This window comes from Bacillus sp. RE35, from assembly GCF_052146655.1.
GTDB classification, from domain to species: domain Bacteria; phylum Bacillota; class Bacilli; order Bacillales; family Bacillaceae_G; genus Bacillus_A; species Bacillus_A cereus.
This window is the reverse complement of sequence record NZ_CP197377.1, coordinates 204,507-245,000: the sequence shown is the minus strand read 5'-3', so window position 1 is coordinate 245,000 and position 40,494 is coordinate 204,507. Positions and strand designations below refer to the sequence as shown.

Sequence of the window (40,494 nt, the reverse complement as noted above, 5' to 3'; positions counted from 1 at the left end):
GCTAAGTTTAGAAATATGTACTAAACCATCTTGCTTTACACCAACATCAACAAAAGCACCAAAATCAACAACGTTACGAACTGTTCCTTCTAGTTCCATACCACGTTTTAAATCTTCTAATTTCAAAATCCCTTTTTTCAAAAGTGGTTTAGGCAACTCATCCCTCATATCTCGTTCAGGACTAATAAGCGCATCTATAATATCAACTAACGTCGGCTCCCCAACTCCTGTTTCTTGAGATAACTTAGAAATCTCTACTTCTTCCAATCTCTTTTGTAATTGCGGTTGTCCTACGTCATCTATCGATAACCCTAGACTCTTCAATAACAATTCAACATTTTTATATTGCTCTGGATGAATACCTGTTCGATCTAATGGATTCGCTCCTTCTAGTATACGTAAGAAACCTATACATTGTTCATAAGTCTTTGCACCTAAACGTGGGATTTTCTTTAATTCCGTGCGCTTCGTGAATTTCCCATCTTCTTCTCTCTTTGCTACAATATTTTTCGCAACAGTTTTCGATAAACCTGAAACATATTGTAACAATGCAACCGAAGCCGTATTTACATTAACCCCAACTTGGTTAACAGCTGTTTCTACTACAAATGTTAATGACTCATTCAGTCTCTTTTGAGATACATCATGTTGGTATTGTCCAACCCCAACTGATTTAGGATCAATTTTCACAAGTTCAGCAAGTGGATCTTGAAGACGTCTCCCAATAGAAACGGCACTTCTCTCTTCAACTTGTAAATTTGGGAATTCCTCACGGGCTAAATCAGAAGCTGAATATACACTAGCACCCGCTTCATTTACAATAATATAAAAGACATCTCGGTTCACACTTTGTAATACATCTACTATAAACTCTTCTGTTTCTCTAGATGCTGTCCCATTACCAATTGCAATCATTTCAACTTGATATTTATCTATAATAGAAAGAACTTTCGTTTTTGCATCATCATATTTACGAACAGGTGGATGCGGATAAATAACATCGATATGTAGTACTTTCCCCGTATCATCTACTACAGACAATTTACAACCAGTTCTATATGCCGGATCTACCGCTAGCACGACTTTCCCTTTCATCGGAGGTTGTAATAATAAGTTACGTAAGTTCTCAGAGAAAATATGTATTGCTTGTTCTTCAGCTGTTTCTGTTAATTCTTTACGAATCTCTCTTTCGATTGAAGATTGAATTAATCGTTTATAACCATCTTCAATCGCTAATTGTACATAATGTGCACTTTTCGAATCGTTATCACGAATTACTTTCTTATTTAAGAAGGTTACTATCTCATCTACTGGCGGAACAACAGCAACTCTCAATATATCTTCTTTCTCGCCACGATTCATTGCTAATACACGATGTGGTACTACTTTTTGCAATGGTTCTTCATAACTGTAATACATTTCATATATATTCTTTTCATCTTTTTCTTCATCTTTCACGGAAGAAGACATAACACCTTTTCTAAAAGTAACATTTCGAATCCAACTACGATACGCAGCTTCATCTGAAACCATTTCTGCAATAATGTCTTGTGCACCTTGTAAAGCTTCTTCTGCAGATTGCACTTCTTTCTCTACATTAATAAATTCCACTGCCTTTTTAACCGGATCTTCTTTCTTATATAACAATAACCATTCAGCTAATGGTTCTAATCCTTTTTCTTTAGCAACTGTCGCTTTCGTTCTTCTTTTCTCTTTATATGGACGATATAGATCTTCTACTTCTTGCAACTTTGTAGCTTTAACAATTTGCTGTCGTAGCTCTTCTGTCAGTTTCCCCTTCTCATCAATAAGACGAAGAACTTCTTCCTTCCTATCTTCAAGTTGCATCATATATTGCCATCTCTCTAAAATCGTACGAATTTGCACCTCATCTAAAGAGCCTGTCCATTCTTTTCGGTAACGAGCAATAAATGGAACTGTGTTACCTTCTTCTGTTAATTGAATAACATGACGAACTTGCTTTTCGGTAAAGCCTAATTCTTTCACTAACATTTTCATTAACGCTTGTCGATTATCTACCATTTCCATATACAACCGTAACCTCCTCTATAATAAAAAAAGTTGCCCTTCAAAGAGAGCAACTTAAACTGCCGATTTAAAAATCTATTAGTCCTAAACTAATTTGTAGCGCTTCATCTACACGAATCATCATCACTTCATCTAAGTGAGTGATTTTGTCCGTTAAGCGCTGCTTATCGATTGTTCGAATCTGCTCAAGTAAAATAACAGAATCTCTCTCAAAACCGTACTTTTTCGCATCAATTTCCACATGAGTGGGTAATTTCGCTTTTTGAATCTGTGCAGTAATAGCCGCTACAATCACCGTTGGACTAAAACGATTTCCGATGTCATTTTGAATGACAAGAACCGGACGAACGCCTCCTTGCTCAGAACCAACAACTGGGGAAAGGTCTGCAAAATACACGTCGCCGCGTTTTACAATCAAAATATTACCCCCCGCTAACTAAGCGTTCTACTGTATGAGCTGCTTCATACTCTGCTAAGAAAGCTTCAGATGCAATACCAAGATTAATTTTTCCCATTTCAATGTACCCACGTCGCATTGATTCATGTTGGTAGCGTTTCTTCGTCTTATGTTGACGCAATAACAATTGTGTTGCCTGGCAAATTAGTTCATGGCGATTCTTATTCTCTTGTTTTCCAATTCCGTCCAATTCCGTTACCATTTGCTTTGGCAACCGAACCACGATTTCAGTAGTTACACTTGATTCGGACACAAAAATACACCTCCACCGTCAACTACACACCCAAATATATATATGACACCTATTGTAATAATACCATTGTATGGAGCCTGTTGCAAAGACTTCCTTATTCCTTGCTTATGTTTTCCAATTCACAAACAAAACATTCATCTTCTTAAATTTTTTATCTCATAACTAACTAAAAACAATAGAACTCCTCTTCAAAACTTACGTGCAACTTATATAAAAAATGATTATAAGTAAAAAGCTTCTCATCAAAAAGAGCTTATTATCCAGCAATGAACAGTCACTCCAATGACAAGAAGCAATCATACTACCTTCTATATATTGTTCAAGTAATTAATTATCTCTACAACCTTACCATTCCGTATAAATATTCTTGGCACACGGAAACTGATCGTTGCAATAATTTCATAATTAATAGTCCCTGAGTATTCCGCAACCTCTGTAGCGCTAATATACTCATCTCCTTGCCTTCCAATAAGCGTAACTTTCGTACCAAGTGGCACTTCACAAGGAAGATGAATCATGAACTGATCCATTGTTACTCGCCCTACAATCGGTACCCTTTTACCATTTATAAGCACTTCAAATCCTTGTAACCTCCTAAGCCACCCATCTGCATAGCCAATCGCTACAGTCGCAATCCATTCTTCAGTTTTCGTTCGGTAGGTGACGTTATAACTAATTCCATCACCTTTAATTACCTGTTTAATATGAGCGACTTTCGTATGAAGTGATAGCGCCGGTTCTAATTCAAATGGTAAAAAAGGACGTATTTCTACAGAAGGAGATAATCCATACATTGCAATCCCAATTCGCACTGCATTAAATGTAATCCCTTGAAAACGTAACGTCGCAGCACTATTAGCTGTATGAACAAACTTAGGATCCACTCCGAATTCTTTCAACCAACTTAACTGCTCTAAGAACGTGTTATATTGCTTATCAAAATACGAAGTCTCAACCTCATCTGCCGTTGCAAAATGCGTGTATACTCCTTCTAACTCTAAAAACGGTGCACCCTCTAAACTCTTTAAAAATTCTTTTAGCTCTTTTCTTTCACGTATTCCAATTCTCCCCATACCACTATCAAAGTTAATATGGAATTTCATTACAGATGAACCATCCCAAAGTTTAATTGCTTCGTCCACCCATTCTTTTTGAAAAACAGTTAGCGCTACATCATTTTCAGCAGCTACATTTACATCACGCGGCGGCGAGGGACCTAACACTAAAATCGGCTCAGTAATACCAGCCCTCCGAAGCACTAAAGCTTCATCTAAAAAAGCAACAGCTAACCTTGTTGCACCTGCTTCTAATGCCGTTTTAGCCACCGGTACATAATCGTGCCCATATGCGTTTGCTTTAACTACAGCAAAAATCTCTACATTACTTGGGATGAACTCTTTAATATGTGTAACGTTGTTATAAATGGCATCTAAATCCACTTCCACCCAAGTGTCACGGTAAAATGGTGCTTCTTCCATAAATACACTTCCTTATACACGATATGCGAAGCTTATTCTTTTATATGCTTCTTTTATGAAATCCACCTTCAAACTAAGAAAAGACGTGGTGCACATATATCACCACGTCTAAGAAGTTTACTTCACCTGCTTCGCTGTAACTGAACGAGCAACCATTAACAGCTCCTTCGGCTCTAAACCTTTAGACACGAGCATATATTCTACTCCGTTATACGACCACGTTACAGAGTCTTTCGTTAATGCACCAATCGTAAATCCAAGATCAACTGGTTCTCCACTTACACTTACCGCTGATGATGCCTCTGCAACTTTTGCCTTTTCTTGTATTAAAGTAAAGGATTTCTTATTTCCAGTGTATGTGAGTATCGCACGCTTGCCACTGTCTGTCTTCAACTCTTTTTCATCTTGCAGAGTCATACCTTGTGGTGTATCAAGTGGATACAAAATAGCAAACGGTTTGTCTTCTTTCGCTGTTGTTTGAACATCTACCTGCGCTCTAGACATATTTTGTTTCGTATCAAATGCACCTTTATCAAATTTCGCATCGAATTTCACTTTAGAGAAATCTACTTTCACAAGAACATTTTGATCATTATCCATTAACTTCACTGAAACTGGAGTCAAGTCGCTCTTATTCAATGTAATCTCTTGTCTCGGCAACATATTTTGATGTTGATAGTTTGTTTTTGTTTTAAAAATATAATACTTATCTGTTTTCTCAAAAGTAAGGTTTTTCTTGTCCTGCAAAATATCTCTTACAAGTGATTCATATAAATAAGCCTGGCTACTATTTTGCGGCCAATCACTTTGAAAACGGAAGCTCTTATTAAGTGCTGGCGTTAATACAAATACACCTTCTTCATTTCTCAAAATAATTTGGCTCTGATCTTTTTTTGCATTTTTTAAATTCACACGATAAAAAGACGGTTCCTTATGCCAAATCTCTACGTTATACTCTTGAGGCTCATTGCCTGTTTTAATAGATAATTTTGCCTCAGCTTGATAACTTTTCATCCCTTTTACTTTTGATTCTAAATCTCTCACGACATCATCTTGCTTCTTTTCCATACAACCCGCCAACACAAAAACGGTCAACAAACCGACAAGAACTAAAAACAGACGCCTTTTCATCAATTCAGCCCCTTTGCCCCTATAAATGAATGGAAGATGTACCTTCCTTATCGCTACCTCAAATATATGAGACAAAGATATAAAATATGCAGACTAGCGTGACAAGCTTTCTAAAACAACTTGAGCAACAGCAAATTCCTTACTATGACTAATTGATAAATGAACAATATACTCTGTACTTGTAATCAGAATTGGCTTACCTCTTTCATCATTTTTCACTTCAATATCTAAAAAACTCACTTCTTTTCCGATACCAGTACCTACAGCTTTTGAATACGCCTCTTTCGCTGCAAACCTTCCAGCTACAAACTCTGTAAGGCGACTTCCTTTCAGCTCCATAGCAACATTACGTTCATTTTCCGTTAAAATACGTTCCATAAATTTAAGCTTTCCATCTAGCATTTTTTCAATACGATTTAATTCAATAATATCGATACCAATCCCTATAATCATTTCGAAATCCCCTTCTTCTATTTAACTTTCTTCTTTCATATTGATAAGAATAACAGAGAATCTTTCTGATGCAAAAGGGGTGATAGTAACCGTATGATAATAAGATCCACTCATATTTCTTTACAACCGACTATTCTTACCTTACTTCTTATTCATTTAGTCATGATGATATTAGGCGACTTTTTTCTCTTACCACTGGCAGCCTCTAATGAATATATCGCGAAAGGAGAATGGTGGCGTGTCATAACTTCTCTTCTCGTACACGTAGACTTACAACATTTTCTTTCTAATAGTATTTTTTTGTTTGCTCTTGGTTCTTCTATCGAAAAGCAACTCGGACACTTTTCTTTTTTTATTCTATTTTTTCTCTCTGGAATTTCTGGAAATATTTCTTCTTATATTATTATGCCGCTTGAATATATTCACGCAGGTGCATCAGGTGGTATTTTCGGACTATTAGGTGCACAGTTATTTTTATTGTACAATCGATACCGCTCTTCAAAACCAAAAGAAATTGCCATTTTCTCAATTATGATACTTCTATTACTGCTATTTACTTTCTTTAACCCTTCTGCCAATCCGATCAGTCATTTAACAGGTTTAATAACCGGTGGCATTTTAACCCCTTTTTTAACAAAAAAAAACGATGGTGCAAAGCTTATTTAATATAAAAGCTTGCACCATCGATAATTTCTACATCTACTTGTTCACTTAAATCTCTCATTAATTGAAATAAAGACTCATCCTTCATCTTCGCCTCAATCATACAATCAATTTGCGGAACACTTCCCTTTATCCTTCTTAAAAAAGATAAAAATGCGTCTACATTAATATAATCTGCATGAGCCCTTGGATCTTTTCCCTCTCTAGGGCTAGAGATATGCATTTTAATCGGCAACAAAGACGTTTCCCACGTATGAACAACACGTGCCCAATCTTCATACCAATCTTCTTGCTCATTATTCATCATATGGTGATGCAAGTCAAATACGACGGGAATATCTAATTTTTCTCCTAAATATAATGTTTCCTCTAACGTAAAGGTTGTATCATCATTTTCTAATATAATCATTTCTTGAATACCCCTTGGGACATTCGACCAATTCTCTATAAAGCGCTCTAATGCAAGTTCTTTATCTTTATATCCTCCTCCAACATGCAGTACACATCGTTGCTTATGTTCAATCCCCATGCCTTTTAATAATTTTTTGTGCATCTGCAATGTTTTTACAGATTGTTTAAAAACACTCTCTTCAGGTGAATTTAGTACAACAAAATGATCTGGATGGAAATCAATTCTCATATTCATATGAACTGCATATTCACCTAGTTTTTTTAAATTTTCTTTTAACGGACGAATATAGTTCCACTCTAGCAATTCCTCATGATTCGCTAAAGGAATGAGCTTTGAACTGAGCCGAAAGAAAGATATGTCATGCCCTTTATTATGCTTTAATAAACGTAAACAATTTTCTAAATTGGAATTAGCAATTCTTTCAAGCTTACGAATTGCAGCATCACGATCATCTAATTTCTGAAACTGTGCATACGTCATCGTTTGAGATGGAGATGCATTCTTCAAATGCACACTCATCGCAACGTAACCAAGCCTTACAAGCATATAACAGCCCCTTTTCTATCATAACTATTATGTAGTATGCACAATTATAGAAATAAAAAAAGAGAATGCCCGCAAAGGGCATTCTCTTTTTTTTATTAAGCTTGTGGACGGCTATGATGTTTTCTTTCGCCGCGTCCATTTGAAGAACCAGGGCGACCTTGACCTTCACCTCTACGACCACGACTACCACCATCACGATTACGATCGCGGTTACCATCACGATTGCGATCACGGTTTCCGTCACGATTACGTCCATCACGGTTACGGTCACGATTACGTCCATCGCCACCGCCGCGTCCATCACGACTACGATTACGGTTACCATCACGGTATCCGCCTCCGTTACCGCCGCGTTTTTTAGAACCGCCGCCTCTTGAAACAACAGGTGGTTCTGATGTTAAAGCGATCGGAGTTGTATCCGGCTCTTTAGTCATCATTTTTAAAGCAGCAGCTACTACTGTTACAGAGTCATTTTCTTCTAACATTTCTTCTGCAATACGCTTGTAGTATGCTAAGTTTTCATTTTCAATTGTGCTTTGAAGCTTTTCAGCGATTAAACGTTGTTGACCTTCTAATGCCTCGTCAAGTGTCGGTGCATCCATACGGTCCATTTTACGTTTTGTTGTACGCTCGATATTTTTTAATTGTCCTGATTCACGTGGTGTTACAAATAGCATTGCAATACCTTTTTTACCTGCACGACCAGTACGACCGATACGGTGAACGTATGATTCTGGATCTTGTGGAATATCGAAGTTATATACGTGCGTTACGCCTGAAATATCAAGACCACGCGCAGCAACGTCTGTTGCAACAAGAACTTCAATAGAACCTTCTTTAAATTTACGTAATACAGACATACGTTTCGCCTGAGTTAAATCACCGTGAATACCTTCTGCAGCATAACCACGTAAGTTTAATGCTTCTGATAATTCATCAACACGACGCTTTGTACGACCAAATACGATTGCAAGCTCTGGAGATTGAATATCTAATAAGCGTGTTAACACGTCAAACTTTTTCTTTTCTTGCACTTCTAAATAGAACTGCTGAATGTTTGGCATTGTTACTTCTTTTGCTTTTACTTTAATGTGTTGAGGCTCAGTCATGAAACGCTCAGCAATACGGCGGATTGGATCCGGCATTGTCGCTGAGAATAGTAATGTTTGATGTGTTTCTGGCACATCTGTTAAAATTGCTTCAATGTCTTCAATGAAGCCCATGTTTAACATTTCATCCGCTTCGTCGAGAACAACTGTCTCTACGTTTTGCAGACGAAGTGTTTTACGGTTAATATGATCTAAAATACGACCCGGCGTACCAACAATAATGTGTGGGTGTTTTTTTAGAGCACGAATTTGGCGGTTAATATCTTGACCACCATAAATCGGTAAAATACGAACGCGTTTATGCTTACCAATTTTGTATAATTCTTCTCCAACTTGAATTGCTAATTCACGCGTTGGCGCGATAACAATACCTTGAACCGATTCTTTATGTGTATCCACTTTATCTAATAGTGGTAATCCGAATGCTGCTGTTTTCCCTGTACCTGTTTGCGCTTGCCCAATAATATCTTTACCTTGCAATGCATGTGGAATTGTTTCAGCTTGAATTGGTGTAGCCTCTTCAAAGCCCATACTTTCAACAGATTGCAGTAAAGAATCACTTAATCCTAATTCTCGAAATGTTGTCAATGTTACTTCTCCTTTTCTATCCTATACTTATCATTTAAAAAAAGGCGTTTTCCGAATTTGCGGAAAAGCCCTTTTCCTGAATGCTCACGTATATAAACGGGCGTATATTCTTCACGAAAATACTTCTAAACGTTATTACACTTTATCAATTATAAGTTTTGTATGTGTAAAAAGCAAACCCAACTGTTACCTTATTTTCATATTCAGAGTTTTTTTCTTCACTTTTATTTTTTTATATTTACTGTAAGCGCTTATTATAAGTTTCTTCTATTTTCGTAACTATCATCCCTATTTATATACACCAATTATTTCAACATCGTAATTACTTCTTCTAATTTCATACCGCGAGATGCTTTTATTAATACAACATCTTTCACATCGACTACTGCTTGTAAATCTTTTACTAACTCTTCTTTATTATCATACGCCTTTACACGTTCATTAGGGAAATTAATTTTTGCTCCTTCAGCAATTTGAGCCCCTAATCTACCGTATGTGAATACATGTGAGATTTTTGCTGGATCGATTAATTTTCCTACCTCATAATGGAACTGTACTTCTTGATCTCCAAGTTCTAACATATCACCGAGCACAACGATTTTTTTAGCAAAACCATCTAAACCATTCATTAAATGGAATGCTGCTTCCATAGCCGTCGGGCTTGCATTATAAGCATCGTTGATAATTGTTAAACCACTATTTGTTTTCACAATTTCCATACGCATGCCCGTCATTTGAAGTGTTACTAAACCTTCTTTCATCTCTTCCCACGTTACACCAAAATGTTTCGCAATTGCCATTGAAGCAAGTGTATTATACACATTATGTTTTCCTAACACCGGTAAGTAGAATGAAATATTTTCATCTCTATTCATTTTGAAATGTGTCCCAGTTGCTTGTAATGTTACAGTCGTTGGATAATAATCGTTTGCTCTTGCATCACCAAACGTAACCGTTTCTGCTGCTAAATTCATTCCAGGAACACGATTCGTTAATAAAGGCTCATCTCCGTTATATACGAACACGCCACCTTCTTGTAATCCTGTAACAATTTCTAATTTCGCTTCAGCAATTGCCTCACGAGATCCTAAATCCATTAAATGTGCCTCACCAATATTTGTAATGATAGCTGCATTAGGACGAGCTAACTTAGATAAGAATTCAATTTCGCCTCGGCTTGACATACCCATCTCTAATACTGCTACTTCTGTATTTTCTTCTAAGTTTAAAATGGTAAGAGGTAATCCGATATGGTTATTGAAGTTCCCTTCTGTTTTTTGCACTTTGAATTTAGTCGCAAGAAGACTTGTTACAATATCTTTCGTAGATGTTTTACCGTTACTACCCGTTACACCTACAACTTTAACATCCAATTGATCGCGATAGTTTTTCGCTAACATTTGCAATGCCGATAGCGTGTCTTCTACAAAAATAACCGGGAGATTCTCAGGTGGATTCGCTACATCTTTCATCCATAATGTAGCCACAGCTCCATTTTCAACAGCTTTATCTACAAAAGCATGTCCATCGAAGCGCTCCCCTTGAATCGGAACATACAAGTTTCCTTTTTCAATTTTTCTCGTATCAATAGACACGCCTTGAATAGTAATTCCCTCATATTGCTCTGCTAATTCAGTACCATTTACCATCTGTTCCACTTGCTTTAACATTCGCTTTATCATATATAAACGCTCCTTACATAGAGGAAGCACTATTCCTATGAATAGTGCTTCCTCCTTTTTTGTTAGATTGTATATTTAATTTTTTGTTTTTCTTCGTGACGTTCAATCGCTAAACGAATTAGCTCTTCGATTAATTCTGGATATGGTAACCCAGTATGTTGCCATAATAGAGGGAACATACTGAACGGTGTAAATCCTGGCATTGTGTTTACTTCGTTAATATACACTTCTCCATCTTTCGTTAAGAAGAAATCAGCTCGCGTTAAACCTGCACCGTCTAATGATTGGAATGCAATAATCGCATCACGCTTAATTACATTAGATTCTTCTTCTGTCATTTCAGCTGGAATAATTAGCGCCGTATCACCATCGATATATTTCGACTTATAATCATAGAAGTCCTTTTTCGGAACGATTTCACCTACAACTGAACATTTCGGCTCATCATTACCTAGTACCCCAACTTCTACTTCACGACCTACAATATTTTCTTCTACAATAATTTTGCGATCAAATTGGAATGCCTCTACAAATGCATCCTCAAGTTCTTCACGATTTTTACACTTATTAATACCAACACTTGAACCAAGGTTCGCTGGTTTTACGAAGCAAGGATATCCTAACTTATCTTCTACTTTAGAATAAGCTTCCTCACGATTTTTTTCCCATGCACTACGAATGAAGGATGCATATTTTGCTTGTTTTAAACCAGCCTCTGCAAAGATGTTTTTCATAACAACTTTATCCATACCAGCAGATGATGCTAGAACACCATTTCCTACATAAGGGATATTCATTAATTCTAATAGTCCTTGAACCGTTCCATCTTCACCGTTTGGTCCATGTAGTAATGGGAAAATAACGTCAATAGCGTTCTCCTCAGAAGCTGCAGATGGGATAATTTCTGTACTTAATGATAACGGAGAAATCGCATTTTCTGCACCGCTCATTTTTAAAGCTTCAACATCTGTTACTTCGCCTTCAATACGCTCACCGCGTACCCATTGACCTTGTTCTGTAATATAAATTGGATGAATCTCGAATTTATCTTGATTTAACGCTTTAATAGCAGCAAGAGCCGTCTGTAGCGAAACTTGATGCTCAGCTGATTTTCCACCATATAATAAACCTAATTTAATTTTCGTCAATGAAATCACCCTAACCAATTGTTTTCATTTTTCTATTTTAGCACTTTTTATAAAAATAGGTAGTTCCTATTTGAAATAAAATGTAACTTCCATAAATAATTAAATAACATCACTTATTGGTTTTTCATTTCATTTTCTATATAACTACACAAAATAAAATGGCAATCTAATCTAGTTATGTACCTAAAATATGTAGAAATCCCCTTTTTTGTGTATGTCACCTATTCACTAAGAAGATTGTTTGGTTAGTGTGTCTTTTTGCCTTTGCTCCACAAGGCGATCTAAAGAAACATATACAATACCTGCAACTACACATCCTACAGCTAAAATTGTAAATAGAAAGTGACCAAGTAATCGATCTAATAAAAAACCGCCCAAAAGTGGACCAAATGCGCTTCCTGTAATCCACTGCAAACTTGCAGCTCCCATATAAGTCCCTCTCAAATGCTCAGGGGCCAAATTTGCTACAAATGTCATCTGTACAGGCGACATAATCATCTCACCTAACGTATATATAGCATAAACGAACAGTAGTGTTATTAAAATAATTGTAGCATTTGTATTAAATTCTCCAAACCACTTCGGTAACCACCCTATAAAAAATAATCCAATCCCGAATAAACATGCACCATATAACATCGTCTTCCCAACTGGTTTATCCGTAGCCCATTTTGAAATTTGAAACTGGAATAAAACAACTAATAGTCCGTTTAACGCCATTAAATATGGATATGGATTGTTCGTTCCAAAAATACGCTTCATTTCATTATCAAAATGTAGTGGCAACATGCCTTCCGTTTGAGAAAACCCCATCGAAATGATAATACCTGCTAATAAGTAAATCATTAATGCCTTATCTCGCATTACAATTTTCCAAACTGCCCCAGATTCCTTTTCTTTATGTTCTTCCTTATCTGTCCTCTTTGGCATCGTCTCTTGAATAAGAAGTAATACAAGTAACGCATAAAATAGCATTGTAGAAGAGGCAATAATAAACACAAGGTTCTTTGACAACACAACTACTGATGCTCCCATTATCGGACCAATCGCAGCACCTATATTGTGTCCCATTCGTAATAAACCATATGCCTCTGTTCTTTTTTCTGGTGCCGTTACATCCGCGACCATAGCTGATGCAGCTGGGTGAAATAAAGAATTACTCAACCCTAAAAAAATAGATAAAATTGCATATGGAATAAACCCTTCTATAAATAGAAAACCGAGCATTAATAATGCATTACTTGCCATAGAAAATATCATAATAGGCTTTCTTCCATATATGTCAGCAATTCTCCCTCCTATAAGTGATCCAAAACTTGCAGCAATTGGAGAAAGCGCCATAATAACCCCAACTTCCAACAACGAATCTACCTTATCTTTTAAATATAATGCAAAAAAAGGCATTAACATCATCATTGCAATTCCATTTAACGTCTCTCCAATAAATCGAATCCATACGTTACGGTCCATCTCCCTTAACTCACGCCACGTATTTTTCATCATTTCACCCCTTTAGTTAGCCAACAATTATCTTATAATAAGTTCAGAAAAATGTAAATTTTCAAATAAAAAAATCCATTCTAACAGAATTAGAATGGATTTTTTCGCTTATAAATTTGCAACATCTTCTTCTTTTTTACTATTATTTAAAGCACTATGTTTTCGGCTATATAAGAAGTAAACCGCTATACCAATAACCATCCATATCCCAAAACTAATCCATGCTGTCCCCGATAATTGAAGCATTAAGTATAAACAGAAGATCACTGTTAATGCTGGTAAAAATGGTACAAGCGGCGCCTTAAATGCCCTTGGTAAGTCTGGATGTGTTCTTCTCATTACGATTACCGCAACAGCTACGAGTGCAAATGCTGACAATGTCCCCATATTTACAAGATGTGCTAAAACATTTAAATCTATTAATCCTGAAATCAGTGCCGCAATAATTCCCGTTGTCCATGTATTTAAAAATGGCGTTTTAAATTTCGGATGAACTTTAGCAAGACGTTTCGGCAGTAAACCATCTCGGCTCATCGCATAAGAAACACGAACTTGCCCATACATCATAACTAGCATTACTGTTGTAATCCCTGTAATTGCTCCTACTGAAATTACCCCCGCTAAACCATCTTGTCCAATAAATTGAAGTGCAAAAGCAACTGGATCTGATATATTTAGCTGTCCGTATGGAACAATTCCTGTCAAAATAAGCGAAACAACGATATAAAGAACTGTACAAATTAATAACGATGCAATAATACCAATTGGTAAATCACGTTGCGGACGTTTCACTTCTTCTGCCGCTGTTGAAACTGCATCAAATCCTATAAATGCGAAGAATACTGTAGCCGCTCCAGCCATTACACCATCTAAACCAAATGGCATAAAAGGCGTCCAGTTTTCAGGTTTCACATAATTAAAACCAGCAAAGATAAAAATAAGAACAACTGCTATTTTAATAAATACCATAATGTTATTTACTCGTGCACTTTCACGAACACCCCTAGATAAAAGAACTGTCATCACTAAAATAATTAGAACTGCAGGTAGATCAATTATTCCACCCTTACCTGTACCAGGAGCCGAGGAGAGAATAGTCGGAATATGAATTCCAAACCCCTTTAATAAAGATTGAAAATATGCAGACCAACCGTTCGCTACAGCAGATGTAGCAAGTAAATATTCCAGCATTAAGTCCCAGCCAATTAAAAATGCGAATACTTCCCCCATCGTCGCGTATGTATACGTATACACACTGCCCGAGACAGGAACTGAAGAAGCAAATTCAGCATAACAAAATGCAGCAAAGGCACAAGCTAGAGCGGCAATCGCAAATGATAATATAATAGCTGGCCCAGAATGTTTCGCTGCCACAACACCCGTTAGAACAAAAATACCAGTTCCAACAATTGCTCCGATTCCAAGCATAGTTAAATCTAGCGCGCCCAATGTTCTTGCTAACGTTTTTTGCTTACTTTCTTGCATTAACTTTGCAATTGGCTTCTTTTGAAAAATTTGCTTCATCTTTCACTCCTCCAAGTTTTAAATTTTCCGAAAATTTTTAATTCGCTTTTTTATTTTACTCATTACGCTTTTCCTAGTCAATACTTTTGTCGAAACAAGTAGAAATTCTTCTGAATATGCACAATCCTTATTATTCTTTCTATATATCTTTCCATTATTTTTTTGGTATTATTATACATGTCGATTCCGTGAAAAAGGCATGCCCCCTTATTGAGAGCATGCCTTTTTACTTATTTCACAGTATATGAACCTTGTTCAATCCAGCTATACATATACTTTTCATCTTCTGTTTCATGTGCTTGTTTTACAATACGAAGCGGACGGAATGTGTCTATCATAACAGCTAATTCAAGCGTCTCTTTCTTCCCTATACTTGCCTCTGTTTTCCCCGGATGCGGTCCATGGGGAATCCCGCTCGGATGAAGTGTAATAGAACCTTCTTCCACACCTTTGCGACTCATAAAGTTTCCTTCTACATAGTAAAGAACTTCATCACTATTAACATTACTATGATAATATGGTGCCGGAATTGACTCTGGATGATAATCGTATAAACGTGGTACGAAAGAGCAAATAACAAAATTATGTCCTTCAAATGTTTGATGTACTGGCGGTGGCTGATGAATGCGCCCTGTAATTGGTTCAAAATCCTCTACATTAAATACCCACGGATATAAATAGCCATCCCATCCCACAACATCTAACGGGTGGTGTCCTAAAACATGTTTATGCATATAGCCTCTTGATTTTGTCATTACGACAAACTCGCCTTTTTCATCATATGTCTCTAATTTTTCTGGACCACGAAGATCTCTTTCACAAAACGGACTATGTTCTAACAATTGTCCGTATTCATTTCGATAACGACGCGGCGTTGTAATTTGGCTATTCGCCTCTACAACAAGAAACTTAGTCTCTCCTTCATCTGGAATAACACGATAAATCGTTCCAATTGGGATCGTTACATAGTCGCCTTTTCTATAGTGAATCGTTCCAAACATCGTTTCAATTTTCCCTGTTCCATAATGAACAAATAACATTTCGTCGCCATCACCATTACGATAGAAATAATCCATTTTTTCTGTTGGACTCACTACTCCAATTAATAAATCTTCATTTCCAAGTATGAAATTCCGTCCACTTATTGCATCACCACTTTTTTTACTTTCTTTCGTTCGAAAGTGGCGATGAGAAAGAGCAACATCCTCTTCATACTGCAACTGACAAGAATGCGATAATGCAGAATGACCTACTTCTGTTGGCATATAATGATGATACAAAATAGACTGCGTACCAGAAAAACCTTTTGTTCCCATTACCTGTTCACGATAAAGCGATCCATCTTTTTTACGAAATTGTACATGTCGTTTATGAGGTAGTTCTCCCATGTGACGATAAAACATGCCCATCACCCGCTTCCTTTTCTTTTTTGATCGTATTACGTAGTGTACCTAAACCAGTAATCGACAGTTCTACAACATCTCCATCTTGTAGCCACTCTTCTGTACCCAGTTCTAAAATACATCCTGTTCCTACTGTCCCAGAACCAATCACATCTCCTGGATATAACGTAACGTCCTCTGAAGCACGTTCAATCATTTCAGCAAATGTATAATAAATATCTTGGAAGTTTCCTTTTGATAATAGTTTTCCATTTACATGAGCAGTCATTTCTAAATTATATCGATCACCATTACGATAAACGTCTAATTCCTCTTTCGTAACAAGATGTGCTCCTAAAGAAGTTGCAAAGTCTTTTCCTTTCGCTGGACCGAGACCTACTTTCATTTCTGTTGCTTGTAAGTCTCTCGCACTCCAGTCGTTCATAATACAATAACCAAAAATATATTCCTCTGCTTGCTCACGAGAAATATTTCGCCCTTCTTTTCCCATTACGCAAGCAATCTCCAACTCATAATCAAGCTTTTTAGACTTTTTCGGACCAATTACAAAATCACCGGAACCAATTACAGCACGATGATTAGTAAAATAAAAAACCGGAATATCATACCATTCGGGCACAACATCTAATCCTCTTCGTCCGCGAGCTGTTTTTACATGTTGTTCAAATGCGTAAAAATCTCGAATACTACTCGGATTAGGAAGAGCAGCTGTCAATTGTACTTCTTCTAAAGCATATATACCCTTATTTGGATTCTTAATATTCCGCACTACTTCTACATACTCATCCGCTTTCTCTAAAAAAGCCATCATAGAAGAAGGGATTTTCCCTTCACTAGCAAGATTCATATCTATTACTTTGTCACCTTCAAGCCATCCAGCCCGTAGTTCTTTTGAAGGAAGACAAAATGTAACAAATTTCATCCTGATTCCTCCTTATAAAAATGAAATTTCCACCAGCAAAGGGACTTTTGCTGGTGGATATAAATCTTATAAGTTTCCGCGACGCTCTTGTTCTCTTTCAATTGATTCGAATAACGCTTTAAAGTTTCCTTCACCAAATCCACGAGAACCTTTACGTTGAATGATTTCAATAAATAAAGTCGGGCGATCTACAATTGGTTTCGTAAAGATTTGTAGTAAGTAACCTTCATCATCACGATCTACTAAAATCTTTAATTCTTTTAACTTATCAATTTCTTCATCGATTTTTCCAACTCGTGCAGTTAACTCATCATAATAAGTATCAGGTGTATCTAAAAACTCCACCCCATTTGCACGAAGCGCTTCAACTGTTTTAACAATATCACTTGTTAATAAAGCAAGATGTTGTACACCAGCTCCATTATAGAATTCTAGATACTCTTGAATTTGTGACTTTCTCTTTCCGTCTGCTGGTTCGTTAATAGGAAACTTAATACGACTTCCATTCGTCATAACTTTCGACATTAACGCCGAATACTCTGTACTAATATCGTCATCATCAAAATGAATCATTTGTTTAAAGCCCATAACATTCTCGTAATAACTAACCCACTCTTCCATTTTTTCAACATTACCAACTACATGATCAACAGCAATTAAACCAGACTCTTCAAATGGAATATTAAATTCTACCTTTTGGAATCCTGGCATAAATGCCCCTTTATAATTTTTACGCTCTACAAGCGTATGAATTGTATCACCATACGTACCAATAACTGCTTTTTTCAATGTACCGTCCTCATCTGTTAATTCCTGCGGTGGAGCAATTGCGACGGCACCACGTTTCACTGCTTCTGAGTATGCTTTATCAACATCATCAACAAGTAGTGCCACATCCTTCACGCCATCACCATGAGTCTTTACAAACTCTGCAATACGATTTTCACTACTTAAAGCTCCAGACACAACGAAACGCATATTTTTTTGCACAAGAACATAAGATACCTTTTCACGGTTTCCAGTTTCTAATCCAGAGTAAGCCACAATTTTGAATCCGAACGCTCTCGCAAGATAATAACTCGATTGCTTTGCATTCCCTACGTAAAATTCCAAATGATCTACATCACGTACTGGAAAAAAGTCCTCCATTTGTGCAGCTAGCGTATCCATAGATTTTTGTTTCATAATATCTTCATCCCCCTGTAAATAGATTAAATGGTCCATACTTAAAACCAACCGAAAACGCTTCCAACGTTAATTAATAGAAATTAGTTAGCAAGCTAACAAATTCTGACCTTTAAAATTTTCTATCTTTTCTGTCAAATTCCTCTTTTTTTCTTACATATAAAATTCGACTTTTTTCTCTTTGAAATAAAGCGGGATTTTATTCAGTGGATTTTTGATTATTCGTTGAATCAAGTTTCAACCGCAACGTTTAATTAGCCATGCATGCTGGATAATGAGGTAACTTTAATACTTGAGGGGATATAAGAAGAATATAAAAAAGACTCCAACATATTAACTACTTACTAATACGTTAGAGTCTTTATTTTTTTTGAATGATTGTATTTATATATCTCATACTAATACATTTGCAAGGAATAGAATAAATGATGTTAATATTACCGCTCCACCTAAGGATCCTAATAAATCTATTTTTGTTACTTGAAACACTTGTTCACTGTTCATATCCCTCATTCTCCTTCCTTTTTTGTTTGATTTAAAACTTCTATTATACTAATACACTTGATAAAAATACGATTAATGCTGTTAATACTACCGCTCCACTTGCTGATCCTACGAAGTCACCTTTTGTTACTTGTAATACTTGCTCTTTCATATCTTTCATTCTCCCTTCCTTTTCTTTTGTTACAAAGCTTCTATTATACTAATACGCTTGATAGAAATACGATTAACGCTGTTAATACTACTGCTCCACTTGCTGATCCTACGAAGTCACCTTTTGTTACTTGTAATACTTGCTCTTTCATATCTTTCATTCTCCCTTCCTTTTCTTTTGTTACAAAGCTTCTATTATACTAATACGCTTGATAGAAATACGATTAACGCTGTTAATACTACCGCTCCACTTGCTGATCCTACGAAATCACCTTTTGTTACTTGTAATACTTGCTCTTTCATATCATTTATCCTCCCTTCCTTTTCTTTTGTTACAAAGCTTCTATTATACTAATACGCTTGATAGAAATACGATTAATGCTGTTAATACTACCGCTCCACTTGCTGATCCTACGAAATCACCTTTTGTTACTTGTAATACTTGCTCTTTCATATCATTTATCCTCCCTTTTTATAAGTTATCTATATGTAATTTCTAAGAAATGTTTATTTCATAGTTTTTATGTTAACGTTACATTAAATTTGATAACGTAACGTTTGTAACATTAATGTAACATAACTATTATTACGTTGCAATATAATTACGTAAAATTTATTACACTTTTTTTACGTTTTTTTATAATAACCCTCAAAAACCTTTATTTAATGCGTTTTTCACTTAGTTCACGTTTGTAACATTCGTGTAACATTACAGTCATAAAGTGAAATGTCGTCATATCCCTCTCTATTTTTGTTACAAATCGTTTATTTAGTGACACTAAACCTATCTAATCTTTACTTACTTTTAATATGAGATAAAATACCGTCTTTCCAAGATAAGTTTATATGTTTCCTCTATATAACTATGTATAATAAAAACAAAGAGGTGGTCATTTTGAAATTAATCGCATTAGATATGGATGGTACACTACTATCATCTAATCTTGAAATCTCCAAAGAAAACCTACAAGCAATCCAAACTGCACAAGAAGCTGGTCATATTGTAATGATCTGTTCTGGTCGTGCGAAAGAGGATGCTTTAAAGCTATTGGAAGAATATAAATTATCTCTTCCAGTCGGAGCAAGCAATGGGGCTATTGTTTATGTGGATGGAAAAGTAATTAACTCGCGTTGTATACAAAACGACAAAGTGTACAAACTTGCAAAATTACTAGAATCTGAAGGTTTCCCATATAAGCTATATACGAATAAAGGAGTTTATTCTCCATATACATGGCAAGATCAAGTGATGCAAGCATTCGAAGAAAATAAGCATGCGCTTGATGTTACATTAGAGGAACTTGAACGAATTACAGAAAAGCAAAAGAAATCGAACCTAATTACTGATTTCAAAAAAATAGAAGATGTTGTAAATAACCAAGAACTAGAAATATCTAAATTCTTCATTTTAACGTTTAATGCAGCGCATCGCGCACAACTATTAAGTATATTACAAGAAGATGCTGATATTATGGTTACAGCATCGGCTCCTACTAACTTAGAAATTATGGATAAGAATGGACATAAAGGAAACGGGATACAGCAGATGGCAGCTCATTTTAATATCCCTATTGAAGATACAGTTGCTATTGGTGATAATTTTAATGATGTACCGATGTTAGAAGTAGCAGGCTTATCTGTTGCAATGGGCAACGCTGAAGAAGATGTAAAAAAGCTATGTGATGTTGTAACACTAACAAACAATGAACATGGTGTTGCTCACGCAATCGAGCAATTTGTATTGAAACAAACTTCATCTATTAAATAAAAAAAGGACTCTTTCAATTTGAAAGAGTCCTTTTTTATACGTGATGACAAGCAACAAAATGCTCTGCACCAACATTATGGAATTCTGGTACTATTTTTTTACAAACATCCGTCGCAAATGGGCAACGTGTATGAAAACGACAGCCCGAAGGTGGATTTGCTGGACTTGGAATATCCCCTTCTAGTATAATTCGCTCTCGCTTCACTGTTGGATCTGGTATTGGAACAGCTGATAACAATGCTTTCGTATAAGGATGTAGCGGATTGGTAAATAACTCATCACGCGGTGCTGTCTCCACAATCGTACCTAAATACATAATTCCGATTTTCGTACATAAATGTTCTACTACACTTAAATCATGCGAAATGAATAAATAAGATAATCCCTTTTTCTCTTGTAACTCACTAAATAAATTAATAATTTGTGCTTGGATAGATACATCTAGTGCCGCCACAGGTTCATCAGCTACAATAAATTCCGGATTTAATACCATAGCTCTTGCGATTACGATACGCTGACGTTGTCCACCAGAAAACTCATGGGGATACCGGTCAATATGATAAGGAGCTAACCCACATAACTCCAATACTTCAATTACCTTTTCACGAACATTTTCTTTCGTCGCTAATCCGTGGGCCAACATTGGCTCTCCAAGCGCTTCTCCAATTCTCATTCTCGGATTTAATGAGCTAAATGGATCTTGGAAAACGAGCTGCATATTAGGGCGATGTTTTCTTAATTCATCCTTGGATAAAGAATGAACATCTTTCCCTTTAAACTTCACTTCTCCCTCCGTTTTTTGAACGAGGCGTAAAATTGTTTTTCCTATTGTTGTTTTTCCGCTCCCTGATTCGCCAACGAGACCAAACACTTCACCTTTATTAATAGTAAAACTTACTCCATCAACCGCTTTTACATGCCCAATTGTTCTACTAAATACGCCACCCTTAATTGGAAAATATGTCTTTAGATTTTTCACCTCTAATAATGGTTCAATCATTGTTCCGCACGCTCCTCATATAGCCAGCAAGCTACTTTATGATTTTCATCATTTACATTTAGATTCGGGGCTTCTTTTCCACATATTTCCATACAATGCTCACAACGCCCACTAAAGTAGCAAAACTCACCTAAACCAACTAAATTCGGAACTTGCCCTGGAATAGAATATAGTTTATCTATTCGTTTTCCCATTACTGGTTTTGATTTCAATAATCCTTTCGTATAAGGATGTTTTGGATTTTGGAATATCTCTAGTACTGGGGCTTCTTCAATAACTTTCCCGCCATACATAACGACAACATAATCAGCCATTTCCGCTACGACACCTAAGTCATGTGTAATTAATAAAATCGACGTTTTAAATTCTTCTTTCACTTGTCTTAGTAGATCCAATATTTGAGCCTGAATAGTAACATCAAGAGCTGTTGTTGGTTCATCCGCAATTAATAACTTAGGATTACAACTAAGTGCAACAGCAATCATAATACGTTGTAACATCCCGCCACTCAGTTCATGCGGATAAGAATGGACGATTTCATCAGCGCGGGCTATGCCAACTTTACGAATTAACTCAATTGCCTTCTTATATGCTTCATTTTTACTAAGTAATTCATGCTCCCTTAACGTTTCTACAATTTGCTCTCCTACAGTGAAGACGGGGTTTAGCGATGTCATCGGTTCTTGGAAAATCATCGCAATATCATTCCCTCGTAAACTACGAAGCTCTTTCTCTTTCATTCCTAAAAGACTTTTTCCTTCATATAAAATATCTCCACCTACTACACTGCCTGATTCAGCAATAAGTCCCATAATAGATAACGCCGTTACACTTTTTCCGCAACCAGATTCACCTACAACACAAACAGTTTCACCTTCTCGAACAGAAAAACTAACATGATTCACAGCTTTTACTGTCCCTTCTTCTGTCTGAAAGTGTGTTTGTAAATCTTTCAGCTCTACTACCGCTTTACTCATATCTCCTCACCTACCGTCTCATCTTTGGATCTAATGCATCACGAAGTGCATCACCAAGTAAATTAATTGATACAACTGTTATAAAGATTGCAAAACCAGGCGGAATCCATAACCATGGACGCTTTTGGAAATCGATTAATGAGTTAGCTGCGCTAATCATGTTCCCCCATGATGGTGTAGGTGGAACGACTCCAAGACCTAAGTAACTTAGTGCGGATTCTCCCAAAATAGAACCTGCAACACCTAATGTAGATACGACAATTAAAATAGGTAAAACATTAGGTATTAAGTGATATATAATTTTCCGGTAATCTTTTATTCCTAACACATCCGCAGCTTGCATAAATGCTTGCTCCCTAAGTGATAAAATTTGCCCTCTTACAAGGCGTGCAAGCCCTGGCCAACCTACTAAACTTAAAATAATCATAATGACATACAAACGATAATCAGACGGTACTTTCCACTCTGATAAAATCGCACCCATTATAATAAGTAACGGTAATCCTGGCATCGACATTAAAATATCTGCAAGTCGCATAATAATATTGTCCACAATACCACGATAAAAACCTGCAATCGCTCCTAATAAAGCTCCAAGTATAACCGATAAAACCATTGAAGCTAAACCAATGGTTAATGAAATACGTCCCGCTTGCATAAGCCTTGTTAAAATATCTCTTCCTAATTGATCTGTACCAAGCCAATGAGAAAAACTAGGTGGTTTGTTAATGAGCGCAACTTGTATTTTTCCTGATGCATATGGAGAAAAGAACGGACCGATAAAACAAAATAAAAACATAAAAATTAATGCATAAAACCCTACAAGTGCCATCTTATTTTTCTTTATCTTTTTAAAAGCTTGTCGCCATGGTGATGATTCATTTCTTCTCTTTTTTTCTTTTTTTTCTGTAATTACTGTAACAGTCTCCATTTCTTTCCCCCCTTACTTCAACCGAATTCTTGGATCAACAACTGCATATACAATATCTGCTAAAAAGTTTGAAACGATTGTTAAACAAGAAAGAAACATCGTAAATGCCATCAATACTGTATAGTCACGGAAATTTAATGCTTCTAATTGAATATTACCAATCCCTGGCCAGTTAAAAATTTGTTCAATAATAATTGCCCCAGAAAACAATCCAGGTAATTCAAATGCTAATAACGTAATTGCCGGTAAAATTGCATTTTTTAATGCATGCTTATAAATAACCGTCTTCTCCTTCAAACCTTTCGCTCTTGCTGTTCGTATGTAATCTTGTCTTACAACCTCTAACATACTTGTTCTAAAATAACGAGTTAGCGAGCCGACCCCAAGAAGTGTCAAAATAAATACTGGTAAAATCATATGTTTTGCAACTTCTATCACGTAAGCAAATCCTGTTGAATTACTGCCAACATCAATCATTCCACCTATCGGTAATAACTTAAAGTCAACCGCAAACACCTTAATTAAAAACAAACCGATAAAGAATGAAGGGAATGACATTGCTGCAAAAACACCGATTGTTACAAGTTTATCGAATAAAGAATGTTGCTTCGTCGCCGAGAATACACCGATAATAAGTGCAATTAGCCAAATAAAAAACAATGCAATAATTGCTACACTAAAAGAATTCCAAATAAATTTATTTAATAATGACGTTACAGGCTCTTGATATTGAAGCGAGAAGCCAAAGTCCCCTTGCAATACATTACCTAACCAATGAAAATAACGCTCAACAATTGGTTTGTTCAACCCATATAACTCCCTCAGTTCAGCTGCTCTTTCCGGTGTAATTTTCGGGTTTGAATCAATATAATCCCCAGGAAGAAGTGCGAACAGGACGAAGATAATAATTGATGTACCAAGCAGTGTAGGAATCATTTGTAACAACCTACGAACAATATATGTTTTCACCCTTTTTCTCTCCAATCTTATGCTTAAAATAGAAGAACATTTTTTCAAAGCGGCACATTACTAACCGAATGAAAAAATGTCTTCTACTTATACATTCTTATCGTTATTTTTCAAATGATAATACTGGTAAGTTTGCACTAATACTGTTGTACTTTTCAGGATCAATTCCTTTTATATTCCCGTTATAACCAGTAATTGTTCTACGGTAGTTTAATAGAATTACTGGTGGATCATCACTTAATTCTTTATACAATTCTTTATAAATAGGTTTACGCTTTTCGATATCTACAGTTTCAATACCTTTTTGAATTAGCTCATCTACTTTTGCATTCTTATAACCAAGACTAGTTTCATTTGCAGTAGACAAATATTCACCAGCTGTTTCACTCGGATCACTTGTAATCGGTGTCGAAACAGAAGCTAAATCATAATCCCCTTTGTTTACCTTAGAAAGCATCGTATTAAAGTCCATAAATTCAGGATTAAACTCTACACCTATTTCTTTATAATTCTCTTTCGCAATCGGAATTAATAAATCACTATCTTTAGCCGAACTTGGACCGAAATAAGAAAGTTTTAATTTTTGACCATCTTTTTCACGAATTCCATCCGAACCAACTTTCCACCCTGCTTCATCTAATAATTTTTTCGCTTTTTCTTTATCGTATTCGTATTTATTAACTCCTTCTTCCGTATAAGCCCAAGAAGTTGGATGAATTGGTACATTGGCTACTGTACCGTATCCTTTTAACGCTGTATCAACATATTTTTTGCGGTCTAATCCGTAAATAAGTGCTTGGCGAACCTTTTTATCCTTTAAGTAAGGCTTATTATTATTCATATAAATATAACTAAATGACGGTGCTGTTTCGATTTGGATATTGGCGAATTCTAAAGCCTTAGCCTGTTCAAGAACCTCATCACCAGTACCTAAGCCAGTATGGTCAACTTCTCCTGTTTGGAATAACTGAAGCTTCGTATCACCAGAAGTAATTTTATAAATGAAGTTTTGAATTTTTGGTTTACCCGCATAATAATTTTCGTTTGCTACAAAACGAACTTCTTGACCTGGAATATACTTTTCAAATTTATATGGACCCGCAGCTAATGGCTTTCCATATAAATCTTTTAAGTAATCTAAGCTTGTATTTTGCTTATAATCTTTTCCATAATAAGCTTTTGATAGTACTGTACCTCCTAAAACAAATATAGCTTGTGAATTCACTTTTTCAGTTGTAATTTTAATTGTTTGTGGATCAACAACTTGAATACCTTCAATTGAAGTTGCTTTTCCTTCCTTATATTCTTTACCACCTTTAACCGCATATTGAGAGATATCTACTTCACCTTCATATGCCTTATCATGTAAAAGCGTCAATGTGAAAGCTACATCATCCGCCGTTAATGGCGATCCATCACTAAATTTCAAATCTTTACGTAAATGGAATGTATATGTTAACTGATCAGAAGAAACGTCCCACTTCTCAGCTAATTCTGGAATTGGTTTCCCTTGTTTATCGGTTGATACGAGAGATGCAAAAATAACTGAAGTTACGTTTCCATCCCAACCATTTTGTTGGAAGTATGGCAAAAATACGCCGCCTGGCTTACTAATACCAACTACTAACGTATCTTTTCTATTCTTCGCTTTGTCTGGCACTTTCGTTTTATCTGTCGCAGCGATCTTTTCAATTTTCACATTTTTTAAATCCTGCTGTTTAACCGGCTCTGTAGAAGCCGCGTCCTCCTGTCCCCCACAAGCAGACAACACAAGCGAACTACTCATTAATACCGAAAATACACCAGCCCATTTTTTTGTCTTTTTCTTCATTGTCCCCACCCTAACTTTTTATGATTATACCCTCTGAACGAATTACCTTATGTATGCCTCCCACAGCAACATTTATAGCCAATCGGAAAAGTCGGTTTTAATCGTAAAAAAATAGATGTTTTTGAGGGGTAACAATCTTATTCCGACCTTTCCGGTAGACTTTATGGTTATTAGCTTATATCGTTCATTATGTTTTGTCAATTCTTTCTAAATAAATATTTTTAGAATTTTTCCAAAATTATCACTCTACATTTATACTTTAAGAAAACTCAGCTATAATTCGTATTAAAAAACTTAAAAATCTACTTCTATTCCTTCAACATGAAACATAGAATACTAATAACCAATTACCAAAAAGGGGGCGAAAATATGGACAACCTATTCCAATACGTCCTGCACTACGTATTATTAACAATTATGATAGTCGGAGCGCTATTACTATTCCCGTTCTTCCCAAAGTTCGTCCTCTTTTTAGCTTTTTTTATCATGCTCGGGATCGCTATTATAATTTCAACGAGAGAAGATGCCACACAAAAAGAGAGCAGGGTTCAGCGCGTAAAGCTGTAACTTTGCTCTCTTTTCGTTTTCATTCACTAGTCTCTTTTATACATATTTATCCCGCTATTTGCCGGGCAGTAAGAACCCCACCTCAAAATTCAGCAAAAGCAAAAGAAGTTAGGTCGGAGTCGGGCTGCCCGTAAAAGCCCTCACTTTATCTCTCGGGAAATAATCAGCCTTTGTTTTTGTAATTACTCCTATCGAAAAGCCACTAATGACATTTCTTTTTCACCTTATCATTTTCATATGTTTCACAAACTATGCAAATTGAGGAACACGGATTTATCTAAGTTACTGTTTCACGTGAAACACATCGCTTCATTTAATCTTTAAAGCAAAATATCATTATGAAAAAGCCACTTCCTCCAACAAAACTGAAAGGAAGTGGCTTTCTACTCTTTACTCCACAATATTCTCTAACTCACTATATAACTTCGCTCGTAACAACTCTTTCTTCGTTTTTTCCTCATATAATTTTTCAAGTCTTTCAACATCAGCTACATGTTCCATTTCACATTCTATTGCATATATATCTTCTTCTACATGCATTAACTCATTTTCAATCTCTTCAAGATTCCTAGCTTCTTTCTCTTTTACAGGAACCGTTTCAACACTTTTTCTCCCTTGGCGTTTCTGCTTTATTACTTGCTTCTCAAGCTTTTCCTCCCACTTTTGACGAGCCCATGCATAGTTTCCTGCAAACTCAAATAATTTACATTCATCAATCCAGTACGTCTTTTCAAATAACTTATTTAAAAAATAACGATCATGTGAAACAGCTAGGATTGTTCCATTATATTGCTCAAGGGCTTCCTCTAAAACTTCCCTTGATTCAATATCAAGATGGTTTGTCGGCTCATCTAGAATTAGAAAATTGATGTCTTGATACATAAGTTGCGCAAGTCTTAACCTCATTTTTTCTCCACCGCTCAGTTGCGTTACTTTCTTAAATACTGCTGGACCATAAAATAAAAACTTAGCCAATATATGTCTTGCTTCTCCTTCTGTTACAGCTACATACTCTCTAAACGCTTCCAATACATTACTCTTCACATTTCCATACGTATGCTGTGATAAATAACCAATTTTGACACTACTACCAATTCGAATTTCACCAACGTCTGGATTTATTTCTTCTAATAGTAGTTTTAATAATGTGGTCTTTCCTGTACCATTACGACCAACGATAGCCGCACGCTCTTGAAAACGAACATGTAAATTCGCTTGTTCAAATAAAGGTCGTCCAGCAAAACCTTTACTCACTTCTTTCATTACAACAACATCTTTCCCGCTTCTCTCTTGCCCTTCAAACTGAAGACCCATCTGTTTTCGTTCTAAAATTGGCCTCTTTAATTTCTCTATACGTTCTAACGCACGTTCCATATTTCTCGCTCTTTTATGCAATCCTTCATTCGGAGGGTTCGCTTGATTTGCCCATTCACGTAGACGCTTAATTGCTTCTTTCATTTTCTTTATTTTCTTTTGCTGCTCTTGATAAGCTTGAAACTCTTGAAGTAATCTTTCTTCCTTCTCCTCGACGAACTGAGAATAATTCGTATGGTACACGTGAATCTCTCCATCTTCCAAATCAAAAATTTTCGTTACAACTTCATCAAGGAAATAGCGATCGTGTGAAATAACCATAACTGTTCCAGTATATTCTTTTAAAAATTTCTCTAACCATTCAACTGCAAACAAATCTAAATGATTTGTTGGTTCATCTAATAGAAGTAAATCTGGTTTCTGCAATAACATATATGCAAGGCTAACTTTCGTCTGTTCTCCTCCACTTAATTCCGTAAATACTCTTGGAAATAAGTCTGTTACTTGTAAGCCATTTGCTACCTTCATTATATTTGCCTCTATTTCATAACCACCGAGAAATGCAAATTTTTCTTGAATTATTCCGTACCTCTCCATTAGCTTTTGCAATGAAGATTGTTCCTGCTCCTCCGCCATATTTTTTTCTAAAGCATGCATTTCTTTTTCTAATTCCTTTTCTACTTTAAAAGCGGAACTCAATACATCATATACATTCATGACCTCATCAAACTTCGGAATTTGTGCGACATGACCAATACGTGTACCTTTCTTCATATGGATGGCTCCTGCATCCAAACTCTCCCTTCCCGTTAGAAGTCCAAAGATTGTTGTCTTCCCACTACCGTTACGACCAACTAACCCAACACGTTCACCATTCTTTATTTCAAGCGATATATTTTCAAATATGATGTTTCCACCAAAAGATTTCATTACATTATTTACACTACAAATAGTCATTTTCCGTACTCCTTTCAATATAAAAAACCATGAGAAAGAAACATTCCCCATGGTTTTCGGCATAGAAAAAGGAAGCCAAATAGCTCCCTTTTCACACGTTTATTAAAAATGGGTGAAGAGATTTCTATCGTTCAATAGTCACTATGCAATTGTTAAAAAAGGGCATACGTATCCCGTTAACAACTACATCATGAAAAATCGCACGACAAAAATAAATAAAATCTAAAAATTTGGCACGCGCAGCTAAAGAACGTTTCATCTCATTCACCCCTTTCGTACGGAATTTAATACTTACTTCTTTATTATACTTTCCAATTTCATGTTTGAATAGTCATTTTTCTGAAAATAATGAAGATAGACTAAACATTTCAATAAGTGACATCAAATCTTACAAAACTGTTATGTTCACGTAATGGAAAGCGATAGTACGAAAAGATGCCTCCCTATACAATAAAGATGTAAACAAGCGAGACAAACAAAAGGAGGAAACAAACATGATGAAAGAAATCGTAAAAGCAATCTTTGAGGTATTAGTGAACGGACAAGCAGTTGTAAAAGAACTAAATGAACTATAAAAAGGAGTGAAGAAATATGATGAACATGGTGAAAATGATTTTACACGCTTTAGTCGATGCAAAAGCAGTTAGCCAAGAATTAAACCAACAATAAAAAGGGGTATATGAATATGAAGAAAGCCATTATTATAATTGCAAGCACAGCAATTACCTTATATACAATAAAAAAGAGAAAAAAGAAAAATAATGAAAATGTTCTATATTATCCATACACGCTATTAGAGAAAAAATAAAAGACAAGGTACCCTATCGTAATGAGGATATCTTGTCTTTTATTTTTCCCCTATTCCTTTAGAGGATTTCCTTCTCCTTTTCCCGAATGTATTAAGCGGGATTTTTACACATATTTTAAAGGGGCATATATACAAATGGATACACAACAACTATATTTTTTAAACGATATCGGTAAACAAAAACCAGAAAGTATTCGGAATAGAAGCGCTGCATGTCCATTTTGCGATAAAGAACAATTAACGGATATTTTAGCAACTGATGGTTCTATTATTTGGTTAAAAAATAAATTTCCTACATTACAAGATACATTTCAAACAGTGTTAATCGAAACCGATAATTGCGAAGATCATATCGCAACATATACAGAAGAACATATGAGAAAATTAATGCAATTTTCTATTCAACATTGGTTACACTTACAGAAGAACGAAGAGTTCGCATCTGTGATTTTATATAAAAATCACGGTCCATTTTCAGGTGGAAGTTTGCATCATGCACACATGCAAATTATCGGAATGAAATATGTAGATTATCTTGAAAATATTGAAGAAGAAAATTTCCAAGGGTTAATTGTTCAAAAAAATGAATGCATTGAGCTTAATATTTCAGAGCGTCCCATTATTGGCTTCACTGAATTCAATATAATCATTGATAACATTTCATATATAGATGAAATGGCAAATTACATTCAGCAAACTGTACGTTACATACTGACAGATTTCCATAAAGGATGCAGTAGTTATAACTTATTCTTCTATTACTTAAATGGAAAAATCATTTGTAAAGTTGTACCTAGATTTGTCGTTTCACCATTGTATGTAGGATATAAAATACCGCAAGTTTCTACAAAACTAGAAGAGGTGAAAATACAACTCACGCAGTATTTCACGAAAGAAAAGGATGAAATTATTCATAAAAAAACAGAGTAGGTATAGAAAACCTACTCTTTAATTACACCTTTATTTCGATAGTACACATCTTCTAATCCGATGTTATACTTCATGTTATTATCCGTCCACTCTGGCCCTAAATTCCCTGGCCATCCAGATGTATTCGCTATATATTTCAGTAATGCAAAATCAGTCAAACCTTTTTGCACCCCACGCTTATATCCTTTCATTAAATGCGGCATTGCAATTTGCGCATTTGTACGTGGATCTTTCAGCTCATCATCAGTTAAATGCTCTGGTGCAAGCCCGCCGCCGCGGTGTAGTTGAAACAATCCGAATGAAGTTCCATTATCTCCAACACTTCTTGGATTTAATCGACTTTCATGCTCGGCAATTGCAAGAGGTATCCATTCTGGAAGATTTACTTTCTTCGCTTCCTCTATAATGATTTGTTTCATCTGTTTTGCTTCTTCTGAATCAACATAGCTTGTTCCATTCACTAGCTTATCCATTCCTTCAGACTTTCCTTGGAAATATAAATATACTCCAAGAACAACTAAAAATCCTACAAAGAATTTCTTCACTACCTCTACCTCTTTCTCCGCTGAAATTTGTCCCCTTTCAGCCTTCCCTTTACAATTACCTACATTCTATTACTCTTTTATCATAGCAAATAACTATACATATTATCATCATGCTTTAGACCGATTTTGTGAAAAAACAGCTGGTAAATACGGGCAAAAATGTAACTTTCATAGACTATAACGCATTTATTGTATATAATTGTAAACTGAACTCTATATATAGAATAGGAGCGTACAAAATGAAAAAATGCCTAACACTCTTGTTCAGCATTTTACTACTCATCCCTACCTACACCTCTGCACAAACATCATCAAAACCAAAAGTACTTGTTTTGTATAGTACACAAGACGATAAAGTTTCAAATAATGTCCAAATCCTTAATACTCAATTAGGACATTTTACAAATGATATAACCGTAAAAAACTTAAAAGAAGCAACTTCAATTAATAACGTATCCTCCTATACACATATTGTTTATATCGGTGAAACAAAAGAAGCGTTTTCTGATGAAACGAAACAATTTCTAGAAAACTTCTCCGGCCCTGTATTAGTATTAGGACAAAATGTTGAACAATTATCTAAGCGTTTTTCTTTCATTACTTTGAATAGTGATGATATACGAGTTAATAAAATTGAATATCCAGACAAGAAGCTAAAAAATACCTTAGAGGAGGAACGATTAATTCAATCATTTGATACGAATGGAACTGTGCTTGCTAACGCCTTAAGCTCAAATAACACTAACCCACTAATCGTTCAGCATGAAACATCTTATTATGTTGCAACACCTAACCTCTTTGACTGGATGTCTCATTACGTCGGTGAAATGTTATTTTCTTATTTCAGCCAAAAACCAACGAAAAATAAAGTTGAAGCTTATTTACGCCTTGAGGATGTTCACCCCGCAGCAGATATAAATCAATTGAAAGAAATTGCTGAATTACTAAAAGAGAAAAAGATGCCTTACATGATTACTGTTATTCCGGTATATAAAGATCCAGATACAGGAAAGATAATACATTTAAAAGATAAACCAGAACTAGTTGATCTTTTACGCTCTATGCAAGATGATGGTGCAGCAATTATTATGCATGGTTATACTCACCAATTTTATGACAGTGAAACAGGTGAAGGCTTTGAATTTTGGGATGTAAAAACAGATCAACCAATTCGCCAACCGAAGCATGAAAAACCGAAGACAAAAGATGACTTTCCAAATATAGAGGCATATAACCAATATGTAAAAAAAGGGGAAGAATTCGAGGAAAAATATACGAAAGATCATATCGAAAAAGGAATTCAAGAACTTGTAGATGCTAAACTATATCCTGTTGCCTTTGAAGCACCTCATTACACGATGTCTCAAAAAGGATATGAAATATTATCAAGGTACTTTTCAACTTATGTAGGACAACTACAGTTAAATGATACAACTTGGAAATCCATGCACTCACCATATTATACAAGTACTCCATCATTTTTACATGGAATGAAACTATTGCCTGAAACAGTCGGATTTATTGAAGAAGATACGCCACAAACTACTGCTAAAATGAAAGAGCGTGCTCTATCTGTTTCTAAATTATCCGATGGAGTTATTGGTGCATTCTATCATCCTTACTTAGGTGCGAAACCATTAAAAGAAGTGTTAAAGGATCTAGAAAGTATTCCAAATATAGAATGGATTGATTTACAAAAGGAAAAGAATGAAGTAAAAATGAAAGATATTCATATTACGACGAATAAAGACGGCATTCACGTTGAAAAACCAACCAGTGCGAATGACATAATTGATTATATAAAGCAATATGGCTTCTTCCTTATGCTAGGGTTCGTTATCATTGTCTTTCTTTTATTATTAAAACGTGCGAAAAAATTAGAATCCTAATACAAAACCACCGAGCGGAACGCTTGGTGGTTTTTTGTCCTATATCAAACCGTGGCATTTTATTAAATAAATTCAACTTTTACTTTTTCTGTTACATGATTAAAACTATAATTCTCCTATCCTTTCAAATAAAATCGACTTGTATTTTCATATATTGTTTCTGTGACCTTATCAATGGATATGTTTTTTATAGAACTAATTTCCTTTAATACCTCTCGAATCATTCTTGGGTGCGTTATAACATCTTCTTGAAATTCCCACGGACCATCTGTTTCTACCATCATATATTCAAGCGGATAATACGAAACGATTTTTCTAATCTTCTCCTTATGTAAAACATCCGGTGTAATCGAAATATAATAACCATTTCTCATCATCCGTTTCATTGTTTCATCGCTTCCTTTAAACCAATGAAAGTGTGCACGTGAAACTTTAGATTTCTCTAGCAAATCACATACAATGTCAGCATCTTCATAAACTGCGTGTAATACAATCGGCAAATTATACTTACTAGCTAGTTCTATAAATTTTTTCAATACAGCTATGTATGGATCTGCAGCAATTCTTTCATCTTCTTTTCTCAAATAATAGGGCAAACCTACTTCACCAATCGCAACAATTTCCTCTGCGTTCTGTTCAATAAGTTGATAAATCTGTTCACACTCTTCTTTATGAATCTGTTGCTCTGGATGAAACCCTATCGCTGGATATATAAAGGGATACTTCTTCGCTAAAGATAACGTTTCCTTACAAGATTGATAATTCATAGATACTGCAATAAGCCCCTTTATTTCCTTACTATTTTCCACCTCTTTCAGCAATCTGCTCTTCTCTTCATCCTTATATTGATCAACATGTATATGACTATCAATCCATTTCATCTTTATGCCCCCATAAAAAAAACAAGAAAGGACTTCCTTTCTTGTTTTAGCATCTATATTATTTAACAATTAAGTTTGTTATGATATCAAATAATCCAATACACACTACGGCAACAGTAAAGTAGCTACAGAAATCTTTAATTGGTAACTTCACTACTTCTTCTTTACGCATCCCATTCTTCTCCCTTCTTACTAGATCCCTAATTATTTTTCTATCTGTATCTATTATGCAAAAAATATGACAAATTTACTATCGAATTAACTTACGTAAACCTTACAATGTTGTAAGGTTTAAAAAAGGATCCCCATCTTTATTCAGATGAGGATTATTAAAAATTAGTTGGTTTTTCATTCTTCATTACAAACAGAAAGTAATACATTGAGACTTTCTAGTTACACTATATGAAAATTACTATCTTTTAACTATCGAATTACATTACAGAAGGCTTACATGTTTGTAAGTTATGTGTAATGTAATTCGATAGTTCCCCTTACTTATATTTCGTACAATAAAGTTAGAAAGTAAGCCAAATAAGAAGAACACTCACATAACCAAATTACATTGCTAGTAGCTACTCTTCTTATACCTTTCACCCATGCTACTACAATGTACCCCCTTCCCCTTTATATAATAAAAAAGCCTTAGTCTATATGGACTAAGGCTTTTTTATTAATCCCAAAAATACCCTTACCCAGTATTTTTATTTTCGACAAAAAATAGCCGGGGGTATATTTCACTATCTCATCGTTAAAAGTTTGCTCTTCGCATTTATAGGAATATTTGCAACCTCAATCTCTTCAATCGATTCACCGTAACGTCCTTTTGCAAAAACCTTTAATGCTTCATCTCTCTTTAACATATGCTTAACCGTTTTCTTTATTTTCTGCTCTCTACCACGTTCATCGAATGCAATAAATTCATATTCATACCACTCATCACCAATATGCTGACCAATTGTATTCACAACCGTATAGTATTCTTTCGTCTTATAAAATGGATTATATTTATCGATAACTGGTCCAAGTTTCGTAGGCAGTAACATTACTACTATCACTATCATCGCTATTATAGTAGTGATCATTTTTTTCTTCATAATAAACATTCCTCCTCTGCAGGATATATATACATCCATTTTAAAAAGGGGGAATAAAATCTACTATTGAATCTCATTACATTACACTTACATTTTTGTAAGAATTAAAAAAGGTGAACGAATTTGCTCGTTCACCTTTTAGCTTGCTTTAAAACCACCGCCAAGTACATCACGTACATCATGTATAACAACGAAAGCATCTTCATCTACCCGGCTAATAACTTGTTTTAACTTAACAAGCTCTTGTTTATTAATAACAACATATAAAACTTCTTTATTTTTACCAGTATATCCGCCGCGCCCTTCTAATACAGTAACACCGCGTGTCATATTTTTCGTAATAGCTTCACGAATTAAATCTGGTTGATTCGAAATAATCGTAACAGCCGTTTTTGTGTCCATTCCTTCTACAATGAAATCAATCACCTTCGCTCCAATGAACACAGCCACAAGTGTATACATCGCCTTTTCTTGCCCTATTATAAATACAGAACCAGCAATTACAACAATATCAATAATTAGTACGCCTTTACCTACACTCCAACCTAAATATTGATTTGCTAACTGAGCTAAGATTGCTGATCCTCCCGATGTACCTCCGGCTTTGAACATACAACCTAATCCAATTCCCACAAATAAACCAGCAAATAAAGCTGCTAATAATGTATCACTATTTACATGATACTCAATATGTTCTGTAACGTATAAAAACAAAGATGTTTCTACAATCCCTAAAATTGTATAAATCATTGTTTTCTTATCAAAAAATTTATAACCAACAGCTAGTAAAATTGCATTTATAGCAAAGTTCACAATTCCTGGTGACCAATCAAATAAGTAGTACGTAACAACCGTTAAACCAATAATTCCACCTTCCGATAAACGGTTTGGAATTGCAAAGTAATTAATACCAATTGCGAATAATAATGAACCAATTGTAATTAGTGTTATTTCCTTTATACGTTGATTAACCATAGTTCATACCCTCCCCCCATTTGACATTGTATCACTATCTCCTAGAGGTTTAGAAGTGGTTTTTATTCCGCATTTTCCCTCTTAAAAATTGAAATATTATGTTTAAACAGAGGGTTGATTAATTATTCATATTTGCTCTAACTGCACGGACAAATCGCTCCACATTCCCTTTCCGAATATACTTAGCGCGAATGGTTTCATGACTACAAGTAAATTCAAAATACGGATGAAAATCTATGCTATCTATATACAAATATGAATACTCTTTAAATTTTGAAGAATAGTACGGAAATTTCCCGTAAAAAAGGAGACGTCTAGTAGTGGCAACAAAAACCCCATGTTGATACGATAATATAAAATTATCCTTCTCAAATATCCCTACCACAAAAGCCAGAATCTTTTCATCATCATCTACATACTTTTTCATACTCGATAAAAGTTCATTCATGCATATTCCTCCAAATTCTATTCACTGCATTAACACTTGAAAAGAATCCATGGATTATTACAGACCGGTTTAACTCCTTTATAAAGTATGAAACGCGTTTCCTGTCAAAGATATTTCAAAAAAATAATCCGTTATGCGATTATACACATAACGGATTACGATTAAACTGTAGAGCGTTCCACAAGTTCGTATGGAATTTCCAGCTTTTCTTGTTCAGAACTCTCGTCATTCACTTTTCTATGCAACATTTCAAAAGCAGTTTTCCCTATCTCCTTTAAATTTTGATCAATAGTTGTCAATTGTAACACTTGCGAGATAGGTTGATTATCAAAGCCAATAATCGCTAAATCCTCAGGAACTTGAATCCCTAATTTTTCAACCTCTGTCATAACCCCAATCGCAACTTCATCACCTGCTACTATTAATGCTTCAGGAAGATCCTGCATCTCTTTTAACTTATGAGCCACTTTTACACCATCTTCTAGTGTAAAACATTCTGTAAAAATCCATTCTTCATTAACCTCTTCGTCTATAGATTGCAATTGCTGTTTATAAACATCAAAACGCTTTTGACTACTCGGCCCTAATTTTCTTCCCGTACAATAACCAATTTTTTTATAACCTTTCTCAATCAAATAATCCATTCCTAATTGAAAGGCCGCTGAATGATTCGTATATACACTTGAGATGTTTGAAATATCATTGTCTTCACAAGCAATTATTGCGCCGTAAGAAGCATACGGTTCTATCGTTTCCCAATCATTTGCACGTGAACAAATAATAAGACCATCCAATTGTTTTGTTTTTAACATATGTAAACTTTTCATTTCTTCTTTTTTATTATAATTCGTTTGGCAAAGTAGCACCCTGTAATTATGCGCTAACGCAGTCTCCATCATTCCGCTCACCATCGCATCAAAACACGGATGATTAATATACGGTAAAATCACACCAACAATATTCGTTTTTCCTTTTGATAAATGAACAGCATTTGCGTTTTGCGAGTAATTCAATTTCTCAACTATCTCTATAACCGCTTTTCTTTTTTCTTCACTTACATATGGGTGATCATTCAACACTCTCGAAACAGTCGTAACTGAAACTCCCGCCATCTTTGCAATATCTTTAATATTAGCCATACACTCACCTCTACCTTTAACTTAATGAATCTCATGAACATATGTCAAATCTTCTTATCATTACACCTTCATTCGTTTCTCTTACAAAAGTGTAATTTTTCTGTAAGCTAATTCGATAGTGACTTTCCGCAACATTTCATACAATTAAGTCAGAAACAAGGTAACAACTATTCGAAAAGGAGCGGATTAATATGATGAACAAAATAAAAACGAACAATTTCTTACATACAATGGGCATGGTATTTTCCGCTCTTATCGACGCAAAAGCTGTTGCTTCTACATTAAACAAGTAAGGAGAATGTATTATGAATAACATCACTTTTAACAAATTAGATTTTTTAGGACTAGCTAGTGGCTCGATTCTTCTTACTGCTTTTATTTACGCCGCTACGCTTGTATAACTTTGTGTCCCCTTTCCCCTTTATTATAAATAGTAATAGAAAAGACGACCGTCTATGCCCGGTCGTCTTTTCTTATTTTTGATTTGATTGCAAAGCTTCTTTTAACTCCTCAAACTTCTCATTTAATTGATCTGTCATCATTTTCATAGCGGTTTTTCGATCTATTTGTTCTCCAGCCTCAATTTGAATTGGATCTCCAAAAATCAATTGTGCCTTTTTCCCCTTTATTAATTCTTTTACACTTGATGGACCAACATAAGCTGCTGGTACTAACGGAACATTGGAACGCATCGCAATTGTCACAGCACCCGCTTTTAATGAAACATCTTCCGCTGATCTTGTTCCACTCGGAAAAATCCCTACTACCTTTCCTTCTTTTAATAAACGTGATGGAATTTTAAGTGTACTTGGTCCTGGATTCGCACGATCTACAGGGAATGCATTTACATTTTTAAAGAACCAATTTTTGAATTTCCCTTCAAATAATTCTTTTTTGGCCATGTAATGAATTTGAGTTGGATACATCCCTGTAGCTAACATTAATACATCCATAAAACTTGTATGTGTACATGCAACAACATAGGGTCCACCTTCTGGTAGCTTTTCTCTTCCTTGTACTTCTACTTTCCCAGCTGTTTTAAATATATATTTCAACAAAAATGTAATTGGTTTATACATTTATTTCGTTCCTTTCTAAACATCCGAAGTATAATCATATTCTTATAATAATTATAACACTAAGTTTTAGGAGTTGGTAATAAAATTAAGGATGAATTGTTAAATTTCAATTCTTACAAAAGTGTAATTTTCTTGTAAGCTAATTCGATAGTTACTTCTTACTATATTTCATACAATTAAGTCAGAAACAGGGCAACAATTATTCGAAAAGGAGTGGATCAATATGATGAACAAAATGAAAACGAACAATTTCTTAAATACAATGGGCATGGTATTATCGGCTCTTTTCGATGCAAAAGCTGTTGCTTCTGCATTAAACAAGTAAGGAGAATGTATTATGAATAACATTACTTTTAACAAATTAGATTTTTTAGGATTAGCTAGCGGCTCTCTTCTTCTTACTGCTTTCATTTACGCTGCTACGCTTGTATAACTTTGTGTCCCCTTTCCCCTTTATATAGAAAAAGACGACCGTCTATGCCCGGTCGTCTTTTTAATTTTTTCTTTCTTTCAATTCTTTTAAAAGCTGTATTAGCTCAGCTTGTTGTTTTATCTTTTTACGACCATTTCGATTAATTGCTGCAAGCTCACAGGCAACTCCGACGGCGAAGAAAAACAATAAACTTTCTAACATGTGAAATCCTCCATTTGCCTATTAAACAGCTTGACGTAATTGTTCTTCTTGTAAAACTCTCTTATTTATATTTTCTTCTTTTCTCTGACAAACGTTATTGCGAATAAGCGCTGCAATAACAAGTACAGTCCCTATAATATCAAACATTGTGATTTGATACCCTTGCATCATCATAATAGCTAAAGTCGTAATTGGTACAAAATTAATAAATAAAATCCCATTAATGGATGATAAAATTTTCACACCATAGTTCCAAGCAAGTAGCGCTACAATACCTGGCAATGTCATCATGAATAACAAATCATATTTCACAATAGAAATCGTTCCCATACTCGGAACTGAAATATATCCAAGCGACGTAATAATTACCGTTATAATTCCTGTAACAGTCGTACCGAATACACACGTCAACGTAGAATAACGTAACGTTGACCAATCACTACAAGTTTGACCACCCATCGTATAAATAACCCACCCTACAACACCAATAAATATAAATGCTAATGGGAACATATTATCTTTCAATGTTACAAAGAAACTCATGTCACCTTTTGTAATAACAAACACAGCTCCTACAAAAGCAATAACCATACTCGTTATC

At 35.3% G+C, this 40,494-nt stretch carries 44 protein-coding genes (2 of these 44 running past the window's edge); 8 read left to right on the top strand and 36 right to left on the bottom strand.

What is annotated here, in order from left to right; all coding sequences use genetic code 11:
- The 6 genes from ACTL4X_RS01385 to acpS form a co-directional block, all read right to left on the bottom strand.
- Positions 1-2,049: the 5' portion of a Tex family protein gene (locus tag ACTL4X_RS01385; RefSeq protein ID WP_140161664.1), read on the bottom strand. It extends 120 nt beyond the left edge of the window; only the first 2,049 of its 2,169 coding nucleotides appear in the window; its start codon is at positions 2,047-2,049; its stop codon lies off the left edge, out of view.
- A 67-nt stretch (positions 2,050-2,116) separates the two neighbouring features.
- Positions 2,117-2,467, bottom strand: a complete 351-nt coding sequence (gene ndoA, locus ACTL4X_RS01380; protein WP_000635963.1) for a type II toxin-antitoxin system endoribonuclease NdoA — start codon at positions 2,465-2,467, stop codon at positions 2,117-2,119.
- Between the two features lie 4 nt (positions 2,468-2,471).
- Entirely contained in the window at positions 2,472-2,759 is a 288-nt protein-coding gene (locus ACTL4X_RS01375) for an antitoxin EndoAI (protein WP_000004570.1), read from the bottom strand.
- Positions 2,760-3,067: 308 nt separating this feature from the next.
- Positions 3,068-4,237, bottom strand: a complete 1,170-nt coding sequence (alr, locus tag ACTL4X_RS01370; protein WP_000390615.1) for an alanine racemase — start codon at positions 4,235-4,237, stop codon at positions 3,068-3,070.
- A gap of 117 nt (positions 4,238-4,354) precedes the next feature.
- Complete coding sequence (locus ACTL4X_RS01365) at positions 4,355-5,305, bottom strand: LolA family protein (protein ID WP_071740808.1); 951 nt, start codon at positions 5,303-5,305, stop codon at positions 4,355-4,357.
- Positions 5,306-5,461: 156 nt separating this feature from the next.
- A complete protein-coding gene (gene acpS, locus ACTL4X_RS01360) occupies positions 5,462-5,821 on the bottom strand; it encodes a holo-ACP synthase (protein ID WP_000583416.1) in 360 nt (119 codons plus the stop codon).
- Positions 5,822-5,914: 93 nt separating this feature from the next.
- Between acpS and ACTL4X_RS01355 the strand changes: the two genes are divergently transcribed.
- On the top strand, positions 5,915-6,487 hold the full coding sequence (locus ACTL4X_RS01355) for a rhomboid family intramembrane serine protease (protein ID WP_000586917.1): 573 nt from the start codon (positions 5,915-5,917) through the stop codon (positions 6,485-6,487).
- Here ACTL4X_RS01355 and uvsE read toward each other — a convergent pair.
- The 14 genes from uvsE to ACTL4X_RS01285 form a co-directional block, all read right to left on the bottom strand.
- Positions 6,480-7,442, bottom strand: a complete 963-nt coding sequence (gene uvsE / locus ACTL4X_RS01350) for a UV DNA damage repair endonuclease UvsE (protein WP_000961166.1) — start codon at positions 7,440-7,442, stop codon at positions 6,480-6,482. The genes ACTL4X_RS01355 and uvsE overlap by 8 nt on opposite strands.
- A gap of 95 nt (positions 7,443-7,537) precedes the next feature.
- Entirely contained in the window at positions 7,538-9,139 is a 1,602-nt protein-coding gene (locus ACTL4X_RS01345; RefSeq protein WP_000206592.1) for a DEAD/DEAH box helicase, read from the bottom strand.
- Positions 9,140-9,444: 305 nt separating this feature from the next.
- On the bottom strand, positions 9,445-10,821 hold the full coding sequence (murF, locus tag ACTL4X_RS01340; protein ID WP_000595957.1) for a UDP-N-acetylmuramoyl-tripeptide--D-alanyl-D-alanine ligase: 1,377 nt from the start codon (positions 10,819-10,821) through the stop codon (positions 9,445-9,447).
- A 62-nt stretch (positions 10,822-10,883) separates the two neighbouring features.
- On the bottom strand, positions 10,884-11,969 hold the full coding sequence (locus ACTL4X_RS01335) for a D-alanine--D-alanine ligase (RefSeq protein WP_000161427.1): 1,086 nt from the start codon (positions 11,967-11,969) through the stop codon (positions 10,884-10,886).
- A gap of 228 nt (positions 11,970-12,197) precedes the next feature.
- Entirely contained in the window at positions 12,198-13,469 is a 1,272-nt protein-coding gene (locus ACTL4X_RS01330; RefSeq protein ID WP_071740805.1) for an MDR family MFS transporter, read from the bottom strand.
- Positions 13,470-13,577: 108 nt separating this feature from the next.
- Positions 13,578-14,993 (bottom strand): amino acid permease, encoded by a 1,416-nt coding sequence (locus tag ACTL4X_RS01325; RefSeq protein WP_000809361.1) that lies wholly within the window; start codon positions 14,991-14,993, stop codon positions 13,578-13,580.
- Positions 14,994-15,223: 230 nt separating this feature from the next.
- Positions 15,224-16,396, bottom strand: coding sequence for a homogentisate 1,2-dioxygenase (locus ACTL4X_RS01320; protein WP_013141710.1), 1,173 nt, complete (start codon positions 16,394-16,396; stop codon positions 15,224-15,226).
- Complete coding sequence (locus tag ACTL4X_RS01315) at positions 16,362-17,318, bottom strand: fumarylacetoacetate hydrolase family protein (RefSeq protein WP_000673988.1); 957 nt, start codon at positions 17,316-17,318, stop codon at positions 16,362-16,364. The genes ACTL4X_RS01320 and ACTL4X_RS01315 overlap by 35 nt, the downstream gene beginning before the upstream one ends.
- 66 nt (positions 17,319-17,384) lie before the next feature.
- A complete protein-coding gene (gene hppD / locus ACTL4X_RS01310; RefSeq protein WP_000810922.1) occupies positions 17,385-18,503 on the bottom strand; it encodes a 4-hydroxyphenylpyruvate dioxygenase in 1,119 nt (372 codons plus the stop codon).
- A gap of 393 nt (positions 18,504-18,896) precedes the next feature.
- Positions 18,897-19,007, bottom strand: a complete 111-nt coding sequence (locus ACTL4X_RS01305) for a DUF3948 family protein (RefSeq protein ID WP_001083689.1) — start codon at positions 19,005-19,007, stop codon at positions 18,897-18,899.
- A gap of 43 nt (positions 19,008-19,050) precedes the next feature.
- On the bottom strand, positions 19,051-19,167 hold the full coding sequence (locus tag ACTL4X_RS01300) for a DUF3948 family protein (protein ID WP_000654250.1): 117 nt from the start codon (positions 19,165-19,167) through the stop codon (positions 19,051-19,053).
- Positions 19,168-19,201: 34 nt separating this feature from the next.
- The gene (locus ACTL4X_RS01295) at positions 19,202-19,318 is read right to left on the bottom strand and encodes a DUF3948 family protein (RefSeq protein WP_000654250.1); all 117 of its coding nucleotides are present in this window, start codon (positions 19,316-19,318) and stop codon (positions 19,202-19,204) included.
- Between the two features lie 34 nt (positions 19,319-19,352).
- On the bottom strand, positions 19,353-19,460 hold the full coding sequence (locus ACTL4X_RS01290; protein WP_000664237.1) for a DUF3948 family protein: 108 nt from the start codon (positions 19,458-19,460) through the stop codon (positions 19,353-19,355).
- Positions 19,461-19,503: 43 nt separating this feature from the next.
- Positions 19,504-19,611: a DUF3948 family protein gene (locus ACTL4X_RS01285; protein WP_000664237.1), complete on the bottom strand. Its 108-nt coding sequence runs from the start codon at positions 19,609-19,611 to the stop codon at positions 19,504-19,506.
- A 441-nt stretch (positions 19,612-20,052) separates the two neighbouring features.
- On the opposite strand from ACTL4X_RS01285, the gene ACTL4X_RS01280 reads away from it, so the two are divergent.
- Positions 20,053-20,925 carry a Cof-type HAD-IIB family hydrolase gene (locus tag ACTL4X_RS01280; protein ID WP_000766420.1) on the top strand — a complete coding sequence of 291 codons (873 nt, stop codon included), beginning with the start codon at positions 20,053-20,055 and terminating at the stop codon, positions 20,923-20,925.
- Positions 20,926-20,959: 34 nt separating this feature from the next.
- On the opposite strand, the gene ACTL4X_RS01275 is transcribed toward ACTL4X_RS01280, so the two are convergent.
- The 5 genes from ACTL4X_RS01275 to ACTL4X_RS01255 form a co-directional block, all read right to left on the bottom strand.
- Complete coding sequence (locus ACTL4X_RS01275) at positions 20,960-21,925, bottom strand: ABC transporter ATP-binding protein (RefSeq protein ID WP_000572377.1); 966 nt, start codon at positions 21,923-21,925, stop codon at positions 20,960-20,962.
- The gene (locus tag ACTL4X_RS01270) at positions 21,922-22,902 is read right to left on the bottom strand and encodes an ABC transporter ATP-binding protein (protein ID WP_061113659.1); all 981 of its coding nucleotides are present in this window, start codon (positions 22,900-22,902) and stop codon (positions 21,922-21,924) included. Before ACTL4X_RS01270 ends, ACTL4X_RS01275 begins: the two co-directional genes overlap by 4 nt.
- A 10-nt stretch (positions 22,903-22,912) precedes the next feature.
- A complete protein-coding gene (opp4C, locus tag ACTL4X_RS01265; protein ID WP_000451077.1) occupies positions 22,913-23,833 on the bottom strand; it encodes an oligopeptide ABC transporter permease in 921 nt (306 codons plus the stop codon).
- Between the two features lie 12 nt (positions 23,834-23,845).
- Entirely contained in the window at positions 23,846-24,802 is a 957-nt protein-coding gene (locus ACTL4X_RS01260) for an ABC transporter permease (RefSeq protein WP_134207903.1), read from the bottom strand.
- A 103-nt stretch (positions 24,803-24,905) separates the two neighbouring features.
- Positions 24,906-26,633, bottom strand: a complete 1,728-nt coding sequence (locus tag ACTL4X_RS01255; protein ID WP_000730692.1) for an ABC transporter substrate-binding protein — start codon at positions 26,631-26,633, stop codon at positions 24,906-24,908.
- Positions 26,634-27,002: 369 nt separating this feature from the next.
- On the opposite strand from ACTL4X_RS01255, the gene ACTL4X_RS01250 reads away from it, so the two are divergent.
- Complete coding sequence (locus tag ACTL4X_RS01250) at positions 27,003-27,200, top strand: hypothetical protein (protein ID WP_000369254.1); 198 nt, start codon at positions 27,003-27,005, stop codon at positions 27,198-27,200.
- A 390-nt stretch (positions 27,201-27,590) separates the two neighbouring features.
- On the opposite strand, the gene abc-f is transcribed toward ACTL4X_RS01250, so the two are convergent.
- Both abc-f and ACTL4X_RS01240 read right to left on the bottom strand, forming a co-directional pair.
- Positions 27,591-29,522, bottom strand: coding sequence for a ribosomal protection-like ABC-F family protein (gene abc-f, locus ACTL4X_RS01245; protein ID WP_140158362.1), 1,932 nt, complete (start codon positions 29,520-29,522; stop codon positions 27,591-27,593).
- 73 nt (positions 29,523-29,595) lie between these two features.
- Positions 29,596-29,730, bottom strand: a complete 135-nt coding sequence (locus ACTL4X_RS01240; RefSeq protein WP_000830643.1) for an RAxF-45 family protein — start codon at positions 29,728-29,730, stop codon at positions 29,596-29,598.
- Positions 29,731-30,150: 420 nt separating this feature from the next.
- Here ACTL4X_RS01240 and ACTL4X_RS01235 point away from each other — a divergent pair, with 420 nt between their 5' ends.
- Positions 30,151-30,279 (top strand): hypothetical protein, encoded by a 129-nt coding sequence (locus tag ACTL4X_RS01235; protein ID WP_002023099.1) that lies wholly within the window; start codon positions 30,151-30,153, stop codon positions 30,277-30,279.
- A gap of 135 nt (positions 30,280-30,414) precedes the next feature.
- Positions 30,415-31,209 (top strand): DUF4931 domain-containing protein, encoded by a 795-nt coding sequence (locus tag ACTL4X_RS01230; RefSeq protein ID WP_000381024.1) that lies wholly within the window; start codon positions 30,415-30,417, stop codon positions 31,207-31,209.
- A gap of 11 nt (positions 31,210-31,220) precedes the next feature.
- Here ACTL4X_RS01230 and ACTL4X_RS01225 read toward each other — a convergent pair whose 3' ends face one another.
- Positions 31,221-31,754, bottom strand: coding sequence for a transglycosylase SLT domain-containing protein (locus ACTL4X_RS01225; RefSeq protein WP_000713249.1), 534 nt, complete (start codon positions 31,752-31,754; stop codon positions 31,221-31,223).
- Between the two features lie 239 nt (positions 31,755-31,993).
- Here ACTL4X_RS01225 and ACTL4X_RS01220 point away from each other — a divergent pair, with 239 nt between their 5' ends.
- On the top strand, positions 31,994-33,643 hold the full coding sequence (locus tag ACTL4X_RS01220) for a DUF2334 domain-containing protein (RefSeq protein ID WP_086401868.1): 1,650 nt from the start codon (positions 31,994-31,996) through the stop codon (positions 33,641-33,643).
- Between the two features lie 116 nt (positions 33,644-33,759).
- Here ACTL4X_RS01220 and ACTL4X_RS01215 read toward each other — a convergent pair whose 3' ends face one another.
- The 5 genes from ACTL4X_RS01215 to ACTL4X_RS01195 form a co-directional block, all read right to left on the bottom strand.
- On the bottom strand, positions 33,760-34,524 hold the full coding sequence (locus tag ACTL4X_RS01215) for a TatD family hydrolase (protein WP_086401867.1): 765 nt from the start codon (positions 34,522-34,524) through the stop codon (positions 33,760-33,762).
- 737 nt (positions 34,525-35,261) lie between these two features.
- Complete coding sequence (locus ACTL4X_RS01210; RefSeq protein ID WP_000728422.1) at positions 35,262-35,618, bottom strand: YxeA family protein; 357 nt, start codon at positions 35,616-35,618, stop codon at positions 35,262-35,264.
- 138 nt (positions 35,619-35,756) lie between these two features.
- Entirely contained in the window at positions 35,757-36,593 is an 837-nt protein-coding gene (locus ACTL4X_RS01205) for a YitT family protein (protein ID WP_000248045.1), read from the bottom strand.
- A gap of 118 nt (positions 36,594-36,711) precedes the next feature.
- The gene (locus tag ACTL4X_RS01200; RefSeq protein ID WP_086401866.1) at positions 36,712-37,041 is read right to left on the bottom strand and encodes a PH domain-containing protein; all 330 of its coding nucleotides are present in this window, start codon (positions 37,039-37,041) and stop codon (positions 36,712-36,714) included.
- A gap of 161 nt (positions 37,042-37,202) precedes the next feature.
- Entirely contained in the window at positions 37,203-38,180 is a 978-nt protein-coding gene (locus tag ACTL4X_RS01195; RefSeq protein WP_001273903.1) for a LacI family DNA-binding transcriptional regulator, read from the bottom strand.
- 305 nt (positions 38,181-38,485) lie between these two features.
- Here ACTL4X_RS01195 and ACTL4X_RS01190 point away from each other — a divergent pair, with 305 nt between their 5' ends.
- Positions 38,486-38,581, top strand: a complete 96-nt coding sequence (locus tag ACTL4X_RS01190) for a DUF3948 family protein (RefSeq protein ID WP_001059999.1) — start codon at positions 38,486-38,488, stop codon at positions 38,579-38,581.
- A gap of 72 nt (positions 38,582-38,653) precedes the next feature.
- Here the strand turns inward: ACTL4X_RS01190 and ACTL4X_RS01185 are convergent, their stop codons facing one another.
- The gene (locus tag ACTL4X_RS01185) at positions 38,654-39,259 is read right to left on the bottom strand and encodes a lysophospholipid acyltransferase family protein (RefSeq protein ID WP_000277778.1); all 606 of its coding nucleotides are present in this window, start codon (positions 39,257-39,259) and stop codon (positions 38,654-38,656) included.
- A 337-nt stretch (positions 39,260-39,596) separates the two neighbouring features.
- Here ACTL4X_RS01185 and ACTL4X_RS01180 point away from each other — a divergent pair, with 337 nt between their 5' ends.
- Positions 39,597-39,692 carry a DUF3948 family protein gene (locus ACTL4X_RS01180; protein ID WP_001060007.1) on the top strand — a complete coding sequence of 32 codons (96 nt, stop codon included), beginning with the start codon at positions 39,597-39,599 and terminating at the stop codon, positions 39,690-39,692.
- Between the two features lie 60 nt (positions 39,693-39,752).
- Here ACTL4X_RS01180 and ACTL4X_RS01175 read toward each other — a convergent pair whose 3' ends face one another.
- Both ACTL4X_RS01175 and ACTL4X_RS01170 read right to left on the bottom strand, forming a co-directional pair.
- Complete coding sequence (locus tag ACTL4X_RS01175) at positions 39,753-39,893, bottom strand: YrzO family protein (protein WP_000894065.1); 141 nt, start codon at positions 39,891-39,893, stop codon at positions 39,753-39,755.
- Between the two features lie 21 nt (positions 39,894-39,914).
- A protein-coding gene (locus ACTL4X_RS01170) for a DMT family transporter (RefSeq protein ID WP_002182372.1) crosses the window boundary here: on the bottom strand, positions 39,915-40,494 show its 3' portion. The gene runs 389 nt beyond the window's last position; only the last 580 of its 969 coding nucleotides appear in the window; its start codon lies off the right edge, out of view; its stop codon occupies positions 39,915-39,917.

What these genes read in the sequence shown, in the direction of transcription:
- alr (WP_000390615.1), bottom strand. Translation starts at nt 4,237, where the DNA reads ATGGAAGAAGCACCATTTTACCGTGACACTTGGGTGGAAGTGGATTTA.
- ACTL4X_RS01365 (WP_071740808.1), bottom strand. Translation starts at nt 5,305, where the DNA reads ATGGAAAAGAAGCAAGATGATGTCGTGAGAGATTTAGAATCAAAAGTA.
- acpS (WP_000583416.1), bottom strand. Translation starts at nt 5,821, where the DNA reads ATGATTATAGGGATTGGTATCGATATTATTGAATTAAATCGTATTGAA.
- ACTL4X_RS01355 (WP_000586917.1), top strand. Translation starts at nt 5,915, where the DNA reads ATGATAATAAGATCCACTCATATTTCTTTACAACCGACTATTCTTACC.
- uvsE (WP_000961166.1), bottom strand. Translation starts at nt 7,442, where the DNA reads ATGCTTGTAAGGCTTGGTTACGTTGCGATGAGTGTGCATTTGAAGAAT.
- murF (WP_000595957.1), bottom strand. Translation starts at nt 10,821, where the DNA reads ATGATAAAGCGAATGTTAAAGCAAGTGGAACAGATGGTAAATGGTACT.
- ACTL4X_RS01330 (WP_071740805.1), bottom strand. Translation starts at nt 13,469, where the DNA reads ATGAAAAATACGTGGCGTGAGTTAAGGGAGATGGACCGTAACGTATGG.
- ACTL4X_RS01325 (WP_000809361.1), bottom strand. Translation starts at nt 14,993, where the DNA reads ATGAAGCAAATTTTTCAAAAGAAGCCAATTGCAAAGTTAATGCAAGAA.
- ACTL4X_RS01320 (WP_013141710.1), bottom strand. Translation starts at nt 16,396, where the DNA reads ATGTTTTATCGTCACATGGGAGAACTACCTCATAAACGACATGTACAA.
- ACTL4X_RS01315 (WP_000673988.1), bottom strand. Translation starts at nt 17,318, where the DNA reads ATGAAATTTGTTACATTTTGTCTTCCTTCAAAAGAACTACGGGCTGGA.
- hppD (WP_000810922.1), bottom strand. Translation starts at nt 18,503, where the DNA reads ATGAAACAAAAATCTATGGATACGCTAGCTGCACAAATGGAGGACTTT.
- ACTL4X_RS01305 (WP_001083689.1), bottom strand. Translation starts at nt 19,007, where the DNA reads ATGAACAGTGAACAAGTGTTTCAAGTAACAAAAATAGATTTATTAGGA.
- ACTL4X_RS01300 (WP_000654250.1), bottom strand. Translation starts at nt 19,167, where the DNA reads ATGAAAGATATGAAAGAGCAAGTATTACAAGTAACAAAAGGTGACTTC.
- ACTL4X_RS01295 (WP_000654250.1), bottom strand. Translation starts at nt 19,318, where the DNA reads ATGAAAGATATGAAAGAGCAAGTATTACAAGTAACAAAAGGTGACTTC.
- ACTL4X_RS01290 (WP_000664237.1), bottom strand. Translation starts at nt 19,460, where the DNA reads ATGAAAGAGCAAGTATTACAAGTAACAAAAGGTGATTTCGTAGGATCA.
- ACTL4X_RS01285 (WP_000664237.1), bottom strand. Translation starts at nt 19,611, where the DNA reads ATGAAAGAGCAAGTATTACAAGTAACAAAAGGTGATTTCGTAGGATCA.
- ACTL4X_RS01275 (WP_000572377.1), bottom strand. Translation starts at nt 21,925, where the DNA reads ATGATTGAACCATTATTAGAGGTGAAAAATCTAAAGACATATTTTCCA.
- ACTL4X_RS01270 (WP_061113659.1), bottom strand. Translation starts at nt 22,902, where the DNA reads ATGAGTAAAGCGGTAGTAGAGCTGAAAGATTTACAAACACACTTTCAG.
- opp4C (WP_000451077.1), bottom strand. Translation starts at nt 23,833, where the DNA reads ATGGAGACTGTTACAGTAATTACAGAAAAAAAAGAAAAAAAGAGAAGA.
- ACTL4X_RS01255 (WP_000730692.1), bottom strand. Translation starts at nt 26,633, where the DNA reads ATGAAGAAAAAGACAAAAAAATGGGCTGGTGTATTTTCGGTATTAATG.
- ACTL4X_RS01250 (WP_000369254.1), top strand. Translation starts at nt 27,003, where the DNA reads ATGGACAACCTATTCCAATACGTCCTGCACTACGTATTATTAACAATT.
- abc-f (WP_140158362.1), bottom strand. Translation starts at nt 29,522, where the DNA reads ATGGGGAATGTTTCTTTCTCATGGTTTTTTATATTGAAAGGAGTACGG.
- ACTL4X_RS01240 (WP_000830643.1), bottom strand. Translation starts at nt 29,730, where the DNA reads ATGAAACGTTCTTTAGCTGCGCGTGCCAAATTTTTAGATTTTATTTAT.
- ACTL4X_RS01235 (WP_002023099.1), top strand. Translation starts at nt 30,151, where the DNA reads ATGAATATGAAGAAAGCCATTATTATAATTGCAAGCACAGCAATTACC.
- ACTL4X_RS01230 (WP_000381024.1), top strand. Translation starts at nt 30,415, where the DNA reads ATGGATACACAACAACTATATTTTTTAAACGATATCGGTAAACAAAAA.
- ACTL4X_RS01220 (WP_086401868.1), top strand. Translation starts at nt 31,994, where the DNA reads ATGAAAAAATGCCTAACACTCTTGTTCAGCATTTTACTACTCATCCCT.
- ACTL4X_RS01215 (WP_086401867.1), bottom strand. Translation starts at nt 34,524, where the DNA reads ATGAAATGGATTGATAGTCATATACATGTTGATCAATATAAGGATGAA.
- ACTL4X_RS01210 (WP_000728422.1), bottom strand. Translation starts at nt 35,618, where the DNA reads ATGAAGAAAAAAATGATCACTACTATAATAGCGATGATAGTGATAGTA.
- ACTL4X_RS01205 (WP_000248045.1), bottom strand. Translation starts at nt 36,593, where the DNA reads ATGGTTAATCAACGTATAAAGGAAATAACACTAATTACAATTGGTTCA.
- ACTL4X_RS01200 (WP_086401866.1), bottom strand. Translation starts at nt 37,041, where the DNA reads ATGAATGAACTTTTATCGAGTATGAAAAAGTATGTAGATGATGATGAA.
- ACTL4X_RS01195 (WP_001273903.1), bottom strand. Translation starts at nt 38,180, where the DNA reads ATGGCTAATATTAAAGATATTGCAAAGATGGCGGGAGTTTCAGTTACG.
- ACTL4X_RS01190 (WP_001059999.1), top strand. Translation starts at nt 38,486, where the DNA reads ATGAATAACATCACTTTTAACAAATTAGATTTTTTAGGACTAGCTAGT.
- ACTL4X_RS01185 (WP_000277778.1), bottom strand. Translation starts at nt 39,259, where the DNA reads ATGTATAAACCAATTACATTTTTGTTGAAATATATATTTAAAACAGCT.
- ACTL4X_RS01180 (WP_001060007.1), top strand. Translation starts at nt 39,597, where the DNA reads ATGAATAACATTACTTTTAACAAATTAGATTTTTTAGGATTAGCTAGC.
- ACTL4X_RS01175 (WP_000894065.1), bottom strand. Translation starts at nt 39,893, where the DNA reads ATGTTAGAAAGTTTATTGTTTTTCTTCGCCGTCGGAGTTGCCTGTGAG.